This is a genomic window from Lysinibacillus sphaericus, from assembly GCF_015844675.1.
Classification (GTDB): domain Bacteria; phylum Bacillota; class Bacilli; order Bacillales_A; family Planococcaceae; genus Lysinibacillus; species Lysinibacillus sphaericus_E.
The window spans coordinates 1-57671 of record NZ_LDGC01000009.1 but is presented as its reverse complement, the minus strand read 5'-3'; the positions used below and the strand labels follow the sequence as shown (position 1 = coordinate 57671).

The window sequence follows — 57671 nt, the reverse complement described above, 5'->3', positions numbered from 1 at the left end:
TTTATCGTTTTTCTACGGGCTTCATTCGTGCAATTTCCATTTTAGTTGGATTAGTTGCGGGGACAATCCTAGGAGTATTTATGGATATGGTTGATTTTAGCCCAGTTTCAGATGCTGCCGTAGTACACATGGTTCAGCCATTTTACTTCGGGATGCCAACATTTAATGCATCTGCGATTATTACAATGACGCTTGTAGGAATGGTTTCTTTAGTAGAATCAACAGGGGTTTATTTTGCGCTAAGTGATATTTGTAAGAAAAAACTAGATTCAAAAGATTTAGCACGTGGGTATCGTTCGGAAGGTTTTGCTTCTGTGATCGGCGGCATTTTCAACGCTTTCCCATATACAACGTTTTCACAAAACGTGGGACTTACACGTATGTCAGGTGTTAAAGATCGTAAAGTTATTTACATCACAGGAGGTTTACTAGTAGCACTTGGCTTCCTACCAAAGATTGCAGCGTTAACAACGATCATTCCAACACCAGTACTTGGTGCGGCAATGCTTGCAATGTTCGGTATGGTAATTACGCAAGGTATGGGTATGCTAGTACCTGTTATGAATGAATCAGCGGAAAATGCCATGATTGCTGCAATTGCAGTCAGCCTTGGTGTCGGTGTATCGGTTGTTCCGGGGATTTTTGATGCACTACCAGAAAGTGTATCTCTTCTAACATCTAACGGTATCGTCTGTGGTTCTGTCACAGCGATTATTCTTAATATTTTATTCAACATGATCGGGCCAAAGCATAAGGAAGACCCGATGCATGGAGAAATTTAATACATTCATCTAAATACCTTATATATTTTGATGAAATAAATGTTGCCGCCTCCTTTTATCTATTGATTTAGATTTAAGGAGGTGGCATTTTTTTTATGCGGTAACAAGGCTGTTTCTACAGCAAGAATACTTCATGGAACAAGTCAACCCTGATGGAATTTCTTTTTAGCTGTAAAAACAGTGAATACAATATTTGTAACGAAGAAATATATAAAACTAAAAATGCTCAACAGTATAAGCGTGTCTGCCTCTAAATTAAAATCATCCTCTGTATTTAACTCATCACCTATGCCTATAGTAAACATGGTGATTAATACAATCGATGGTAAAACGATTAAAATACTTAAACATAACGCAATGATATTGACCACTAAAATCGAGATTTTCCACATTTTAATATTATTCAACGTTTTCTTTGATAAGAAAATAATATTTATTATATATAACAGTGTTACTAAGGTAAAAGGTAATATACATATTAATAAGTAGAATGACATTCCAAGAACCTCGCTCTTAAACTATTTTATTTGATTTTAATTAACTAATGTAGTGTAATTTTACACTATTTGTGTGGTTTGTCAATACACTATCTTTTATGACATACAATAAGAGAAGGGGATTGAAATGAATGCGGATTTATGTTGCCCAGCGGATGTCCAAACACCCACTGAAATAGAGGCAAGCAGTGTTTCTAAAGATAAAGTTTAGTGGAAGAAGGCAGTGTTATATTTAGAAAGGAGATGATATAAATGGATGCGTTTTTTATAGGAGGTAAACAAGGATTTATCCGGATAGAAATTATTGAGGTTTTTGGATTTCCGAATGAAACTAGTTATTTGGGTGGATACGAAGTAAAAGGGAAAATTGATATAAAAAGTGGTAACTATTTTGTGAAAGACGCAGAATTATGGTTTTCAACTGGTCAGATCTATACGTTTTTTATCCAACTACAAAAATGTTTTAAGGAATTGAATGGAAGTGTGACTTTTAAAGACTCAACTTCTAATATTGAGTTTGAAATGCATTTTAATCGATTGGGGCAAATTACTATAGAAGGGTATTACCAAGAGTTTCTTAGTGAAGAAAATAAACTAAATTTTGAATTTGAAAGTGAACAAAGCTATTTGTTATCTTCGTTTGAAGAATTAAGAAAGTTAGTTGCCCATTATGGCGGTTTAGAAGGTAAAAGGAGATAGTTGTGTATTATTGGATGTACGGGGGCGGAAATAAGTGGTAAAAATTGGTTGTTGAAATACATATGGATGTGGAATATTATGAACCATATGGAAAGGATGGTTATAAATGAATTTAAAAACTGCTAAAGAAGTTATTGAAGAACTACAAGTAACCATGGAGTCACATATGTCTTCAGAAGAAAAAATGAAATTGGAAGTTTGGTTAAAAGATTATTACATAGATGAACTAATAAAGAAGAAAGTACCGATGAATTCGGATTGCTAGTCATTTAAATGGGGCACTTCTTTCTCGGAGATGTCCTTTTGGTTCTGTCACTGCGATTATCCGCAACATTTTGTTCAACATGATTGGGCAAAGCATAAGGAAGACATTATGCATAGGAAAGCATAATGGTTTTCAATATAAAATAAAATGTCATCTACTTCTATAGTAGGTGGCATTTTTTATGAGGCTAGATGTTTAATTTTTAATTAGTAGGGAATCTATAAAATAGAAACATTTCACTAGAATGTAATTCGATATATCGACATACATTTAAGATATAAAACTACTTTTGAAAGGTCTCTTACAAATGCAAAGTATACTTTTGATTGTAATACTTCAATTAGTTTATGTGCCTTTTTTAACGTTACGTACAATATTTTTAGTGAAGAACATTACGTTCCTTGCTGCCATATTCGGTATGCTGGAAATGTTAGTGTATGTATTTGGCCTTTCTCTTGTCTTTAATGGAGACCAAAGTATTTTAGCGATGGTTGTTTATGCCGCTGGTTTTGGCTTAGGTATTTTTCTAGGCGCTAAAATTGAGCGAAAACTGGCGATTGGCTATGTCTATGCGACAATCAATACGCAAAATAAGAACGAAGAGCTCGTGAATTTTCTCCGTAATGAAGGATTTGCTGTGACGATTTATATTGGTGAAGGTAGAGATAGTAATCGCTATAAATATGAAATATTAACAAAGAGAAATCGTGAGACAGAATTGTTTCAAATTGTGGAGCATTATGAACCAAATGCTTTTATTATTTCTTACGAGCCAAAATCATTTAAAGGTGGATTTTTACTGAAACGAATGAAGGCAAAAAATAAATAGTCTTTTCCTAGCCCTCTGTGTATATGCAGAAGGGCTTTTTTGGTTCATCACCAAAAGTTGTGGATGACTTTGTTGAAGCGTCTATTATGTAAATAAGCTGATCTTCGTTACGGCTGGGCGACTCCTTGGGGACAGGAGCTCTGCTCCGTCTTTGTATTCACACAATTTATAGAGGAATTTAGCGACTGAGCTCGATAAAAAATATTAATACGATTACATTGACAGACGTGAACAATAACATGTTCAAATCGATTTTTTCATACTATAAAAACATGCAAGTCTCGAAGGGGTGTTGTATGTATTTTTTTACGAAAGGTTTAGTCATTCTTATAGGAAGTGTCGCGATATCATTAGGGATTAATCTATTCTTAACGCCCTATCAAATTTTAGATGGGGGTGTTGTAGGGGTAGCGCTTATTTTACATTATTTATATAACCTTAAAATAGGTTTAATGATCATCATTATTAGCATCCCGATTTTTATTATTTCTTGGTATAAATATAGAGCGTATTTTTACAATAGTATACATGGATTATTCGCATCTTCTCTTAGTATTGATTTGTTAAAATCTGTTCGGAATTTTATTCAAGTAGATGCCCTCTATAGCGCCATTTTTGGAGGGGTACTTATGGGTTTTGGTGTTGGTTTGATGCTTAGATTTCAGACAAGCACTGGTGGAACAGATTTGATTGCACAATTTTTAAGTGAAAAGACTGGAGTTAACGTCGGAATCCTTATTTTTATAATCGATTCCATAGTCATTGTCGTAGGGGGATTGCTTTTATCTACTAGTACATTATGGCTTTCCATTATTACAATTTTAGTAGTAGGGATTACTACAAGCATCATGACTAGTCGTGCCTAATAAAAAAAATAGCTTCAGTAGCACTGAAACTATTTTGAAATTCGTTATCGTGAGCTCTTCATCATTCGTTTTTTAGGATGAGCAGGCTTTACTTCTGCTATTAATATGGCGAGTAAAATCATGACAGCCCCTATAACCATACGGCTTGTTAATACCTCATGTAAGAATATAACGGATAGCACCATGCCGAAGAAGGATTCTGTAGATAGGATAATAGCTGCCTTTGTAGCAGACGTATATTGATTCGCCACATTTTGAAAAAGATAGGCAAGAGTCGTTGAAAAAATGGCTAAATAAATAATCGAATAAATGGCTTCTTTTTCAAGAGTAGTTGGGATATCGCCTTGACCGACAATGACCAAAACACCTAAAAATGATGCTGTGAGAAATTGAATAATTGTAAGGGTAATGGCATCCTCTTTTTGGACAAATAGGTTTGTACAAAAAATATCAAAGGCAAAGGCGACAGCGCAAGCTAAGGAAAGCGCATCTCCGATATTCATTGTTAGTGAGCCTTGTAGAGATAGAAAACCGATACCAACAATAGCTATTATCGAACCGATAATTTCATAGCCATCTATACGACGCTTGTAAACCGCAAACGCAATTAATGGAACAATAATGACATTGACAGCAGTTAAAAATGCATTTTTAGATGGTGTTGTATATTGGAGCCCTACTGTTTGAAGGGCGAAGGCAATATACAAAATGGTCCCTAACAAAATACCTTTCCAAATAACAGATTTAGAAGCTTTTTTTAATCTAGATCCAAATAGGACTGTCAGTATAATCGAGGCTAATAAAAATCTACCTGCCATGACTTGATAGGCTGTTAAATATTCCAATGCAATAGCCGTTATTACAAATCCGCTACCCCAAACGATTGCAGTGACTAATAGCATACCGTCAGCTATATATTGTTTCATCATTCTCCCTCCTAACTTCAATAGAATAGCATGAGATGGAAGAAAATAGTTTAATTTTAATTCTAAAAATTCAGGCGTTTTTTTGTACTTATTCCAAAGCTGTCATTCGTCATTTACTTTGCTATGTAATAAGTACAATTTAACGGCTGCAGCTATACGCTCATAAAAAACATAATCATTTTCTAAAGGTGCTACTAGCTGACGTATTTTAGACATGCGATAACGGATTGTGTTTGGATGGCAAAAATGAGCAACGGCTACTTCTTTAATATTTCCTTGTTTTACGACATAGGTGATGGCTGTTTTCATTAAATCGGGATCAATCTTTTCCTCAAGTATGGGTCCAAGATAGCTATTTACATAGTCCATAGCAAAAGTAGCATCCTTACGATGTAATTCAATTAATAACCAATCGGAAGCGAGGTCCTCATAATGACATATAGAAGCCGATTCAATTTCAGCCATAATACGCGCATAAAAGGCTTCACGAACAGCAATAGGGAGTTCTGATTGTGTTATGTGACAACGACTATAGCCAAAGGTCAATGAATTCGTCGAGATGGCGTACATCGTTAACCATTCATTGAGAAGTTTTTCAAATTGAAGGTGTTGTGATGAATGGGTCATTACAATAAAGAGACTTTTTTTATAGGTACAAATCATACCAAATTTCAATAGAGGCTCTAATTGAAAAAGAGATTGCATCCATTGGCTATTTGCAGGATCTTGCGATTGAATGTTAGCAACAAATACATACTTGTCGAAGGGCTTATTGATTTGCTGTAAAATAGACTTTATTTGTTCATCTGTTACGTCTTCCACCATTAGACGTCGCACAATCGTTTCTAAAAAGAATGAATAGTCCTTTGTTTTTGCATAGGCCATCGTTTCTAAAATAATCTTTTCAAAAAATTCATCTCCGCCAAATCGCAAAATGGGAAAATTTTGTTCGTCTGCATAGGCTAACACTTCTTCTGGTAAATCCTCATAGATGACAGGTTTATAAGCTAAAGCACTTGCACCCAGCTCAATAAGGCTTTTCACGGCATTCTGTAAATACTCTGGCTTGTGCTTTGCGAATAATAAACTGCTTAACACAACACTATTCGGTGTGAAAATCGCTTCTCTCACCGTTTGAATGTCGGGTGAAAATTCAAAGTCTAGAATTTCAACATTTTGAACGGGCTTATGTAAACCATTACGACCAGCAACGACTGTAAATTCTTTTGTAATAGGCAGTTGCAAAAAATTCTCTACGTTCATTACAATATCAAGCAACCTTTCGTGTGATTGAGTATCTATTACTTATTATAGAAGCACTTGTCAGTAAAATACTATTAGTATCGCTGAATAAACTACATCGTTTATTAAACGAATTGGGACAGGCGTGGGTAAGCTCGCAAAGATTTGAGCTTGCCCACAGTCTTTTTTTCATACCTTGATTTATTCGCGACCTAGATAGGCTACTTTTACTGTACATATACTATTGTAATTTCTGAGGCGTCATTTACTTCATTAAAAAAGTAATGCGTGTTTAGTTTTTAGGGAATAATCAAAAGAAATAATCCGAATTATTATAGGAAGTTATCAATCTGAATAAAACATACTTGAATTATAGGGATTATAGGTATATAATTCGATTTACATTATAATTAAACTTCTTAGGAGGCTGTCCATTGTCTACATTACAAATTATTCTTAACGTTGCCGTGTTACTCGTGTTCGTTGGAATTTTATTTTATATGAATAAAAAGCACGTTAAGTTTTCAAATCGTGTATTTACTGCGCTAGGCTTAGGTATTGTACTTGGTCTTGGATTGCATTTAATATATGGTATTGATTCTGATGTTTTAGCAAAAACAACAAGTTGGTACAATATTATTGGTACTGGCTACGTTAAATTGCTACAAATGGTTGCAATGCCATTAATTTTTATTTCCATCTTAATAGCCTTTACGAAAATGAAGGTTGGTAAAAACTTCGGGAAAATGGCAGCTCTTATTTTAGTCATTTTAATCGGTACAACTGCTGTTTCAGCTGCTGTCGGTATTTTTTCAGCAACAGTGTTTGATTTAGACGCTTCTCATATTATGCAAGGTGCTGCAGAGGCAGAGCGTGGGGCATATTTAGAGGAGAAAACTTCTGGATTAACTGCACCGGATTTACCAACGCAAATTATTGAGCTATTCCCAGCAAACCCATTCTTAGATCTAACAGGTGCTCGTTCTACATCAACAATCGCTGTCGTTATATTTTCAGCGTTTTTAGGTTTTGCTTACTTACGTGTAGCACGTAAAGATGAAGACACAGCAGCGACTATTAAAAAAGGCTTAGATGCAATCTATGCACTAGTAATGGGCGTTGTAACAATTGTCTTACGTTTAACACCATATGGTATTTTAGCGATTATGGCGCGTACAGTTGCAACATCTGATTTCGGAGCAATCTATAATTTAGGTAAGTTTGTTATTGCATCGTATGTAGCATTATTTATCGTATTATTAGTACACTTATTAATTCTTACTTTAAGTGGTTTAAATCCATTTACGTATTTAAAAAAATCTGCAGAAACATTATTATTTGCCTTCACTTCACGTTCTAGTGCAGGTGCCTTACCGATGAACATTAAAACACAAACAGGCCGTCTTGGCGTACCAGAAGGTATTGCGAACTTCTCAGGCTCATTTGGTTTATCTATTGGTCAAAATGGCTGTGCAGGTGTTTATCCTGCAATGCTAGCGATTATGATTGCACCGACAGTTGGGATTAATCCACTTGATCCGATGTTTATCATTACTGTAATTGCAGTAGTAGCAGTCAGCTCATTTGGTGTAGCTGGTGTCGGTGGTGGTGCGACATTCGCAGCCATTCTTGTATTATCAGCGCTTGATTTACCAATTGCACTTGCGGGTATATTAATTTCTGTTGAGCCATTAATCGACATGGGCCGTACAGCTCTTAATGTAAGTGGTTCAATGACTGCAGGTGTCACAACTGCACGTATTACAAAAGAATTGGACACTGAAATGTACAATGATAAAGAACTAGGTGCTCAAGTGTCGGATTTATAAAAAGCCCATTTCATTACAGAAAAAATTGCTGAATGAAGGATAAAGAGCTACTCTCAATTGAGAGTAGCCCTTTTTTGTATCCGAAAAAAAGTGGGGTGTTATATAAGTAACAGCCCTCTTTCATGATAGGAAATCCATTCATCTCTTTATATGATTTTTACATAAAAATCTTTGCCGTTAATAAGCTCGGTCAGTTCAATGTTGTGATTTGTTTTATAGTAAGTAAAAATATTACGTGCTAACCCAGAGTGTCCATTTAAATATGTTCCCTTTTTAATCTCTTTGCATGGATTATGGAAATCAAAATACAAGCGAGAATTGGGACACATTGCATCCAAAATTGCTTTAAATTCTTGTGCTTCAATATGAATCCCACGTGTATATTTGCATTCTCTGCGGTACGTATCATGAGAAACGTTCACCGGCGACGACTCAAGAACCATTTCGATTTTTTTACTCAAATGTTAGCAGCTCCTTTTTAGAAATTAGCACTGAAGGGTAGAAAAGAAGACGTTTATTTAAAAAGCATTGACCTAATGCTTGATAGGGTCATTACAATAGCATGTGATTGATTTCCGTTCCGACCGGGCGCTTTCCTGGGGGCGTCCGATGAGCCGCTTCACTCGCGCTGCTCGCTCCAGGGTCTCGGGCCAACACGATGTTGGTCACGAAGGCGTTATCACAGGATGTGATGGTTTTAGCCTTCGTTCCACTATATCGCTGATCCCCAAGGAGTCGCCTAGTCTCCACTTCAATCATAAAAATGGTATTCCTTTTAGCGAATTTCATCTCTAACTTAGGTGACATGTTTTATGATTATTATAGTTAAACTTATTTATTTTAGTATATAATTATCAGAAAATTATATCAATGTTTTACTTACCAATCTTGTTGCTGTATTTCTTCTGCTACTACTTGTAAATCATAAGCAGTAATCATTAAAAGTGAATAATCGTGTGTCTCCATATATTTTTCTGCTAGACGTTTCATATACTTCGGGGAGCCTTCGTTTTCTTCGTCATAAATTAGTAGCAGACCATCTGTATTTTGGATAATGAATTTATCTTTTTCGATAAATTGCCATGGCGCCTCGTATGGCTTTTTTGTAACGCTCGTCACGAAGTCTGCTTGCGCTACTAATGCTTGATATTTTTCTTTTTTATGGTCCTGCCAATTTTTCTCCTGCTCTAAAAAAGGAGTGATAATAGAATATTTCAAATGAGGAAATTCCTTTTTTAATGTAAGAACAACCTCAGCAGCCCATGTTTCGACACCTTGTTGACCACTAATAATGATCCATTCTAAACCTTCGTCTATCAATAGACGAAGACGGTTTTCGAGTGCTTTTTTTATGATGGCAATGCCAGGGTGCTTGTCATTAAAGATGCCTAATTCATGTGGTCTATAGCCAGTAATAATAATTCGCTCTAGCAAAAAAACGCCCCCTAAGCTGTATAGTATGTGTAATCATAGTATACAGTAGGAGGCATTTGAAAACGAATTTCTATATGTTGTTGTAAAGTTGATAGTTATTTAATCTATTAACAGCTCGGAAGGACCGATTGATCAAAACGTATGAAGGGGAAAGAAAACAGCACTACTTATTGCCGTACTATATTAAAACGCAAACAGTGTTAAAACTACAGCAACTGCAGTACAGATTCCTAAAAACCACCATGTATCAGTAAAGTCCTCTTTATAGTCGCTATTCATGTAAAGTACTTCCTTTCTGTTTTGTCTTTATCTGTCCGTTCCAAGACCAATTCGTCCATATACGCAGTATGGTTTCGAATGGTCCACGTTTAAATTTTTTGAAATAGGCAAGGCTGAAAACACATTGCAAGCTATACACGACGATTCCAAATAAAATACCGCCAAAAACGCCTAACTTGCCGTATAAGCCTAGACCATATCCATAAAATACTGTTGTACAAATAATGGTTTGCATTAGATAATTGGTTAAAGATAATTTACCGACACTTTCAAAAGCGGGAGCGAGACGTTGTACAGTGCGAGTTTTATATAGTAAAGCTGCAAGGCAGACATAGCCAACTGCTAATATTTCAGATCCACCTGTCATCAACATGCCAGAAAAATTGCTTTCTATAAAACTTAAACTTTTACAAGCTAGCCCTATTGGAACAAGCAGAGCGCCAAGCTTATACCATTTCTTTTCGTCGTCCATATTCACAAAAGCTTGCTTTTTAGCGAGCCCCATGCCGAAAAGGGTTAATGCAGCGGTATATATTGGAGCAAGAAAAATTAATAAGAATACGACAAACCCTGCATCATCTATACCTGGTGGTAGAACATTTGCGCGGAAATCATAAATGTCTAAGTAACTTCCATTAGCGTATACATTGTCGGCTTTCTCTATATAAGTCGCCAATTCTTTCTGTTCTTTTTTGGTTTCTTCTACGGAACTAAATGATAAAGCTGTAATAAGTAATAAGAAGATGCCGGCCCAAATAAATAAAGTTTTTGGTTTTCGATTAATAAATGGGATTAAAAACAATATCATTAAGCCGTAGGAAAATAAAATATCGCCTTCCCATAAAAATGAATGGAGCCAACCTAAGGCTATTAACCCCGTTGCGCGGCGTAAAATGGACCATCGACTCTTATCTTTTTTTCTACGAATAGACTCTATAAGTTTAATGAGAGAGAAGCCAAATAAAATGGTGAAGATCGGCATAAATGAACCTTCTATAAAGATTTTCACAAAATACAGGGCTCCATTATCGAGGGCGGAAAGATCTTTTAATTCATCTTTGCCATACATGCCAAATTGGAAAATTAACAAATTTGCCATTAAGATGCCGAATAAGCTAAACCCACGCATTGTATCTATGAAGGTAACACGTTTAGTTGTCATTGCGTTTTATCTCCTTAATTGGTTATCTTATACATAGTGTAGTTGGTAAAGCTTATGGGGAAATGATGGCTACCTTAAAGTATTCTTAAAAGAGGGTGATAGCATGCAAGATGTGTCAATTTTAGTATTAGAGGACGAACGAGCAATTGCAGAAATGATTGAAATTATATTAAGAAAAGAAGGTTTTTTAAACATTACACTCTGCGACACTGTTCAAGAAGCGAAAAAGAAAATGGAAACGCAAGTGTTTGATTTTTATCTATTAGATATTATGCTTCCAGATGGTAGTGGACTGGATATGGCGAATATGATTCGTGAACAAAGTGAAGCACCTATATTCTTTTTAACTGCAAAAGGTAGTGATGCAGATAAGCTTCGTGGTTTTATGAATGGCGCAGACGATTATATTACGAAGCCATTTAACCCGCTAGAGCTTGTTGCGAGGGTTAAGGTGCAACTGACAAGATATATAAAGAAAAAAGATGTGCCAGAAAGTCATATATTTTCATGTAGTCGGTTTACATTCGATATCGATGCAGCAGAGGTAACTGTAAATGGCACAAAGGAAATTATTAGCGGTAGGTTATTTCATCTATTGAAATACTTATGCGAAAATGCGGGGCAAGTATTATCGAAGGAGCAAATTTACGAGCGTGTATGGGGTGACTGTTTGTTTGATGATAATACCGTGATGGTACATATTCGAAAACTCCGTGAAAAAATAGAGAAGAAACCTGGTAAACCAACCTGCATTATTACTGTGAGGGGGATTGGTTATAAGCTTGTTGGAGATGTTCATTCATGAAGCCTGCTAGAAGATTAACCCTTCGTTTTGTATCTTATTTCATCATTTTTTATTTACTAATCATTACAGGCTTTATTATAAGTTTGGTGTTTTTCGCAATCTTTATCAATCGTCATGTCGGTGACGATATTCATATAATGTCTGCCTCTGAAATTAAAGATGATGCTGTCGTAGAAAAAGGAGATTCCATTAAGATTGCTGATTATTTAGTGAAGCGAGCTGAGGAGAACTTAGGGCAATTATATTTGTTCAATCGATCGATGGACATTGTTGATTACACGGGAGAAACTTGTGAACTGTGTGGAATGCCAGATAACGAAATAATGGCACTTAAGCGGCCGGGAATGCACACGTGGGAGATTCCAAAATACCATTTATTATTCCTCCCGGCTTTACCTGTCCAACCGTTTTTTGAGGAAGTGGTTCAGGAGTGGAAGGATAAAGGAGAGATTCCTTCTGAACTGCTCCAGCGTTTACAGGATAAGAAGGTATCGGTTGAAATCTATGATGAGCAGTGGGATCGTGTAGAAGTCATTGGTGAGCGCTATAAAAAACTTCATAAACCTCAATTGCTCGAAGAAAACTACGATATTTTTGAGTACAAAGAGCTTACGCGGAATGCTTTTTTAGAGGATGGATCGACACTAGTTGTACGTATGCCCAACCCAGCGTATAAGCCGTTTGATGAGCCTTTTAATAAGGCGATGCTTTTATTTATCTCCATCTTCTTTGGCGGACATATTATATTGTTAATAGGAATTATTTTTTTATCGGTTAGCATTTCCCGTCAATTTGTTCGTCCGCTTGTTTATGTAATATCTCGAATCGAGCTATTAGCACAATTCGACTACAGTAAAGTAATCGATAAAAGTATTCATCATCTGAAGACAGGGAAGTTAAAAAGGAAATTTAAATTATTTGAGCCAGTTGATGAATCGATTAATAATTTATCAAAGCGCCTCTCCTCTAATGAAAGACAGATTAAACATGCGGAGCAATTACGTGAGGAATGGATAACAGGCTTATCGCATGATTTAAAGACACCGTTAAGCTCTATTTATGGTTATTCAACAATGCTTGCCTCTGAGGACTATGAGTGGACGAAGGAAGAAATGCGCGTTTTTGCAACTACGATGCAGGAGAAGGCAACGTACATGGATGCCCTTATACGAGACTTAACATATACGTACCAATTAAAAAATAGAGCGATCCAGCTTGAAAAAGTGTTGATACCACTCGCTGTCTGGTTACCTCAATTTGCAGATGAGCAAGTGTCTGTAAAGGTTTATGGTGATGTCGTGCTTGAAGCGGACGAGCTTTTATTAAAGCGTATTTTGGATAATCTTATAACCAATGCTAAAAAGTATACGCCTGACGGTACAAAGGTGAACGTAGAAGCGCAAAATATAGGCAAAGAAATTATGCTGACAATTGCCGACCAAGGTCCAGGAATTCCTCAAGAGGAGCTTGATAACCTCTTTGAGCGATATTATCGAGGCACGAATACTACAGACGATATAACGGGTACGGGTCTCGGATTGGCTATTACGAAGCAGTTAATTGATTTACATGGAGGTACCATTAGTGTTCAATCAGGAGCGGAAGGTACAGTTTTTATATTGAAGTTTACATGTAAGTAGTCGTTTTTGGCCTCAAAAGTTGGGGCGGTTGTGAAAATGAATGCCAGTATATAAGTTGGTTGGAGTGGAGGCTGAGACCCTGCAGCGAAAGCAAAGCGTCAGCTACAAAGCGCCCAGTCGGAACGGAAATCAACTCCACGTTAATGGAGATGGCTAGTTTTTGATTGAAGAAGTAAAGTAAAACACTGTTATTTAGGGCAGTACAAGTGATGAAACATTCACCTTGTACTGCCCTTTTTTGTGATATTGAACATTGGAGTGTAATTTTTTAGGGGATTACCCCTATATGAACGGCCCTCTCTTAAAACTATTATTAAGGTGTAAAAGTTGTATATGAAAGACAGCATAATAAGGAGGATACACATATGAAGACTTCTTTTAAAGTAGTCATCGTTGGAGGAGGAACTGCTGGTATTTCAGTAGCGGCACGCTTACTTCGTCAATCTTATTCACTTCAAGGGGAGATTGCCATCATAGATCCTGCGGAAAAACATTATTATCAACCACTTTGGACATTGGTGGGAGGTGGTGCAGCAAATAAGTGGGACTCTGAACGTGAGATGCTTTCTGTTATCCCTGAAGGAGCTGTTTGGTTAAAAGAGGCTGTTAGTAGTTTTGACCCCAGTCAAAACCAGGTAATAACACTAGGCGGTACAACATACACGTATGATTTTTTAGTAGTTGCTGGTGGGATAGAAATTAACTGGGGTGCTATTAAAGGGCTGAAAGAGGCATTGGGGACTAAAAGTGTATGTAGTAATTATTCTTTTAAGCATGTGGATTATACGTGGGAAACGATCCGTAATTTTAAAGAAGGGACAGCATTATTTACACATCCAAACTCTCCAGTAAAATGTGGCGGTGCTCCACAAAAAATTATGCATTTAGCAGAAGACCATTTTAATAGAGTCAATGTTCGTGACAATATTAACGTTATTTTTGGTTCGGCCAATCCAGCGATTTTCGATGTTTTGAAATATCGTGAAGCACTTGAAAAGGTAATAGAGCGGAAAAATATTGATGCTCGATTCCGTCGAAATTTAATTGAAATTAAGGCTGGAGAAAAAATAGCAATTTTTGAAAATTTAGATACAGGCACATTAGAAGAAATTAAATACGACATGATTCACGTGACACCTTATATGTGTTCACCCGAATTTATACGGACGAGTGCATTAGCAGACGAATGTGGTTGGGTAGATGTCGACAAGTTTACTTTGCAACATAAAAAGTTTAGCAATGTGTTTGGAATAGGTGATAATGCTAATCTACCAACATCCAAAACGGGTGCAGCTATACGCAAGCAAGCTCCTGTCGTTGCACATAATCTTATTGCTTTAATGAGACAACAGCCAATGACGCAAACGTATGATGGCTACTCTTCTTGCCCAATTGTAACAGGCTACAACAAACTGATATTGGCAGAGTTTGATTACAATAAAGAACCTGTTGAATCTATGCCCTTCAACCAGGCGGTGGAAAGATCCAGTATGTATTTTATGAAAAAGGATCTACTGCCTGTTATGTACTGGGATGGGATGTTGAAAGGCACTATGTAATTACGAATGAAGGGAGGCGACAAGTATGGCTAATGCTACGGTAAGTATGAGCAAGGAATTATATCAAATAATCGAAACGCTTGAGAAGCCAGAAGTTCGAGACTCTTTACAGCGCTTGTTGGAAAAATTACCGAATGTAGAGCAAACGATAGAATCAGCAGAAAATGTTGTGGGTTTTGGAAAAGCAGTACTAACTGATGATAAAACGATAGATCGATACGAGCAATTTGTCTCTACTTATAATGTAGGCTCAGAAACGATAACAGCTATTGTTCAGCTGATGGAGAAGTTGCCAAAGCTTGTTCAAATCATTCATCAGTTAGAAAACATCATTGATTTTGGTACAGCGGTACTTCAGGATAAACAAACGACAGAATATACAATGAATAACTTAAAGAGCTATACCGATGCATACATCGAAAAAGGTAAGACGGGTATGGAGTTCTTCAGAATGGTACAGCAAAGAGCGGAAGAGAAGCCTCAACATATCAATGTTTTTTCAATTATTAAATGGACGAAAGATCCTTCTGTTCAAAAAACACTTAATTATGTTCAATCTGCACTAGATATTTTAAAAGAAAAAAACTGAGTAAAGGGGAGTTTTATACATGTTATTACGATATTTTTACGATGAAAAATTAGCGCACGCTTCTTATGTTGTGGGATGTCAGGCGAAAGGTGAAATGGTCATTGTTGACCCGATGCGTAATATTGAGCCCTATCTTGCATTAGCAGAAAAAGAAAAGATGCAAATTGTTGGCGCGTTAGAAACGCATATTCATGCCGATTTTGTAGCTGGGTCTCGTGAATTAGCAGACCATGTTGGAACAACGATGTATATTTCCGACGAAGGGGATGCTGATTGGAAGTATCAAAACCTTGAAGGAATTCCTCATCAATTATTAAAAGATGGTGATGAATTTTCTATAGGTAATCTTATTTTTAAAGTCATGCATACACCAGGACATACGCCAGAAAGTATCTCCTTTTTATTAACGGATCGTGGGGGTGTAGCAGATAAGCCAATGGGGATTTTTACAGGTGACTTTGTCTTTGTAGGTGATATTGGACGCCCTGACTTGTTAGAAAAAGCTGCTGGTATTCAAGGTACATCACTATCTGGTGCTAAAGCGATGTTTAAATCATTAGAACGTTTTAAGGCTTTACCAGATTATATGCAAATATGGCCAGCTCATGGAGCAGGTAGTGCTTGTGGTAAAGCATTAGGAGCTGTGCCATCATCAACAGTTGGGTATGAGAAGCAATTCAACTGGGCTATGCAATTTGATGATGAACAAAAATTTATTGACGCGTTACTAGATGGTCAGCCAGAACCTCCTTATTATTTTGCTGTTATGAAGCGTGTCAATAAAGTAGGGATAGAACTTCTTAAGAACTTACCACCAGTAAAGGTAGTGTCAACCTATGAAGAGATTACTCAACTTCTTGCGGATGGGAAGCAAGTGATTGATACTAGACCGGCGGAAGATTTCTCACAAGGATTTATCGCAGGTACACTAAATATCCCTTACAATAATTCATTGACCAATTGGGCTGGTTGGTTAGTAGATTATACAAAACCGTTATATTTATTAATTAATCCTTCCCAACTGGATGATATTTTAATAGCATTACGTTCTATCGGTATCGACAATGTTGTTGGCTATGGAGATGTGACAAAAGTTTTGGAAGAGGCTACTTCTCTAGACAGTTATGAAAATATAACTCCTTTAGAAGCAAAGGCGTTTATTGAAAGTGAAAAAGTTCATGTGCTTGATGTGCGAAATCAAACAGAATATGATGCAGGGCATATTGAAAATGCTCAACATATTATGGTTGGTACACTAGCTAGACGTTTAGATGAACTGCAAACTAATAAAAAAATTGTTGTTCAATGCCAAAGTGGTGCTCGTTCTGCAATTGCTGTAAGTGTACTAAAAGCAAACGGTATTCACGACATTGTAAATTTAACGGGTGGCTATATGGCTTGGCAACAAGAGGCAGTAACAAAATAAATGAGGTTGTTCTAAAAGAAAAATAGCATACTAGTGATCCTAGTCTGCTATTTTTCTTTGCGGTTTAGGGAGGCGTTATGAGATTCGTCAATGGAATGCTAAACGGATTTAGACAACCTTTTTTCTCGGTAAAAGGGGTTAAAAAATGATTATTGTAAGTTTGAGTATATTTCTTCTTATTATTGGTAGAATTATTTATAAACGGCATATCCCAGTTCGTCAAATACAAGAGTGTTTACTACAAGAGTTGAATATGGGAATGGCTATAGTGGATGTACGTGATTATAATGACTCTTATAAATCACCTACACCAAATGCATTAAATTTACCAATTGCTTATTTAGTACGTCACATGCATGAACTACCAAAAAAACCACTTCATATCATTGCATCAACACAGCTAGAAAAAAATATGAGTGTTCGTATCATTCGGAAAGCAGGGCATGAAGTAAGGAGTTATAGCTTAATAGAAGAAAAAGTATAAGGTCAATTATGCTGAAGTAACAAGTAAACTTAAAGGAAGGCCTTATGCCTTTTTTAGCTAGGAGTGTGTTTAGAATGGAGAAAGAACAGCTGAAAAATAAATATTTACAGCAAATATTTCAATATATTCAAGATGGCATCATCATAATGAATCAAAACCGTGAAATTTTAATGATGAATCCCTCAGCGAAGCGGCTATCGGGATGGGAATTAGGAGATCGAGTGCCCTTTTGTTCATTTTGCGAAAATCGTCAAAAATCTCCAAAAGAACATACATGTTATTTAATAGAGCATAATGAGGTTCCTTATTTTTTATCGAAAATGCCGACGTATCATGGTAGTAAGATAGATGTTGAAATGAGCACGGCACTGATGTATACAGATAGTAACGAGCAAACGTTTCTTCTTGTGTTGCGCGATCAGACCCTTCAGTTAAAGGAAGAAGAGGCTCGGATTTCAAAGCTGATTATTAAAAAACTGATTGAGGCAAAAGAGGAAGAACATAAAAGGCTTGCGCAAGAATTACATGATGGCGTTGGCCAATCATTATATACAATATCTGTTGCATTGCAGGCGGTTGAATCTTATGTCAAAGACAATGAAAAACTAAATACGTATATCGAAGAAGTACGCAATGAGCTAGAGCAAGTAATGAATGATATTAAATTGTACTCTTATCAGCTTCGTCCTCATAGTATAGATCAGTTAGGGATTACACCTACATTAAGCACCCTTGTCGATTCAGTGCAAAAGGTACATCCTGATATTGCTATATCGTTAGAAACAGATTTTGAAGAACGGTGTCATCCATCTGTAGAAATCAATATTTATCGCGTCGTGCAGGAGGCTTTGCACAATATTACTAAATATGCAAAGGCCTCTAAAGTCGTCATTCGCCTCGAAAAGAAAGCTACAAATTTATCACTTTATATAGAAGATAATGGTGTAGGGTTTGATTTGCAGTACGTGAAAAAGGAAGGGCTTGGTTTAAAGCATATGGAGGAGCGAATTACACAATTAGGAGGATCTTTTAATATTAATTCGGCTCACAATAAAGGTACTAAAATTAGCATTCAAGTACCTAATTGGAAGGATGACTTTAGATGATTCGTGTTTTAGTAGTAGATGATCATGTGCTAATCCGTAAAGGGATTGTACTTTTATTGGAAAATTATAAAGATGTACAGGTTGTAGGTGAAGCGGGTGATGGAGCGGAAGCAATCACTCAGGCAATATCATTAAACCCGGATGTCATATTAATGGACGTATCCATTCCGAATGGGTTAGATGGGTTTACGGCTACTCAAGAGATTCATAAGCAAATGCCTAACGTGAAAATTATTATGTTAACAATGCACAATGAAGTTGCTTATATTCAAAAAGCGATTGCTGTTGAAGCTCATGGCTATATTTTAAAAAATAGTCAAGGTGGAGTTCTCTATGAGGCTATCCGCGCTGTATATAGTGGTCGTATATATTATAACGTGGGTATTCCACAGGAGCAGCTTAATAAATTGTTTGAACATAAAGGGCATGAAGAACAATGCATTTTAACTGTGCGTGAGCAGGAAATAATGAGGTTAACAGTTTTAGGATATACAAATGTCCAAATTGCTGGGCAACTATATATCAGTAGTAAAACGGTTGAAAATCATAAATCAAATATTATGCAAAAACTCGATTTAAGTAATAAAGCTGAGCTTATTCAATATGGACTTGCAAATAACTATATGTAACAGCGTATTGCAGTTAGAATCTGGTGTAATATGAGAATTGAAATATATAGCTCTTCGGTAAAGTGAGGGTTGATTTACGTTCCGACTAGCGCTTTCTTGGAGTCGCCAACTCGGAGTGAAGATCAACCTATATTTATTGATACACTTCATTTTATATTTATTTTTGTCAGCAAGCTGGGATCACTCGAATGATGAGTGATCTTTTTTTATTTTTTAGAAATAATTTTCAATATTGTCACAGTGAGTAAAGCTAATAGTGGAAAACCCCTATATGTCTGGAATTACAGCAGGACTATACTGAAGGCACATAAATAAAAGGAGATGCAAGCACAGTGGATATAACATTTATAATTGTGATTTTCCTGATTGGATTCGTTGGATCTTTTGTGTCCGGCATGTTGGGAATAGGCGGTTCAATCATTAAATACCCAATGCTGCTATATATTCCACCACTTTTTGGCTTAGTGGCATTTTCAGCACATGAAGTTTCAGGTATTAGTGCGGTACAAGTGTTTTTTGCTTCGATTGCAGGTGTTTGGGCATATCGAAAGGGTGGCTATCTTAATAAGTCCCTTATTCTTTATATGGGAGGTGCCATTTTAGCTGGTAGCTTTGTCGGGAGCTACGGATCACAGTTTTTATCTGAAAGTGGTGTGAATGTTGTATACGGGATTTTAGCCTTGATTGCAGCTGTGATGATGTTTATTCCTAAGAAACAAATTGATGATAAGCCATTGGGTGAAGTAACTTTCAACAAGCCGTTAGCCGCAATTTTAGCATTTATTGTTGGGATCGGCTCAGGGATCGTTGGTGCTGCAGGTGGTTTCTTGCTTGTTCCGATTATGCTTGTAGTACTCGGGATCCCAACGCGCATGACGATTGCTACTAGTTTAGCCATTACGTTTATCTCATCAATCGGTGGAACAATCGGTAAGTTAATGACAGGACAAGTAGAGTACTATTCCGCAGGTATTATGATAGTGGCAAGTTTACTGGCGGCTCCTCTTGGGGCAAAAGTAGGTAAAAAAATGAATACGAAAATTTTGCAAAGTATTTTAGCCGTACTCATCTTAGCGACAGCGATTAAAATTTGGGTTGATCTATTATGATGAAAAAACAAAAAGTGGTTGCCTATAAATCACATGAAAAAAAGCTAATAATGATAAGTTTTTTAGTAGCGGGGATAATGTTTCTTTCAATTATTGGAAGAATTTTTGGTGCCTAGGAGATGAAATAAAATGAATGATTCAGCTGTAATGTGGAGTCGGGCCTTAACAGAGTTAACATTGTCATTCCATATTGTTTACGCAACAATTGGCGTCGGTATACCTTTAATGATTATGATTGCTCAATGGGTTGGATTGAAAAATAATGACGAACACTATTTATTACTTGCGAGAAGATGGGCAAGAGGGTTTGTGATTACTGTGGCAATTGGTGTTGTCACTGGTACTGCGATAGGATTGCAGCTATCACTATTATGGCCAAACTTTATGGAGTTGGCAGGTCAGGTAATCGCATTACCATTGTTTATGGAAACATTCGCGTTCTTTGTTGAAGCTATATTCTTAGGGCTTTATTTATATACATGGGATCGATTCAAAAATCCAAAGCGACATCTATTATTATTGGTCCCAGTAGCTATTGGTGCTTCTATGTCGGCCGTTTTTATTACGATTGTGAATGCATTTATGAATGCACCGCAGGGCTTTGATCTTGTAGATGGAGAGCTTGTAAATATTCAACCAGTACTAGCAATGCTAAATCCTGCAATGCCAACGAAGGTAGCGCATGTATTAGTAACGTCTTATATGACGTCAGCATTTTTATTAGCTTCTATTGCAGCTTATCGTATGCTGCGAGGATCGAAGCATGTATATCACAAAAAAGCATTACATCTTTTATTGAAACTTGGACTAGTATTTTCGCTAGCAGCACTAATTGTAGGTGATTTTTCCGGGAAGTATTTAGCTGAATATCAACCAGAAAAATTAGCTGCTGCTGAATGGCATTTTGAAACAAAAGAGGATGCTTCGCTTGTGCTATTTGGAGTATTAGATGGGGCAGAGGTGAAATATGCCATCAAAGTACCGTATGCATTGAGTGTATTGGCGCATAATAATCCTTTTGCAGAAGTAAAAGGTTTAGATCAATTTCCGGAGGACGAACAGCCGCCACTCTATATCCATTATTTGTTTGACATCATGGTAGTGATCGGAACTTTACTAATTTTCGTTGCAGCTATTTATGTGTTAGGTAAGTGGCGAGGATGGAAGTTTATTTCTTCAAAAAGTTTTAAGAGAATAGTAGTTGCAGGTGGTCCGCTATCGCTTATTGCTGTTGAGGCGGGCTGGTGGTTTGCGGAAGTAGGGCGTCAGCCTTGGATACTGCGTGGTTATATGAAAACGGTGGAAGGTGCTACAACAAGTGGCCAAGTCGATACGATGCTAATACTATTTGCGGGGCTGTACATTGTATTAGCGGTAGGAAGTATCGTTGTACTTATCCGTATGTTCCGTAACAATCCGATTGAACGTGAAATTGAAGAACATAAGCAAGTGAAAGGATGTGCAGGGCAATGAGCTTAGAAATATTAGGGATTTCAGTACTATGGTTATTTCTATTTGGCTATGTCATTGTTGCGTCCATAGACTTTGGAGCGGGCTTCTTTAATGCGTATAGTGTCTTGATTGGTAAAGACCGAATACTAGCCAATGTTATTAAGCGTTATTTATCTCCGGTGTGGGAAATTACAAATGTCTTCCTTGTATTTTTCTTTGTTGGAATGGTAGGTTTCTTTCCTCAAACAGCTTATTATTACGGCACGATTTTGCTAGTGCCAGTCAGTATCTCATTAATATTAATAGCAATTAGAGGGAGTTATTATGCATTTGAATCCTACAGTGAAAAAGGTGGACATATTGGTTATACAATGATGTACGGAATTACTGGTTTATTTATACCTGCATCCCTTTCTATTGTGTTAACGATATCTGAGGGAGGGTTCGTAAAAATTGTCAATAAAGAACCGAATTTACAAATTGCTAAACTTTTCACGAATCCGTTAACTTGGTCTATAGTGCTATTAAGTATAGTGGCAGTTTTGTATATTTCGGCTGTTTTCTTAACATGGTATGGGAAAAGAGCGCGGGATGAACATGCCTCTAATTTAATGAGAAAATATGCCCTCAGTTGGTCTTTACCGCTCGTGATAAGTGTAATAGGGATTATGGTGGAGTTAAAGGGACATGTGCCTGAGCATTATGAAAATATGTTAAATCTGTGGTGGCTTTTCGCTATTTCAGGTGTGCTATTTCTTTTAACACTAATTCTTTTGTTTAAAAAGAAAAACTATGGCATAGCCGTCTTTTTAATGGTTGCCCAGTTTGGCTTTGCATTTTTCGGCTATGGTATTTCACATTATCCGTATTTACTGTATCCGTATTTGTCGGTCTATGATAGTTTTACAAATGAAACAATGGCGATTGCATTAGTGATAGCGTTTGTTGGAGGATTAGTTCTACTCATCCCTTCACTATATTTAGTAATGAAATGGTTTGTGTTTGATCGTGATTATGTTTGCGGTAAACATGATCACCATGCATAGGGGGAATTATAATGAATCAATTTATTATTTTGTATGCACCTTTTCTTGTAGTAGCTATTAGCATTGCAGTTGGCTTTTGGATAGGACCGAAAGATCGCCAAATTAAATGATAAATGTATTCATCATTGTATGAGAGTTGATTTCCGTTCCGACTGGGCGCTTTGTAGCTGACGCTTTGCTTTCCCTACAGAAAACATTTGTTGTTGCTGTCGCTTCGCTTTCGCACAGAGCAAAGCTTCCTGGGGGCGTCCGATGAGCCGCTTGGGCCAACATGATGTTGGTCACGAAGGCGTTATCACAGGATGTGATGTTTTTAGCCTCCGTTCCCCTATTTGCTCGTTCCAGGGTCTTAATCCCTAAGGAGTCGCCCAGTCTCCGCTCCAATCAACTTATAGGTTTATCAAATGCGCATAATAAATTAATTTAATAGGATAGAAGCTTAAAAAGGAGCTAGATGGAAAGTCGTGAATGTTTGACTTTCCGTCTAGCTCCTTTTGTTTATGTGGTTATTTTAAGCATCGCTCAGATGGTCGTTCAATTTTTACATAGCGCCACAAGCTATTAGCGATGTCACGTGCCTCTTCTGCGTGTACGGTTCCAACGAATGCTTTACGGAAAGGCGTAAGAAGAGATTCGATGATAAAGAGCTTTGGCTTTTCGCGCTGTAGTTCCTCTAATAAGAATTCCACATACTCTAAGCCTTCCGCTGTTTCATTCTTAGGCAATCCTTTTTTAAAGCCTGTTAATTGTTCGATGACTGTTTCCTTATCCACAGTTTTATAGTTCGCGACGTTTTGTATCGTGTTGATCATTTCCGTACTAATGAGAATTTCTTTTGATTCAAGCATAACGGGTATAATTACGCTAATATTGCGTAATGCTACACGTACAATGGCTTCGCGATTTATATATTTATAATCAGCAATTAAGACAGCACGTATTGAAAGGTTAATCATACCAAGTGTCTGCACAGCACATTCATAGCTAATTGGACTAACTTCTTCGCCGAAAACTTGTACAAGTCGGTTTGCGAGCCACTCCAACTCTTGTAAATAATAGTTTAAAATTATTTTTTTTAATTCGATATCCCTAGAGTGGAAAATCGATTCAAAAATTTGAATTAAATTATGTTCTCGATTGACATACATAAGTACGGCAACTTGCTGTGTTAATACTTCTAAATCAGTAGGGTCTTTACCATAAAGAAGTTCGTGGCGGCGATTACTTGCCTCTTCGCGCCCTTCGTCTAATATGGCGATTAAACATTCATTTTTAGAAGAAAAATGATTATAAAATGTGCCCTTTGAAATTTTTGCTGCACTAATGATGTCGTTCATCGATGCATCCACGAATCCTTTTTCGATAAAAAGAGCACGGGCAGCAGTGATAATTTGTCTTTTTCTTTTGTTCATAACCTCACCTTTTTTGAAATATTATACTCTTATTCTATATCGAAAACGCTTATATATCAATGTTTTTAAATTTTATAGACTTAATGGTTGAAAAAAATAGACTGCGAGTATAAAATAGGTTTTATCGAAAAAAACAAGAAAGAATTGAGGGATATAAATGAATAGTGAGCAAACACTGAAAAAGCCCCCCTATGGAATGATTTCAATTTTATTTGTGGGTGCTTTTGTTGCTTTTTTAAATAACACATTGTTAAATGTTGCATTACCAACAATCATGAAAGATTTTGATATAACGTATTCAACAGTACAATGGCTCGCAACAGGTTATATGCTTGTGAGTGGTATTTTAGTACCTGCTTCAGCATTCTTCGTAACACGCTTTAAAAATAGACATTTATTTATTGTAGCGATGTCAGTCTTTACAATCGGTACGGTTATGGCTGGCTTTGCACCTAACTTCGGTACACTTTTAGCAGGTCGTATGGTGCAGGCAGCAGGGGCAGCAAGTATGTCACCACTTCTAATGAATGTAATGCTGATTAGTTTCCCAAAAGAAAAACGCGGGGCAGCAATGGGTATTTTCGGTCTAGTGATGATTTCTGCACCAGCAATCGGCCCTACATTATCAGGATATATTGTTGAGCATCACGATTGGCGTATGTTATTCCAAATGATTATTCCGTTTGCTGTCATTAGCTTATTGTTTGGTATTTGGAAATTAGATAATGTAATGGAGACACGTAAAGTTCATTTAGATGTTCCATCAGTACTATTATCAACAATTGCATTCGGTGGTATTCTATATGGTTTCAGTACGGCAGGGGATAAAGGCTGGTCAAGTCCTTGGGTATATGGCACGATTTCAGTTGGTATCCTTGCTTTAATCATCTTCATATTTAAACAACTACGTATGGATCAGCCTTTGCTAGAATTACGTATTTATAAATATCCAATGTTTGCGTTGGGATCAGCTATCTCGGTTATTGTCTCAATGGCTATGTTCTCTGGGATGATTTTAACACCAGCTTATGTACAATCAATTCGTGGAATTGAACCATTCGAAGCGGGCTTAATGATGCTTCCTGGGGCACTTGTAATGGGGATTATGTCGCCGATTACAGGGAAGCTTTTTGATAAATTTGGCCCTCGTTTATTAGCGATTATTGGTTTAACGATTACAACAATTGCAACATTCGGTTTAACAAAGTTAGAGTTGGATTCAAGCTATACATTTATTGTGTCCATGTATACAATTCGTATGTTCGGTATGTCAATGGTGATGATGCCAATTATGACAAACGGTTTAAACCAGTTACCACAAATGATGAACCCACATGGTACTGCCATTAACAATACTTTACAGCAAGTAGCAGGTGCGATCGGTAGTGCTGTGATGGTAACATTCATGAATAACCGTACAAAAGCAAAAGTTGAAGAATTAATTGCTGAAGCAAAAGCGAATGCAGCGCAATCAGGTGTTGCATCAACACCTGAACAAATGCAGCAAATGCTGGATCAGATTAAGCAAACGGCTTTATTAGATGGTATTACACACTCATTCTTAATTGCAGCTTGTATTACTGTTCTTGCACTTGTACTTGCGTTCTTCTTAAAACGCGTTAAAGTTGAAAGCGCAGCGGCTTCAATGGATATGAAAAAACCAACTAAATAATAATGAGTTGATATGCTCCCCTATAGGTAGACGGATGAAATATTCTGTTTATCGAAGGGGAGTTTTTTTATGCATTATATATGGGCACTCAAAAAAGCACGGATATTAGCGAAAGCTAAAGGATGGAGGAATATTTTAAAATCATCCTAACCTTTTACGCTAATGTCCGTGCAATAATTTTAATCATTCTTTTTAAATAATGCTCCTGGCCAAAACGCATATTTACCGAGAACAGTAGTAATAGCAGGTACTAGCAATGGACGTACAATGAATGTATCAAGCAACACGCCAATTGCCGTAACGACACCGAACTGAACAAGTACTTGAATAGGTAAGGTAGCAAGGACAGCGAATGTTCCAGCTAAAATAAGACCAGCAGATGTAATAACGCTTCCTGTTCTTATGACACCTTCCTCAATAGCTGTTAAATGATCTACTGTTCTACGTTTTTTCCAAATTTCCGAAATCATAAAGATATTATAATCTTCCCCGAGAGCTACTAAAAATACAAATGCATAGAGTGGAATTGCTCCTGAAATGGCATCTGCCCCCATTACATGGTGTAAAATTAGCCAACCTGCACCAAGTGCCCCGAAATAAGAAATAATAACTGTTGCTAATAAGTAAACAGTAGCTGTTACGGAACGTAAATAAATGAATAATAATAAAGCAATTAAAGCAATCATTGTTGGCATAACAACAGTTTCATCGCGTACAGTTAATTGCTGTGTATCATATTGACTAGCTGTTTCGCCGCCAATCCAAATATGTTTATCTGCATCTTTTATACCTTCAGCCTCAAGCATTTTTATAACCGCTGCTTTAAGCTCTGGAATATGAGCTAACGATTCCTTAGCATAAGGATTCGCGTTTAAAGAAATCTCGTACAATTGGATAGCATCATTTTTCTCTCCAATTCGGCTATCTGCAACACTATCAATATAAGAGATTTCAGCTAATTGCTGCTGCAAGTGAATATCTTTACCCTCAGTATCAATGACGAGCTGAACTGGAGCTAATTCGCCAGGTGAAAAATTTTCTTCTATTAAATTAAAGCCTTCGCGGGATGGCATATTCTCAGGAAATGACGATAATAGATCAAAAGTATACTGAATACGTGGTACGAATGCTGCTAACCCACCAAGGAACAGTAAAGTGACAACAATGACCACCCATGGTTTATGCGTTACAGTACGCCCGATTGTGCGGCTTATTTTATGTGTTGGTTTGTGCTGTTTTTTTCCTTTTTTATAAGCCATATCCTCTGTTCGCGGTATGAATGGGAAGAAGGCAACGCGACCTATAATAACAAGAATTGCTGGAAGTACAACTAACGCTGCAACACCCATCACCAGTACACCAAAACTAAACGGAATTGCAAAGCGTTGGAATGCACCATAATGGGCAAGGCTAAGAGTAGCTAAACCGATAACAACCGTTAATGCACTCATCATAATCGCACCGCCAGACTCCTTTATAGTAAGCTTCATGGCAGTAGTCTTATCTTCAATATGAAATAATATCTCTCGATACTTTGATATTAAAAATAAACAATAGTCTGTACCTGCTCCAAAGAGTAATACAGTCATAATAGAGACAGCCTGGGAGTCCTTATCGATCCATCCATGATCGGCGAAAAAACCGAGCGTTGGACTTATAACGACGTAGGCAAGAGCGACAACCATTAATGGAATAATGGCTAATAACGGTGAACGATAAATAATAATTAGTAATACTAAAACAAGGAGCACGGTCGCAATTAGTAATTTAACATCAGCTTGGGAGAATAAACCGACAGCGTCCGTAGCGATACCAACCGGTCCAGAATAACGCACATGAAGATTGTCACTATCTAAGTCTTTTTCTATTTGGATATTATGCTTATCCATTGTTTTTGTTAATGTCTTTAAACTCTCTCGCAACGCATCCGTAGCCACGCCTTTTTCAAAGAAAACAGGAGTTACAATTGTTGTGCCATTGTCAGATGCAAACGCTAAAAAGGCTTGAGGTGGCATTTTATCATATGGTGGAATAACAGTTTGATTTGCTAAAGGTTTAGCTTTAAGCTCACCGTAAACCTTTTGGATAGCAACAAAATCATTAGTAGTTAACCCGCTATCTCGATGCCAGACAAGTAATAAGGGTGTACCTGCATCATTGGGAAATTGTTCTGCAATAATAGTTGCTGCTTGCTGAGACATTTCACTTTCAGGTAAATTTTTACCAGATTCACTCTTGATACTATTAATCTGTGGCCAGGCAAATGACAGTACAACAACAAGTGAAATCCAAAAGGCAAGGGCTAAAAAGCGTCCTTTTTTACTTGTTACCATTGAGCCCCATTGCTCTAGTGGGTGCTTTTTCATTTAAAGACCTCCGTTTCATGTAAGTGATTTTAATTATATATACCAGAAGGTTAATTAATCAATTGTAAAAAATTATATGCTATACTATGTCTAAAATGAATCCTTTATAAGGGGGCGAACTTGTTGAAGCAGTCACCGCGTGTTCTCGGAAGACCTCGCCATGATGAGAATGCGAAACCAAAAAAAGATATTGTTCTTGAAACGGCAACAAGGCTTTTTATCAAAGAAGGCTATAAAAATATTTCAATGGCTGATGTAGCAAAAGCTTGTAACGTTACAAAGGCTACTATCTATTACTATTACCCGACTAAAGGGGATTTATATACATCAGCGTTGCTGGCAATGATGGATCAAATCAAACTGTCCATTTTACAGATCTTAGAGGAGTCAATATCATTTAAAGATCGGTTGGAGAAGCTTGTTGGAATTCATTTATCGGCCACTGTAGATATTGATATGAAAAATTTTATGAGAGAAGCGACAATTAATTTATCGGAATCTCAATTAAAAGAAGTGCAAGCATCAGAAAATAATATGTATAAAACGATAGAACAGGCGATGCAGGTAGAGATGGAATTAGGCACCATTCGAAAGGGGAATGCTACTTTTTTTGCCCATTCATTTATGGCTTTAATGTCAGTAGGATACGTTAAAGATAGGGAAGGGAAAAGGATATTTCAATCAGAAACTATAGCCGCGAGAGAAATTATAGACTTTTTCTGGAAATCTGTTGAAAAATGATTTCTTTCATTTTATGTAATGTTAATGCTGAAAATAAAATAAGTATTACGCAATCGATTTAGGGGAAGTTTAAATCAGAGGTATTTTAATAAATTTGAGATTAAAAATGTTGTATTTGGGATGCAAAGCAAACTTAATTACAAATATATAGTTACAAATCAATGAATTTTGAAAAGATTGTCGAAATTGTGATTTAGCTCATTGAAATAATATACAAACAACCTTATAATGGAGGTTGTAACGTCACCAAGACAAGATAGGATGGAATTATGATGCGCTTTTTGCAAAATAAAGTTAACATTGTAATAACAAATTATACGAATTGCTATCCAGTTCTTGAGACTGGTGATTTGTAAGATATAAGCGCTGTAACGACTGTTAAGAAGTGCCTTAATGGTCTTTTTTACATGGAAGTAATAAAAATTAAAATAGTGATAGTGATGGCAAAGGAGAGTTCAAAATGTCAGAAACGAATAACCAAACACAGTCTGAACAATTAACTGTGAGTCAAGAACAATTGGATGTGCTAGATCAATTATTAAAGCCTGAGGTTCAGGAATCACTTACAACTTTAGTTGAACAATTACCAAAGTTAACTGAAATGATGACGTTATTAACAAAATCATATGAGTTTGCTCAAGCTGTTGCAACTGACGAAGTACTGAAAAATGATACTGTTAGTGCGGTATCAGAAATGGCAGGCCCGGTAGTAGGGTCAGCTAAAAACCTTGCAGCTACTGCAATTGAAGCGAAAGACCGTGCGTCTGAAAGCCAAGAAGCAATTGGTTTATTCGGTCTTATGAAAATGTTAAAAGACCCACAAGTTCAAGGTGTTTTCCGTTTTGTTAATGCTTTCTTACAAGTAAGCGCTGAACGTAAAGCTAAATAAGACTCGACTTGAGATATATTCAAAACGTACGGACGGAGGATTAATTAATCATGTCAAAAGAAATCGTCATCTTAGGTGCTGGTTACGCTGGCGTTTTAACTGCATTAACAGCACGTAAGTATCTATCAGCTGATGAAGCTAAAATTACTGTAGTAAACCAATTCCCAACACACCAAATCATCACTGAACTTCACCGTTTAGCTGGTGGTACTATTGCTGAAGGTGCTGTTGCTTTACCACTTAAAAAAATCTTTAAAGGTTTAGATATCGATTTACAAATCGCTAAAGTTACAAAATTCAACGTAGACAGTAAAAAAGTTGACCTAGATACTGGTTATACTTTAAATTACGATACTTTAGTAGTATCTTTAGGTAGCCAAACTGGATTCTTCGGTATCCCAGGATTAGAAGAAAACTCAATGGTACTTAAATCAGTAAATGAAGCAAACAAAATTAACAAACATATCGAAGACCGTATTAAAGCATATGCACAAACAAAAGACGAAGCGGATGCAACAATCGTTATCGGTGGTGGCGGTTTAACAGGTGTAGAGCTTGTTGGTGAAATCGTGGACAACTTCCCGAAAATCGCAGCAAAACACGGTGTTAACTTTGCTGACCTTAAAATTAAACTTGTTGAAGCTGGTCCGAAAATCTTACCAGTACTTCCAGATGTACTTATCCAACGCGCTACTGAAAGCTTAACGAAACGTGGCGTTGAATTCATTACTAGCACTCCTGTAACAGGTGTTGATGGTAACGTCATTTCTCTTAAAGATCGCGAACCAATCGTTGCCAATACGCTTATTTGGACAGGTGGGGTAGCTCCACTTCCAATCGTAGGCGAGTCTGGTCTTGCAGCAGACCGCGGTAAAGCTACGATTAACGAATTCTTACAATCTACATCTCATAATGATGTATTCGTAATCGGTGATGCATCTGTAGCATTACCAGCTGATGGCGGACGTCCGCTATACGCACCAACTGCTCAAGTTGCATGGCAAATGGGTGAGTGCGCTGGATACAACCTATTCGCACAATACAAAAACCAAGAGATGAAGCCTTTCTCTGCAATTAACTCTGGTACACTTGCAAGCTTAGGCCGTAAAGATGCTGTAGCGACAATCGGTGCTAGCAACACACAACTTAAAGGTCTTCCTGCAACACTTATGAAAGAAGCGTCTAACATTCGCTATCTAACACACATTAAAGCGCTATTCGGCTTAGCGTATTAATATTTTAGGGGCATGAATCAATAGTTATATTGAATTCATGCCCTTTTGTTTTGATAAGGTAAACATAGAATTTAAGGTGAAGTGAATGCCAGACATTCCAGCCTTAAATTTGGATGGAAGAGTTGAAGCGATGGAAAGCAGAGTCAGGGCGAGAGAAAGAAATCAGAGCGACGGAAGGTAGAGCCAGAGCGACGGAAAGTAGAGCCAGAGCGACGGAAAGTAGAGCCAGAGCGACGGAAAGAACAGCTGAAGTGACGGAAGAAATCAGAGCGACGGAAAGTAGAGCCAGAGTGACGGAAAGAACAGCTGAAGCGACGGAAAGTAGAGCCAGAGCGACGGAAGGAAGAGCCGAAGCGACGGATAAAGCAGCCAAAGTCGTGGATAGCCTCGCCCGAATCGTGGATAGAACCATCAAATCGACGGATAGCAGAGCCAAAGCGACAAATAGAGCGATTGATACATCATCTGTAAAATGCCATTATGTCTTATCCCAACATTTAGTAGCACCTCTAATAGGAGGTGCTACTATTTTTATATCGCTATTCCTTCTACCCATTGAGTTCAAGAAATATTTCTATAAAATCTGGCCTTAGAAGGTTGAACATTAAAAATTAGCAGTACAAACGCTACCACAAACATAATAATGGCTGCACAGACAACAACGTATCGAATAGATGTAATTTCAGCGGCAACCCCAAAGACTGCAGTAATGATAATAATGAACAATGCTTCTACAAAACCATAAATACTGCCTATTCTCCCCATGCTATCGACAGGAATATTATTTTGATAAAATGTATGGAAGCCCGTGTTGGCAAAGGCCATCGCAAAGGACAAAGTAAAGCATCCTAAAGAAGCGATAAGAAATGTATAAGAGGATGTGAAAATTAAATAGCCTAATGCTGTTATTAATGACCCTAAACCTATAAGCCAAGCAGTTGGTATTTTTTCAACGATGGCTGTATTCATTAAAGAGCCAACTAATACTCCAGCACCTGCTATGCCCACCAAAATACCGTATTCACCTTCGGATAATGATAGTATTTGAGTAGCAAAAGCAGCTTCTAAAGAATCTGTCGCTGTCATCATGACAATCATTGCACTAAATAAAAGATAGACCATCATAATATAAGGATTTTTAAGGCTAAATCTTATAACAAGCTTCCAATCACTGAATAAAACCTTGTAGGAAAATTTCGCATGGGCCTTACTTGCCAGTTGTTGATTAGCCTCAATATTAGGCATTCTAAATGTAATACAAGCTGATAAAAATAAAGCAATAGCATTCAAGTAAATTGCCATATTAGGTGATCCAATCGTAAATAGCAGTCCTGCAATAGCTGGACCAGTTACGAATGCACCAGAATCAAGTAAGCTGCGAAGTGAGTTAAAACGTTTTCTTTGTTCAACGGGTATCAATTTCGTAATGTAGGTCATGGAAGTCGGATGATACATAGAGCTAGCTATTGTGATAACAAAGACCATGAAATATATCCAAGTCAAAGTAGAGAAGAAAGGTAGTGTGACAATTAGTAAAGATTCGAAAAGGTTGAGAACTATCATGAGGTGTTTTTTATTTAAACGATCTATCAAACTACCTGACCAAAAACTGGCGAAAAGTGTGGATAAAGCCCTAACGATATATAAGCCAGACACAGCGATAGCGGATCCTGTAAGGTTTAAAACAATTAGATTTAAAGCTATAAAATATATCCAGCTTCCGACGCTGGAAATACCAATACTAAACAATAATATAGCCGGATAACGCCACGTTTCTTTTAATTTATTCACGCTCATATAAATTCCTCCTTGTAGTTAAGACAAGTAACTAAAACAAAAAAATCCCACCCCCAAGACGATTTGTCTTAGGGACGAGATTGTGGAATTTATACTCACGTGGTGCCACCCTAGTTCACTATTATGTCACCATAATAGCCTTTTCAGTACGGCATAAATATTTATGCTTATACTGTTTCTCTGTAACGGGAGTTCCCGTCGCACCATCATTCAAAAAGAAATCCAATGCGCTACTCCGAGGCTTGTTTCAATAATTCGTTCTTACTCGTTTTCAGCAATCCGAGCTCTCTGGGAAGAACAGCTTTATTTACTCTTCTCTTCAATGTATTTTTGATAGTGTAGCATATGTTTGTAATTCTGGAAAGATGTTGAAAAAAAATCCGGTATTCTTATTGAAGATAGGCTGTAAGCTTTGTTAAAAGTGATTGGCAAAGAATCACTGATTCTACCGTATGATTTCTGATTTCAAGAGAATGGTCAGCGTTTTCTACAATAACAAGCTCATGTGAAGAAAGTTGCTCTAATCTTTCTTTTGAATAATGAGGATCAGCTGTACCGATTGCAAGAAATGCCTGCTTGCCAAGCAAGTTTTTCATTACATGATCAAGTGACACTAGGGGTGTCAAAAGTACATAACAGGAAGTAACAGACGGAACTTGCTGCATATAAAAATCAGTGATTGGTAATGTTCCGAGTGATTTTCCTATATAAACAGCTTCGGTATAAGATTTTGTGCTTAAAACATGTTCTACGATAGGATTCGCGGCATTAGAAACCATTGCTGAAATAGCTTCGGGCTCCTGCTCAAATTGCTGTGGATCAAATGCGTAGCATACTTGCACTACATCATAGCCAAGCTCTAGCATCAGCTCAGTGGAATAATAAAGAAGCGGTTTTTCATACGTATAGCCAGTGCCAGAGAACATAAAGCAGACTCTATCACTTTCGTTATCAAAATAATTGTATGGAACATCGTTGTATTGTTCTTCTCTAGGTTTAATTTTCATCATATTTCCTCCTTGTCATACCAAATTGTTGAAAGGTCGATATAGCCTAAGTGGTTGAAGTCCAATTCTAAAATATCGTTGGCAAACGGAATATCATCAAGATGTGTAAATAATGGTATCAAAATAGCTTCTTCAATTAAATAGTGGTTTAAAGAATCGAAAAGTGACGGCCATTCTGCCACCGTGGCTAATTTGAATTTTTCAAAGATGTTTATAAAATAAGCATCTTCTTTGCACACTTTGTAAATTGGAGAAATAGGGCTGAACAAGTCATGCATTTTGTGGAAAGCGCTATTTACAGTTGTGACATTCGTATAAACAAATGCATCGTATTTAAGAGGGTGAAGACTATCTTTAATATAATCAGATAGTGTTAATGTTTCTATTTGTGGGTGGTAACCATATTTCCCTAAAGATGAAACTAAGTGTTGGCTTAAATTTAATTTTTCTTTAGGTACACCGATTTTTAAAACCTCTTTTTTACTTAGAGTCGAGATAGTTTTACTAAAACTTCTTAAATGATTTTGTAATGCAAAATCACTCTCAATAGGTTTATATAAATGTTTATGTATTATGTTTTTAATATGTTGCCTTTGCGCTTTAGTAGAACAAGATTCTTCATTTTTATTTAAAATGACTGCACAAATCCCGTTTTGGATATTCATTTTTTTATGATTATTATTATTTGAGAAATTAGTTTGATAAAACGAATTCGATCCTTTTGGAAGTATGTTCAATTCTACCGTATGCAATAATGCTCGCATGCCAAAATAATTGTCGGATGCTTCTAAAATAATTTGATGGGGTGTATGTTTTGATACTTCAAATGAACCTGTTCCGAAAACTACATTATCTACAATTTTATAGATACTTGCTTGTATATCTGTTAGTAAGTGTAGTGCATATGTACAAGGCTCCGAGAAAATAAAATCAATTGTCCACATATCAACAATGATAATTTCCCGAATAGGCTGCCATAAAGGTAGATGTAGTAATTGGCGTAAACACCAAGTTACATCTTGTGCAGTTAATAAATCGCCATTGTGGAATGCAACATTTTTTCGTAAATAAAGACGTAATGTTTCTCTATTCATTTTCCAATGGTGCGCAAGAGAAGGGAGGATATTACCATTTGCATCTGCTTCAACTAAACGATTTGTTAAATTGGATATGAGTGCGGCACTATAAACATCGTTTACTTGATTCGGCTGTAAATTGTGAATAGGATGGTAGATTGGCACAATCAAATGCTCATTATGTAGAATATTGTTTTTTATATTTAGTTGATATAGATGCTTAAATCTCACGGCTAAAGAATCTGTTAAATCAGGAAATGCGAATAATTCCCCCCAATCAATCATAGTCATTGTTGAGAGATGAGGTTTAAGCTGATCTACAATAATTTGCTCAATATCTCCCTGCCATTGAATTTTGGATAAGTGTCCACGACCATTCCCGGCATGATAAATAAGCCAATTGTATTGCTGAAACAATTTAAGGTAACGATTCAGTTGCTTAGGACTTATATTTAATAAAGTTGCTAATTGCTGGTGATGAAAATCGTTGTCTTTCTGTTGGCAATAGAGTGAAAGTAAATAAAATAGTGTTTTATTATTTGATAGAAAGGTGGACATTTAATATCTCCTTTTGTCTCTTTTTGTGAATTTCGTTCTATTTTATAATCTAACTATAACAAGGGGGGAGAAATTTATGAAGGCTGTAATTATTAATGAGTTTGGTTCTTCTAATGTTTTAAAGTACGTTGAATGTCCAAAACCGATTATTTCCGCAGGGGAAGTATTAATACGTACGACATATACGAGTGTGAATTTTGCTGATATTAAAAATAGAACAGGTAGTAAAGCAAAAGCAAATTTTCCAATGATACTCGGTTTAGATGTAGCTGGTGTAGTTGAAGAGGTTTTTGATGAAAATAGTCCATTTAAAGCTGGAGATGTTGTCATTGCATTCCCGAAAAATGGAGCTTATGCAGAATATGTGGTGGCGAAAGAGCAGCTTATTTTCAAAGTTCCAGAAGGGGTTCCTTTGGAAAAAGCGGCCGCTGTGCCAACGGTTTTGTTTTTATCCTATCTCTTAACACATCAAATCGCTCCAATTCGTACAAATGATAGCGTATTAATTCATGCGGCATCTGGTGGGGTAGGGACAATGCTTATTCAAATGGCGAAAAAGCTAGGTGCTAAAAATATTATTGGCACAGTCAGTGATATGAAAAAAGCGACAATTGCCTATGGGCTAGGTGCCCATCATGTACTGACATACGATGATTTTAGTGCGCAAGTCAATGAATATACGGATGGTCAAGGTGTAAACATCATTTTTGACTCCATTGCTGGAAATATTACAGAAGAGAGCTTTCACTGTTTAGCTCCGTATGGGACACTAGTGCAATTTGGAAATAGCGGTGGTAAAGCAGGTACTATAAAAACATCTGATTTACATAATAGCTGCCGCAATGTGAAAGGCTTTAGCTTAGGAACGACTCGAACTTCCAAGCCAGAAATGCTACAACAAGTTGCACAGGAGATGTTTGCCTTGCTGAAGGAAGAGAGCTTCCAAGTACCTATTGCGAAGGTCTTTAAATTAGAAGATATGCAGAAAGCCCATGATCTGATGGAAAGTCGCCAGCATCAAGGGAAAATATTAATCAAAATATAAAATAATATGAATGAAATAACAGCGAATGAGGACGACTTTTTAAATTAGAACTATTAAATGTTTTAATAAGGAAAGCTCTTGTTAAGCACCTTTAAATTTGGATATTTATTGAATAAGCAATGAAAAAGATGACTCTGATATGTCAGAGTCATCTTTTTTATACCTGCAAGTTAGTGTTATTGCTTGTCTAGTTCATTGATTTTTTCATATATTCGTCGTTTGCGATAGAGCATAATTCCTGCTTCAGCAACATCTTCAATCATTCCTTTATTTGCATAAGCTCCGAAAATCATCCCAGCTACCGGAATCATTTGAAACAGCTTTTTCCAGCCGAATTGATCGCGATACGTAAAAAATACTTCCTGCCAACCTTGCAGTTGTGAAATCATATCCTCCGCGGCATGATTCGTCGTATGCATAGAAGAAAGCTCTTTCAATATAGCTTCTTTGCCGACAATATCAGCAGAGGAGAATTGGAGACATTTAACGATGAAAATTCGTTCCATTTTATCGTTTGGATTATAGCCGTGAATGATCGCAATCTCCTGCAATGTTTTTAAAGCCATTCCTAAAATAAAAGGAATATCAATAGCCAGTGTAAAGATACCACCAAAGCCGGTAGAAGCACCTTGTACTGTTGCTAATTTTACACGTTCATGTTGGAGTTTGTCGCTTAGAGCAATCATATCCTCCAAAGGGATTTGTCCTATATCGGATATAGCAAAAATGTCATGAATCGAAGAATTGTTGCGGATGTTCTTCAGTATAGCCTGTTCATTTATTAAGTATTGCCCACCTGATTGAATATAGCTTCCTAATTCAGCAACTAGTAATGCTATTTTATTTTGAAGAAAGGCGGGTGTCATCTTGTCTAAGATTTTAAACGGAATGCGACCTAATTTCTCCCAAAACCACAAGTCTTTTTGATCTTGCTCCCAATCTTGAATTTCTTGCAAATGCTTTTCTAATTGCTCGAGATTCTCCATTTTGTCTATTCCCCTTATATGTGCGTTTAGTTTAAATACGAGAAGATGTTTAAAAGGTTTCGAATGATTGCCAAACTGTTGCAAGTAACGCGATACCTTCATTGATTTGCTCAAAGGTAAGCCCACCATAACCCATAATGACCATAGCCCGTTCAGAGTTGTGCTGATAGGAGGTTGAACATGGGTAGACTTTGATTCCTACCTCTTGTGCAAGCCTAATTGCCTCCTGTTCAGAAAGCCTTTTTGGTAATTTCATAACGATGTGTAGTCCAGATTTTTCACCAATTACTTCGAATTCATTTGAAAAATGGGTGTTAATAGCTACTAATAGTGTCTGTTGCTTTTTGCGATAAATAGTGCGCATTTTGGCTAAATGCTTATCAAATAAACCTTTCGCAATAAAATCGGCTAACACTAGCTGATCTATTTTGGAGACAACGGATTTTTGTTCTTGATTAAATAACATAAATTCTTCGACTAATGATTTAGGCAAAATCATATAACTTATGCGCAATGATGGGATAAGTGTTTTGGAAAAAGTTCCGAAATAAATAACACGTTGAAGCTGATCCATTTTTGCTAAAGAGGGGATAGGGAGCCCCTTATAACGAAATTCTGAGTCATAGTCATCTTCAATAATATATGCCTCCTCAGCAGTCGCCCATTGGAGAAGTGCTGCACGCCGTTCAACAGGCATAACCATGCCTAGTGGAAACTGGTGTGCGGGTGTTGTGTATAACATGTGGATTGAATTTTTCGGTATAGTAACCCCTGAGTTATCAACAGGAATAGCATGAGTTGTTAATCCACATTGTTGCAATGTTGCACGTACTCTTGTAAAGCCAGGCTCCTCTAAGCCAACATGTGCTTTTGGACCAAAAAAGTGACATAGAGCTTGAAGCTGAGTTTGTGTACCACTATACACAAACACCTGTGATGCCTCGCAAGGAACGCCTCTGGATCGTTCAACATAACGAGCGATTTCCGTCCGCAATATAGCTTCTCCTGGCCAAGGACTAGTCGTTAAATTATCCACATTGAAGTGCTTTTTCAACAGCTTATGCCAGGTGGAGAATGGAAAAGCCTCCTTATCCACATGTCCGTTATTAAAATCAAATTTTAAAGTATATGTAGTTGATGCATTAGCTGTGGATATGTGGGGTTTTTGCTGCTGTTCCCATTCAAATTCAAAGGGCGCTATAAAATAGCCAGAGCGTTCCTTACTATAGATATAGCCTTCAGCTAGTAATTGCTCATAAGCTTCCTTAATTGTATGGACACTAACGTCAAGCGTTTGTGCAAGAGTCCGTTTAGAAGGCAATTGCTCATCGGCCATCAGTTTTTTGCTTAAAATTGCTTGTTTTATTTCTTCGTAAATTTGCACGTATTTCGGTGAATCTCCAGTAAATGAAATCGGTAATTCCAAAATGTTGCACCTCCTGGTATGGTGTATTTTTAGAAAATTGACTCTATCTATCATATCAAAATTATCGTTAAATATTGAAAAGGAGTGAAGCAAAATGGAGTTTTTAGCGTTAGAAAATGAGGTCGTATTACTGAAGCCATTAGCACAAGAGCATAGGCAAGGAATATTAGAGGCTGCAAGTTATCCAGAGATTTGGTTATATATGTCCGCAACTATAGAAAAAATGGACGATGTGAATAAATTTGTGGATAAGGCATTACTCACAAAACGAGAAAAAAGCGAGTTCCCATTCGTAATTGTGGATAAAAAATCAGGACAAATCATTGGCTCGACACGATTTATGGATATTGATGAAACGCATAAACGGCTTGAAATAGGTACTACATGGATTACACCTGCTTTTTGGCGTACTGAAATTAATACGAATTGCAAATATCTATTATTACAACACTGCTTTGAGGTGTTAAATCTACAGCGTGTACAAATTAAAACAGATCATGAAAATGTACGTTCACAAAGGGCAATTGAGCGTCTAGGAGCAACAAAGGAGGGGGTCCTACGTAATCATATGGTACGTAAGGATGGAACAACTCGCCATACTGTGATGTACAGCATTACGCTACAAGAATGGCCACAAGTGAAAAAACATTTGCAGCAGTTGTTAATTGACGCTACTGAGAAATTGGGATAAAGAAATTATTATATTAAAAAAAGAATGGTCATTAGTCGACCATTCTTTTTTTATAGATAAACCCTGCTACAATCCAAGTTACTAATGACCAAACAATGATTGTAGCCATTGGAATAATGACATCCATTGTTGAGTGGGTTCCTTCTAAAGCCTCTGCTAATAGTACCAATTGAGAACTTGGTAACCACTCGGCAATTTTTAAAATAGGATTAGCAGAAGGCATAACTAGTGCAAGAGGACCGAATGAGAAAATAAGGACAACGGGTAGAGTGACAAGAGTTCCTTCCATAATAGTTTTTGAGAATAAGCCACATAATGTTCCTAGTGCAATATATAAAACGGTCGAAAGTATTAAAGCGATAGCTAGGATGAAAAGATTAGCTGGGTTATAGCCCACAATGAAAATAGTTAATGCTACAACTACTATCGTAATGATAAAGACAAACAAGCTTTTACCAATTAAAATATCGCCAAGTGAGGCAGGGGAAAGCATAAGACTACGAAGCGTATTTTTTTCTTTCTCCTCTGCAATTAGACTGCATTGTACATAGGTAGTCACCATAGAAAATGTCATATTAATTAAAAGGAAATAAGTGGCGATAGTAGTTGAGCTCGATTTGATGAAAATTGCCAAAACAAGTGGCATAAGTGCCATAACGGATACCGCATAGTTACGTGAAAACTCCTTATAATCCTTCATAAAAATAGCTTGTATACGTGTCATTGAAATGTTCATACTAAATCACTCCCTGTTATTTGCATAAAAATAGTCCCTAGTGTTGGCTCGTTCGTATAAATGCGAGAAACTTCGTTCGATTGCATCCAATGAAACAGTTTTTCTGCATCCTGTTCTCCACTTTGAATGACTTCACTAGTGCCATTTTTTAATTCAACTGTAATGGATTCATCGCCAAACTCTTTTTTCAAATCCTTTGGCGCACCAATTGCTCTAATTTTCCCTTTATGTAAGAAGGCTACACGATTACAAAGTATTTCGGCTTCACTCATATCATGTGTTGTTAAAAATATTGTCGTACCCATCTCGTTTAATTTACGCAAGCCATTATAAATGTGCTGTGTATTAACAGGATCAAGTGCAGAAGTTGGCTCATCTAAAAACAATAATTCTGGTTTATGCATGATAGCACGTGCCAGTGTAACACGTTGCATCATTCCTTTAGAAAGCTGACTAATTTTCTTCTTACGGTCGCTGTATAAGTTAACAAAATCCAATGCCTCTTTTACGGCTGAGTTAGGTAATTGATATAAATTACTGTATAGTATTAAATTCTCCTCGATTGAAAGACGCGTATATAGTCCGCTATTATCTGTTAAAATACCGAAGCGTTTACGATTGTTACTTTGTTTCATCTCACTCGCTGGGCGACCAAATAGTAAAACATCGCCTGCAGTTTTTTCAGTTTGTGCTGTTAATATTTTAATAGTAGTTGTTTTTCCAGAACCACTAGGTCCAAGAAAGCCGAATATTTCTCCTTTTTTAATGGTAAAGGAAACATCCTGTAATGCTGTTTCCTTATTAAATGTTTTTTTCAAATGCTGAACATCGATCACTGCGTTCATTTGAAAACCTCCCTGTGTTGTTGTTGATGTCTCAACTATAAGGGACAATGAAAATCTCAACATTAAATTACAGGTGAAAGGCGATAAAATGACCGTTAGCGGAGAAATATTTTAGCTGACAGGAGTCGTTTATTTCCTGGGAAATCTACTAAATTCCGAGTATTTCCTTTAAATCTGCAAGCTTATTTTTCGACAAAGGTACTACGGTCTTTTCAGCGCTATTTAAGGCTAGACTATAGCTATTGCGAGTCCACGTTATGATTTCCCGTACCTTTTGTAAGTTAACGATATAAGAGCGATGACTTCTAAAGAAGCCGAACGGTGTCAATTTTTGCTCAAGTTCATTTAGTGACAATGTACATGGATAGGCTTCACCTGCAACATACACTGAAACAACCCCTTCAACACTTTCGATAAAGTCGATTTCAGGGGGATTGAATAAAATGATTTTGTCATTTTTCTTCGTAGGGATTTTATCAAGTCGAATCGGTGCACTTTCAAGAGAGGGAGAAGCTAATTCTGTCTCATCTTCTTTCACATCTAATGCATGTAAGCCCATTGTATCCAGTCTATGTATTTCTGTACTCGAGACGATTAAATCCTCAAGGTTGTTAGACAGTAAAATGACTGTTTTATCCTGTTTTTGAAGAGCATCCAATAACTGAATGACTGTTTGCTTGGAAAACTCATCTAGATTTTGGAATGGTTCTTCTAAAACTTGAATCGGTGCCTGATTAAGATATGTATGAATTAATTTTAAACGTTGCTTTTCGCTATTTGAGAGCTTGCTAATTTCAGTTTAATATCGAAAAATTGCGAGATTTCAGCTTGAGATTGTAAATAGCTCCCATGGTTGTAGTTTGAATTGTTGAAGTCCATAAAGCCATGCTGACCTAGATATTGCCTCGTGTGAACAGCTGGTAATGTATCGAGTGTTTCTTTTAACTCATGGACATCAAAGCTTTTCTCATGACTTGGTAAAATAACAAGTGTCGGACAAGAGGGGTTTACATCTAGGTATTGGCGAATGCGTGAACCATAAACGCAAACGACTCCTTGTAATGGCAGCTCTGATAGTCTCCAAGCTAATGTTGCACCTACACTAAATCCGATTAACAGCACTTCGTCATAATGTGATCTAGCCTCTAATACTTTTTCGGCTAGTTGTTCGAGGGGAGCATCAAAGCCTATTTCATTTATGAAATAATCATAAGCCTGCTGTTCTTGTTCGTATGGAAATATTCTATTGTCTGAATATAAAGTAATGCACTCGACAGTAGTGTTGGCGTTACTATATGCCTCAGCTTGCAATTTTATAAAATCGTTGACTCCATAAATCTCATGTAATAAAAATACTTTCCTTTTCATTTTGACCTCATATTGTTTTTTCCAATAGTGTATCAAAAAGTAATCATATAGTATATTTTTAGGAAATTTTGGTCTGTGATTTATTATTTTAAAATAATTATCTAACAGTTAACGAATTTCCCTTACATAAAAAGTAAAAAATCCGCGCAGACTTTTGTAGCTATTGATTTAACCACAGAAAGCGAGGCAGATTTTTCTATTGATATAAGTATTTATTTTAAAGCTTTAGACATAAAATCCTTCATTTCCATACTAAGCGTATTAAGCTCATCAATGATTTCACTAAAGTCCTGAACAAGTTGTGCCTGTTCGTTTGTGGCACCATTTATTTGAGTCATGTTTTTCTTTAAATTTTCAAGATTATGATTGATGCTTCGAAGTGAGGTTTCGATGTTATCAGTAGCAGTAGTTGTTTCAATAGAAAGCTTGCGAACTTCTTGTGCGACTATATTGAATCCGGCACCATGTTGACCTGCACGTGCTGCCTCAATCGATGCATTTAATCCGAGTAAATTGGTTTGACGAGAAATATTTTTTATCAAATCCGTAATACCATTTGTTTTCTCGGCATCCTCTAAAGCAAATTGTGTCTGCTTATTAATTTCCTCACTAGTTGCAGCTAACTCCTCCGAATGAGAGGCAATTGTATGTACTTTATCCTGTAGGTTTTGGATAATGTCATTCATAGTAACAATATATTTCTCCATTTGTAGAGAATCGTCAATAGGTATTCCAAAGGCTAGCGCGCCTACGATTTGCCCATTTTCGCGAACAGGAAAAGAAAATGCGTTAAATTCCACACCATATATTTCTTTTGGTACAGGTTCATCAGTACTTTTGCCTTTAAGTGGGAGATGTAAAATTGCATCACCTGGGAGAATTTTTTGCCCAACTTTATAACCAGAATCTATCCGTTTCCCAGGTAAATAAGCAATAATACTCTCACTCTCTTTATCTACTAATCCAATCATAGACTCGCCTTTCATAGCTAAATGAATGTAAGGCAATGACGCTGATAATGCTTCAATAATATTCATAATAACCTCCTTGGTATATGTAAGCTCTGTTATAATCCCGTTTTTTGAAAAAACGTAATTTCTGGAAAGTAATGCTTCTTTAATTGTATGAAAAAAAGAAAAGGATAAAAAGACTAACTTAATACCATAATCCTTTTAAATTATACGTAATTAAAGTTTTATATGTTTCATTTATTTATGGATATGCGTAGTGCTCTTTTGCAAACGAGGGGTTGATTACCGTTCAGGCAGGGCGCATTGTAGCTGCCGCTTCGCTTTCGCCCAGATAAAACATTTGTAGCTGCCGCTTCGCTTTCGCCCAGATAAAACATTTGTAGCTGCCGCTTCGCTTTCGCCCAGATAAAACATTTGTAGCTGCCGCTTCGCTTTCGCCCAGATAAAACATTTGTAGCTGCCGCTTCGCTTTCGCTACAGAAAACATTTGTTGTTGTTGTCGCTAAGCTTTCGTACAGTGACAGCAACAGCAGGATGCTGGTCATGAAGGCGTTATTACACGATGTAAAGCTTTTAGCCTTCGTTCCTCTACCGCTGATCCCAAGGAGTCGCCCAGCCGTAACGAAGATCACATATATCTCTGGTATGACATTTAATTCATAATAATAAAACTATGTGCTTTTAGTGAAAGCAGGGGTACGCTCGCGTCACTGTTAAAAGTTCGTTTGTTCAAATATCCGCGATAAGCCATAGCGCCCATTTTTAAAACGCATAAAATTGATAAATCTTTCGCAAAGTTTAACATAGCTTTCTCTTTTTTGGACAACCTAAATTAGAAAAAATAGCATGAGGTGATGATCATGAAAATAGAAAGGTCGTCCGATTGGGAAGAAGGCTTTATAAATAAACTAAAGAATCTTGAAAAATGGGATAGTTGGACATTGTACAAGATGAATTATGACATTGTGAAAATGAAGTTAATTACTGATTTCACAGGTTTACAGGCGACAAAGTATTTACCAAATTTAAAGCCTCTTACGCACCAGTTGGAAGCGGCAGAAACAGTCATTGAACGTATGAATGGAAAGGCGATTCTGGCTGATGAGGTAGGTCTTGGTAAAACAATTGAAGCGGGTTTAATTTTAAAAGAATATTTGATTCGAGGACTCGTTAAAAGAGCGTTAATATTAGCACCGGCATCTCTTATAAACCAATGGATTGAAGAATTAAATATCAAATTTCACATTCCAGCAATAGCTTATAAAAAAAATGTTCCGATTGAGCGCTATGATGTCCTTATTATGAGTATGGATACGGCGAAGAAGAGTCCTCACAAAGAGCGTATTTATGAGCAGGATTACGACATGATAATTATCGACGAGGCTCATAAACTAAAAAATCATAAAACCCAAATTTATGAATTCGTACAAGGCTTAAAGAAAAAGTTTTGTTTATTATTAACGGCTACACCGATTCAAAACGATGTTTTTGAATTATTTTATCTTATTTCTTTACTTAAGCCTGGTCATCTTGGCAATTATGATACATTTCAATCTGCATTTTCGGCAAGTAAGCATGATTTAGAGCATAACGATTATTTAAAGGAATTAGTGAATCAGGTGATGGTGAGGAATAGGAGGGAGGACACGGGTATTGAATGGACAAATCGCCGTGTTCAAATTGTGCCTATTCGATTTACGAAGGAAGAAGAAGAGGTTTATAACCTGCTCGGAACGCTTCAAAATACAGGCTCTTTTTCAATGATTACATTGCAGAAGGAAATGTGTAGTAGTAAAGAGGCAACAGCTTTAACGTTAACTAAGATGCTTGAAGACAATGCTCAATCACAACAAATTGAAGATATACTAGCAAAATTAATGGCATTAGAAGTGAATTCAAAGGCGAAAAAGACACTTGAAATAGTCGAACAGGCCAAGGATAAAGTAATTATTTTTACAGAGTATAGAGCTACTCAAATTTATTTGCAATGGTATTTACATTCTAACGGTATTACGAGTGTCCTGTTCAACGGTAAATATAATAAAAGCAAACGTGATTACATGAAGCATCTTTTTAAGGAAAGGGCACAGGTTTTAATCGCTACAGAGGCAGGCGGTGAGGGGATTAACCTTCAATTCTGTCATCATGTGATTAACTATGATTTGCCTTGGAACCCTATGAAGCTAGAGCAACGGATTGGTCGTGTACATCGTTTAGGGCAAGAGCATGATGTTCATATTTATAATCTCGCTATCGCCAATACGATTGAAGAGAATATATTAGCATTACTTCATACGAAAATTGATGTTTTCGAAAAGGTAGTAGGCGACTTAGATGCGATTCTATCTAACTTTAAAGAATCTGTATAGTGTAAGGGAGAAGGACTATGTATCCACAGCAAGTTCATAGTTATTTACGAGAATTTTTTAATGAAAATGATTGCCCTATTTTAAGGGAAGATCAGCATTATCTCACGGTACAATTAACAGTTGATATTGATAAAAGGATAATGAATCGCCCTTTTTATTGGCAATACGTAGAGGCTACAAATACTGAGGCAAATCCAGCCCAAGTAACTTTTATTACAGATCAAACGGCATCAGCTGGGAGCCTTTATGGCGAAGCTATTCATTTCGGCTCTCCGAGAATGAACCAGCTTTTTCAAGCAACAAGGGAGCTAGGAGCTTATGTTCAGCTTTTTGAGAAGGTGGATACCGCAATAGGGCAAGTGATCCTTACGCCATGGTTAGGTGTTAATTTTAAAGTGTCGTATTGCTGCGACCAAACAAAAGAAATGCTTTATTCATTTGGTATAAACTTGCTAACTGGGGTCATAAAAGAGGATTTTCAAGAAACGATATGTACATCCGATTTTGATACTGTTCCAGCAGATAATGCTTTTCATGTGCAATTTATTATAAAGCCCCTTAGAGCACTTGAAAGATTAAATGCTACTATTGAAAAACTCATTGAACAAGATGATCATTCATGGGCTACTGAAGCCAAAAAACGATGGCAACGTGATCAGCGAGTACTTGATTATTTTTATGAAGAGGAAGATGACAAACCCGAATGTTATGATGTTGAAAAGAGGGCATTAGAGGAACAATACGATACAAAAATTAAAATAGAAATTATTAATGGTGGAATATTTTATCTTTATTAAACGAGGAGCTGTCCTATTAGGAGGGACAGCTCCTTGTCATTTAATCTTCTTCAAAAATACTTTGTAGTTGAGCCAATTTATTATCCCAAAATAAATCAAAATACTGTAGCCAGTCTTCAATTTCTTTTAGTTTTTCGGCATGTAATGTGTACACTTTTTCTCGCCCCTTTTTCTGGGCAGAGACTAGCTCAGCTTGTTCTAAAATTTTCAAATGCTTTACAACAGCGGTTCTGCTTATAGAAAAATTCTCAGAAATAAGCGAGATCGGTTTATCACTTGAGGCAAGTAGCTGTAGGACATGACGTCTTGTTGGATCAGCGATAGCTTGAAAAACATCATACTTTACAGCAAGTGGTGTCATTGTGATTCCACAACTTCTTTTAATTTTTTGCCGACAAGCATTGTCCAGCCGCCGTCCATTGTTGTACGAATAGCTGCAGCAGGCATGTTTGCTTTAGGAATAATATGCGAAGCTTCTTTCCAGCCACCATGAGTTAACGTAAATTCTGTTTGCTCACCAATTTCTTTCAGTTCGAAAGTGATAAACCATCCATCTGTATCCCATGCAAAACGAACAAAATGTGGTGCATCTACTTGTTCTACTCGACATGGTGAAGGTCCAAACGGTGATTGTATTGCAAATTCATGCCCTTCAATTGGCTTAAAATTATTTGGCATAAGCCAAGTAGCAATCTTTTCAGCGTCTGTTACTGTTTCCCATACTTTTTCAATCGGTGCATTGAGTGTAACTGTTTTAACGATGTTCTCTAGTTTTTCAGTCATTAAAAATGAACTCCTTTATAAAAAAATATAACCATAAGGTGTTATGAATATATAACACCTTATGGTTGCATGTCAATTATAATTACTTTGGATAAATTTTCACATCACGTCTTTTGGTGTAGTTGTACATATGTTAAAATTATTTTTATAATTTTCTGATTAAGGGGGAGGGTATTTAAAGTGGTGAACATGTCTGTCTTTTTATTAATGTGTATTTTATTAATTATTTTGCCTGGTCCGGATACGGCGATTGCAACAAAAAATACACTTACCGTAAGTAGAAAAGGGGGCTTACAAACTTTACTTGGTTCGTGCTGTGGATTATTGATTCATACATTTGCAGCAGTTATTGGACTTTCCGCGATTATTGTAAAGTCAGCATATGTATTTGCCATTTTAAAATACGTCGGAGCTGTCTATTTATGTTATTTAGGTATCAAAACCTTATGGGCATTACGAGCAATACTTACGCAGCCTCCTGTAGTGCAAGACGAGACCCAAATTGATCATAAATATTCGCAGCAATCATGCTTTAAGCAAGGCTTTTTAACGAACGTAACAAACCCAAAGGTGGCTGTATTTTTTCTCACATTTTTACCTCAGTTTGTAGATGGCAAGAGCGGTACATTTATACCGTTTCTTATTATGGGACTTATTTATACTGCGTTAACAGGATTTTGGTTTGTGTTTTATGTTTACTTATTGGATAAAATTAGCGCATTTATGAAAAAGCCGAAGACGAAAGCTGTAATCGAAGGATTGACAGGTGCAGTGTTAATTGGCTTTGGCATTAAATTGGCATTAGAAAAAGCCCATTAAGGGCTTTTTTTGCGGCTAAATTTTTGGGGGGAATTTATTTTAGTAGTAGGGATCACTAAACTTCACAGATAAATATTCCGTGAAGTACGTAATATTCAGCTAGAAGAACAGGAATCCAATGCTAATAATAATGCCAGTGAAGATTAAAATGAATAAACAAAAGCCCATTATATCTCTAGCCTTTAAGCCAGCAATTGCAAGGGCTGGTAGTGCCCAGAACGGCTGAATCATATTCGTCCAAGCGTCACCCCACGCGATTGCCATGGCAGTTTTAGCATAGTCGGCACCTAAAGAGGTTGCAGCATCTAGCATTATAGGAGCTTGTACTGCCCATTGCCCACCGCCTGATGGTATAAAGAAGTTAACAAGTCCTGCAGAGTAAAATGTAAACAAATAGAAGGTATGCTCATTGGAAATACTGACAAACCATTCTGAGAATACAACAGCTAAACCAGAAGCGGTCATCATACCCATAATCCCTGCATAAAACGGAAATTGAAAAACGATGCCTGTTGTTGTTTTAATAGCATCTTGTGCAGCAGCAAGGAAACGCTGTGGTGTCCCGTGAAAAATGATCCCCAACACAATAAAAATCGTATTGATCACATTTAAATCAAGAACAAAGCCTTTCGTCATAAAATGATGCACTAAAAATACGAGTCCAATAATAGCAATTAAAATCGTTAAAATATAACTTCTTTCAGAACGGCTAGCAAAGTTATTTTCAGGCTTTGGCAACTCCGCTTTTTCCTCTACTAATAAAGTAGGGTCAACCTCAACCGAGTCTTCTTCTGTTGGCATCATCCAACGATTAAAGAATGGTAATGTGAAGACAATTACAATGACTATAAATAAGTTATACGTTGAAAATAATGTAATATTTGTTGGGATGATCCCCATAATATCCGCAAACTTATGACCTTCAGTTGCTATGGATAACGGAATTGAGCCAGCTAATCCACCATGCCAAATAACAAAGCCTGAATAGGCACTAGCAATTAATAAACGATAATCAACTTTTTTAACATGACGAGCAATTTCCTTCGCAAAGAGGGCACCAATGACAAGCCCGAATCCCCAGTTGATCCAGCAAGCGATTAGCGATACAAATGTAACAATAATAATGGCCATTCCGGGTGTTTTTATTTTACTTGCAATGGCTGCTAATCCTTTTTTAAAAACAGGACTATTCGCTAAAATATGGCCTGCAGCTAAGACAATCACCATTTGCATTGTAAATTCTAGTAAACTCCAAAAACTACCTCCCCAGTATGTCACCATATCGAGCGGAGAAGCGTCTGTTAATGCAACCCCTAATAATAACGTTAATACTGTTAGTATAGTGACAAAAATATATGGATCAGGTAAATATTTTTCCATGATAGCATTTGAAATTCTTGTCAACGTTTTCATGTTTGAAATCCCCTTTCCTTTTCTGCCATCCCTTATGGCTAATTGTACATAGGAAAATGAATAAAGAAAGATAAAATAGGAATCAAGAACGATAAAACGAACGTAATGTAGAAATAAATGAATGATTACTGTCTCGGGATATAACTGTGATTAAAATCAAAACAAAGCCTTATGGCTATTGTGTTTGGTCCACATGTTTTTAAGAAGAAGGATAAGTAGAAAATGAGGAGAATCTATTACTAAATAGGGAGTTTTGGAATATTTTTTATAACAAATTAGAATAAATAGGGGGTATCTATATGGAGTTGCGAGATTTAAAAGCTTTTATGACCGTTGTTGAACATGGGAGTTTTTCAAAGGCAGCTAATGAATGCTTTATATCACAGCCTTCATTAAGCAAAAGCATTAAAAAGTTGGAGAATGCTCTTCATGTAGAGTTGTTAAACCGATCTACACGTAATATAGAATTAACAGACGCTGGTAGTATTGTTTATAAACAAGGACAAAAAATAATACGTTCTGTACACGATTTACATATATTATTGGATGATTTATCGAACATCAAAACAGGTACGATTAAATTAGGAATTCCGCCGCTAATCGGCACACTATTTTTCCCTGAAATTGCTCGAAAGTTCCATAAGCAATATCCTAAGGTACATTTAGAGCTTGTGGAACGGGGAGCTAAAATGATCGGAACGTTAGTAGAGAATGGTGATGTTGATATGGGAATTGTCGTTATACCTACAGATGAAAGGAAATTTTCTGTCCAATCATTTGTGGAAGACCAATTTTTTGTCTTTATCAATGAGTCCCATCCTCTAGCTCAGCAAGAACATATTCGATTACAAGATTTAAAAAATGAAACATTCATTATCTTTACAGAGGAATTCACATTACATGATTATGTTATTAAATCATGTAAAAGTGTAGGGTTTACACCAATAATCGGCTATAAAAGCTCACAGTGGGATTTAATAGTGGAACTAGTATCCTCGAACTTAGGAGTGACACTTTTACCATATTCAATTGCGGCAAAGCAGACGAACAGAAATGTCAAAATTGTTCCGTTACTTAATTTTGACATGCCATGGCGCTTAGGCGTTATTACGAAGAAAAATTCTTATCAATCCTTTGCATTAAAGCAACTACTCCATACAATACGTTCTGGAAATTGATTTATGCACTTTTAGAATAAATAGTATTCTAATTTATTCCTTTACTTATAAAATGGTAGTAAGGTAGAATTTTTCTTAATAAACGAGAAATTTTAGGGGGTTTCGATATGGGGAAGGGGAAAGTGTGGAATTCGTTTGAGGAGGCCGTCGCCGATATTAAAGATGGAGATACATTAGCAGTAGGGGGCTTCGGGCTATGTGGAATCCCTGAAAAATCGATTGCATCGCTAGTTCAAAAGGGAACAAAGGACTTAACGGTCGTAAGCAATAACTGCGGTGTGGATGATTGGGGTTTAGGTCTTTTATTAGCAAATAAACAAATCAAAAAAATGATCGCATCCTATGTAGGTGAAAATAAAATTTTTGAGCAGCAATTTTTAAGCGGGGAGCTTGAAGTAGAATTGACACCACAAGGTACGTTAGCGGAGCGCATGCGAGCTGGGGGAGCTGGGATTCCGGGTTTTTACACAGCTACTGGAGTCGGAACGCCAATCGCTGAGGGGAAAGAAGTAAAGGTTTTTGATGGCAAGGAATATATTTTAGAAAAAGGTATTGTCGCAGACTTTGCACTAGTCAAAGCATGGAAGGCGGACAAGCTTGGCAATTTAGTTTTCAGAAAAACATCACGTAACTTCAATCCACTAGCTGCAATGGCAGGAAAAATTACGATTGCAGAAGTAGAGGAAATTGTTGAAGTTGGAGAGTTAGATCCAGATCATATTCATACACCTGGTGTGTTCGTGCAGCGCGTTTTACTAGGTGGCAATTATGAGAAGCGTATTGAGCGTTTGACGGTAAAAAAGGGGGATGCCTGATGGCTGATACAAGACAAAGAATAGTAAATAGAGCAGTAAAAGAAATACAAAATGGAATGAACGTCAATTTAGGTATTGGTATCCCAACGCTAGTAGCCAATGCAATTCCGCCTGAATATGACGTCCTTTTACAATCAGAAAATGGGCTTCTTGGCATTGGCCCATATCCAGCAGAAGACGTGGTCGATCCTGATTTAATTAATGCAGGTAAAGAAACGGTCACTGCAGTTCCAGGTGCCTCCTTCTTCGACAGTGCTGAATCATTTGCCATGATTCGTGGAGGCCATATCGATCTGGCTATTTTAGGTGGCATGGAAGTATCTGAAACGGGGGACCTTGCGAACTGGATGATTCCGGGGAAAATGGTGAAAGGTATGGGAGGAGCCATGGACCTTGTAGTCGGGGCGAAAAGAGTAGTCGTCGTGATGGAGCATGTCAATAAAAACGGTGAGTCAAAAATAAAAAAACGATGTGAGCTGCCGTTAACCGGAAAAGGCGTTGTGCATAGATTAATTACGGATTTGGCCGTTTTCGATTTTACGGATGAAGGGATGCAGCTTATAGAATTAGCAGAGGGAGTCACATTAGAGGAAGTGAAAGAGAAGACAACTGCTTCGTTTAGTGTAGCGTTAACAGTATAAATTAAATAAAAACCAGTTCTTTTGAAAGAGCTGGTTTTTTATTAGGAGTATTAATAAATGGATATACATGAACTAAAGTGCGATATTATCAAGCAATTTAGAAAGAACTCTGTTAAAAAGAGACCATTCATTGTCGCGATTGATGGATTAGGTGGTGCAGGCAAGTCCACTGTAGCTAACAAACTGGCGAAGGAGCTACAATCGATTTGTGCTGTAGAATTAATCCATATAGATCATCATATCGTCGAAAGCAGAAAACGTTATAATACTGGCCACGCTGAATGGTATGAATACTATTATTTACAATGGGATGTTGAATGGCTTAAAAATAATATGTTGTTACCCTTACATAATAATCATTTACAACTCCAACTTCCGATTTATAATCGATCAGCAGATACGGTGAGCGATAGAAAAATAAAATTAGATACGAATAGTATTTTGATAATCGAGGGCGTATTCCTTTTAAGGCATGAATGGAGGAATTTTTATGATTATTGCTTATTTCTAGACATCCCTCGAACAGTTCGAGAACAAAGAGTATTACAAAGGGATGCCTATATTGGAGATTTTCAAGCACGACTAAATAAGTATCAAAGAAGATATTGGCCAGCTGAGGAGTATTATGTAGAAAAGGAAAATCCATTAGCTGCTGCAGATAAAATTTGCGATTTTTTAAAGTAGAATTGTCGCTTCGCGGGTATTTACATGGATTGCGCGGGTATTTGTCTTCAATTCGCGGGTATTTCTGAAGAGCATGAAGGTTGATTGTGATTTTTCAGACTATTGGCTGTTCTCTAGCTCTATTTTGCCATTATACAATGATGGAAAAGGAGGAAATGAACTATGAGACAACAATGGTCAGATGAATTACAGGTGGCACAGGTACGTGTAGCAAGACCGACTGATAAAATAAAGGAAATTGAAGAATTTTATTGCGAAGGCGTAGGGTTAGAAAAAATAGGCTCTTTTTCAGGGCATCGAGGCTACACTGGCATCATGATTGGTCTTCCCAATGCAAGCTATCATTTAGAATTTGTAGAGCATATTGAAGGAAGTCCTTGCCCAGCACCGACAAAGGATAATTTGCTCGTACTCTATATTCCAAAGCGTTCAACCATACAGCGTATTACCGAACGCTTATTGCAAATGGGCTATCCTGAGGTGGATCCAGAAAATACATATTGGGCTGAAAAAGGCGTCACAATTGAAGATCCCGATGGCTGGCGTCTAGTATTAATGAACACAGAGGGGATTTAAATTCTTTTCTGCAGAATGTTTTAAGTACCGAAAGCAAAGCGGCGGGTACAAGTTTTCCACCTTTTATACCCTGCGAGGTATTGAAATGAGACCTTTAATAGGGAAGGCTAGAAAAGGGTATATAATAGGAAATTTATTACAAAAAACTTAAGCTGAGGCAATTAAAAAGATACCCCATCTCGTATACATGATGGGGTATCTTGTCTTGTAATGCTCTATTGTCCTAAAGAAGCCTCTTGATGATAATGAGTAGCAATAGATTCAATATCTAGTTGGTTATAGTTCGCCCAATTAGTCTTTTTAAAATCTTCCTCACTAAAGTAAATATTTAACAATTCATTCATAGATTTGTTCCCATTTGGTTCTGTTAACGGAGCAGACCAACTAATAGATGGAGTTTTAACGCTAGGTAGCTTAGACAGCTCTGCAAATATTTTAGTGGAATCCTTTAGCATTTGATTTTTCATACCTTTTTTCACATCAGTATCCTGTATAGAGATTGATACGATACCATTTTTTTCTTCCACAGTGAATTTATTTTTAACGATAGCTCCTACTATATCTTCAACGGAAGTATTTTTATCGACTGCAACTTCCTTTGGAGCAGTATTTTTCCCGCAAGCTGATAATAAAAGTGTGGCTAGTAAAAATAAATAAAATAACTTTTTCAATGTAATAACCTCCCTTGTTACTACCATATATGCGCAAAATGGAGGGAAATTATACAAAAAGAAGGTAGCTTTTTTAAGATTAACCTGGAGTTACATCCTCGTTTTAAGTGTGGTTCTCGAAAAGATCAGAAAAAACAATTGGAGGTATTCAAAAATGAACTTTTCAGAGTTTAAAAACTGTCTTTTGACAATAAGCGAAATAATTTATTTTGATAACGATGAGTATCTTCGTGAAAAAACGTCTAATCCGTTTAGATTAAAAGAAATGATAGACATTGCTGAAAATTTACTTGCAAATACAAAGAGTGAAGATGAGAAATATTTTCTAATGGAATGCTGGGGAACTTATATAGAATTTATGGAGAACCACAAAAAGCCATTAACATTTTAACGGAATGCATAATAATTGCCTGCGATCAGAACGACAGCAATCGAGAAATCACGTCATTAATACGCCTAGGAGAGGCAATTAAATATAACGGTCATCCAATGGAGGCATTAAAAATCTTCAACGATGTTTTAGATAAATGTAAGGCAAACAATAATTTGTTTTATGTGGACTTTGCCATGCAACATAAAGGAAAGTGCTTGTTAGAATTAGGAGAAATTACAGAGGCAGAAAATGCTTTAAAGAGGCATTAAAGTTAAGAGAACTTAAAGGTGATGTATCACTTATTGAATCTACCAGACAAGCATTGAATTTTATTAAATAAAACGAAACACATTTTTATGTAAAAGGATGGGCAATTTATCCTTATAGGTTCATTTAAATCAGTATAATTTGAATGCAGATTACAAAAACTTGTAGTAAACGGAGACCGTCATTTATGATGGTCTTTTTTTATACGATGATCTTGTAAGCGTATACACTTTTAGCAGAGTTTTTTTTCCTTTAACTATTGAATTGCTAGTGAAAACAATGTATAGTGAAGTGATTTGTCTGACGTCTGACTGTCTACATATTTTCAGTTTTAAAATCTAAAGCTGTTATTCAAGTTTCAATAATGGAACATAATGAGTGAAAGAAGGATTTGTAGTTTCGGATATCGAACGCGCAAAAATTATTAATATAATTTATGGAGGAACTCATGAGATACTTAATATCCATTTGTGGATTGCTACTTGTTTTTGGTTTAGCTCTGTTAATGAGTAAAAACAAAAAAGAAATAAAATATAAAAACATAATTATTATGTTGATTATCCAATTTTTATTTGCTGCATTACTGCTAAATACAAAGTTTGGTTATGTTCTAATCAAAGGATTTACAAATGTATTTGATCATTTATTGTCTTACGCAAGTACGGGCATAACTTTTGTTTTTGGTGGTTTAGCGAATGAAGGGGAGTATTCCTTCTTCTTAAATGTGTTATTACCAATTGTATTTATATCTGCATTGATAGGGATCTTACAGCATTTTAAAATTCTTCCTTTCGTCATGAAATGGATAGGCTTACTTTTAAGTAAAGTAAATGGCATGGGGAAATTGGAATCATATAATGCTGTTGCGTCTGCAATGGTAGGTCAATCGGAAGTATTCATTACTGTAAAGAAACAATTAGATAAAATTAGTCCACAGCGAATGTATACATTATGCGCATCTGCAATGTCGACCGTTTCTATGTCAGTTGTTGGCGCATATATGACAATGATTGAACCAAAATATGTTGTAACGGCGATTGTGTTGAACTTGTTTGGCGGATTTATTATTGTTGCAATCATTAATCCGTATACAGTAGAAGAAAGCGAAGATATTTTAAAAATTGAAGATGAGCAGAAGCAAACTTTCTTCCAAATGCTTGGAGAATATATCATGGATGGTTTTAAAGTAGCCATCATTGTTGGAGCTATGCTGATCGGTTTCGTAGCATTAATGGATTTAATCAATTCACTATTTGATATGATTTTAGGTATATCTTTCCAAGATATTTTAGGTTATATCTTTGCACCAATTGCTTTCCTAATGGGTGTACCTTGGGCAGAGGCTATTACTGCCGGAGGAATTATGGCAACTAAATTAGTAACGAATGAATTTGTTGCAATGAAGAGCCTTGGAGAAGCAGCGAAGTCTATGAGTGCACATACAGAAGGTATTATTTCGGTGTTCCTTGTATCCTTTGCAAACTTTGCATCTATCGGTATTATTGCTGGAGCGGTAAAAGGTTTGAATGTAAGACAAGGGGATATAGTTGCTCGTTTTGGTTTAAAGTTGTTGTATGGAGCGACACTCGTTAGTATTTTAACGGCTACAATTGTAGGTTTCATAATTTAATAAAAGTTGAACTGCACTCCAACAGGGGTGCAGTTTTTTTATGATTAAAGTGAGTGGTGAGCGCAATCATGGATAACAGTTTAGTGTAAGAATAGAAGGGGAGTTTAAATGATCCTCGGTCCAACAACATTAGGCATTTTAACTTTTTTTACATATGACGAATTGTAATATTAAGTGCAACACCTAGAAGTCAATATAAAAGAAGCCCATAACGACCTCGTGTAGAATGTAGTTACCACACCAACATTCAAACGGAGGAATCGTTATGAGCTATACCCATCTTACCATATCAGAACGTGTAAAAATAGAAACATACCTTGAACTTGATTATTCGATTCGTAAAATAGCGGCACTCTTAAATCGTCAACCTTCTACAATTTCAAGAGAGATAAAACGCCACGCCGGTAGTACGGCTGAGGAAGCGCAAGTACGTTACCATCAAAATAAATCCAACTGTGGTGCCAAGTCAAAATGTACGCCTGAAGTAAAAGAAGCTGTTCAAGAAAAGTTGTGGGATACTTGGTCGCCTGAACAAATTGTCGGTCGCATGTATCAAGGACAGCTAAGTTTTAAAACTATCTATCGCTGGATTTACGATGGACTTTTAGAAGTGCCTGCCACCGTTCTCCGTCAAAAAGGAAAGCGCCAAAAACCCCGTGAAACAAGGGGAAGATTTAACATTGGTACACCAATTTCTAAACGCCCAAAAGAAGTACGTAAACGTGAAACCTTTGGACATTGGGAATTAGATACAGTTGTATCTGGACGTGGGAAAGCAAAAGGTTGTGTAGCAACATTTATTGAGCGAATGACACGATGGTATGTTGGCTTTTTGATACCAGATCGCTCAGCTCAATCAATGGAAAGAGCAGTACGCCTACTTCATACTAAATTACCAAAAGACACTATAAAAACAGCCACAACAGACCGAGGTAAAGAATTTAGCTGCTATAAAGTGTTAGAAAAAGACTTGAAAATTGATGTTTATTTTGCGGATGCCTATTCTTCTTGGCAGCGTGGAAGTAACGAAAATGGAAATGGATTACTTCGCGAATTCTTCCCTAAGCAAACAAATTTCGATGAAGTATCACCAGAAGAACTAACAGAAGCATTAAACTATATCAACAATCGACCAAGAAAATGTCTTGGTTGGAAAACTGCAAACGAGGCATTTAATGA

Annotated in this window: 58 protein-coding genes and 1 other annotated feature (1 of these 59 running past the window's edge); of the genes, 36 read left to right on the top strand and 22 right to left on the bottom strand. The window is 36.8% G+C overall.

All coding sequences use genetic code 11. The annotated features are described in order from the left end of the window. Positions 1 to 782, top strand: partial view of a nucleobase:cation symporter-2 family protein gene (locus ABE34_RS03130; RefSeq protein ID WP_197140440.1) — the 3' portion only. 517 nt of this gene lie to the left of the window's left edge; 782 of the gene's 1299 nt are visible here — the last part of the coding sequence; the start codon falls outside the window, past its left edge; the stop codon is at positions 780 to 782. A 143-nt stretch (positions 783 to 925) separates the two neighbouring features. On the opposite strand, the gene ABE34_RS03125 is transcribed toward ABE34_RS03130, so the two are convergent. Next, positions 926 to 1279, bottom strand: coding sequence for a hypothetical protein (locus ABE34_RS03125; protein ID WP_197229961.1), 354 nt, complete (start codon positions 1277 to 1279; stop codon positions 926 to 928). 252 nt (positions 1280 to 1531) lie between these two features. On the opposite strand from ABE34_RS03125, the gene ABE34_RS03120 reads away from it, so the two are divergent. The 4 genes from ABE34_RS03120 (at position 1532) to ABE34_RS03105 (ending at position 3938) form a co-directional block, all read left to right on the top strand. After that, positions 1532 to 1978, top strand: coding sequence for a WapI family immunity protein (locus ABE34_RS03120; protein WP_197140413.1), 447 nt, complete (start codon positions 1532 to 1534; stop codon positions 1976 to 1978). 106 nt (positions 1979 to 2084) lie between these two features. Next, entirely contained in the window at positions 2085 to 2243 is a 159-nt protein-coding gene (locus tag ABE34_RS03115; protein WP_197140411.1) for a hypothetical protein, read from the top strand. Positions 2244 to 2550: 307 nt separating this feature from the next. Beyond that, on the top strand, positions 2551 to 3072 hold the full coding sequence (locus ABE34_RS03110; RefSeq protein ID WP_197140409.1) for a DUF2179 domain-containing protein: 522 nt from the start codon (positions 2551 to 2553) through the stop codon (positions 3070 to 3072). A 296-nt stretch (positions 3073 to 3368) separates the two neighbouring features. Then, the gene (locus ABE34_RS03105) at positions 3369 to 3938 is read left to right on the top strand and encodes a YitT family protein (protein WP_197140407.1); all 570 of its coding nucleotides are present in this window, start codon (positions 3369 to 3371) and stop codon (positions 3936 to 3938) included. 44 nt (positions 3939 to 3982) lie between these two features. Here ABE34_RS03105 and ABE34_RS03100 read toward each other — a convergent pair whose 3' ends face one another. Together ABE34_RS03100 and ABE34_RS03095 are read right to left on the bottom strand one after the other, a co-directional pair. Beyond that, a complete protein-coding gene (locus ABE34_RS03100) occupies positions 3983 to 4864 on the bottom strand; it encodes a DMT family transporter (RefSeq protein WP_197140438.1) in 882 nt (293 codons plus the stop codon). Between the two features lie 102 nt (positions 4865 to 4966). Next, positions 4967 to 6127, bottom strand: a complete 1161-nt coding sequence (locus ABE34_RS03095; protein ID WP_197140405.1) for a PucR family transcriptional regulator — start codon at positions 6125 to 6127, stop codon at positions 4967 to 4969. 479 nt (positions 6128 to 6606) lie between these two features. Between ABE34_RS03095 and ABE34_RS03090 the strand changes: the two genes are divergently transcribed. Continuing rightward, on the top strand, positions 6607 to 7935 hold the full coding sequence (locus tag ABE34_RS03090; RefSeq protein ID WP_276207771.1) for an L-cystine transporter: 1329 nt from the start codon (positions 6607 to 6609) through the stop codon (positions 7933 to 7935). 146 nt (positions 7936 to 8081) lie between these two features. Here ABE34_RS03090 and ABE34_RS03085 read toward each other — a convergent pair whose 3' ends face one another. From ABE34_RS03085 to ABE34_RS03075, 3 genes are all read right to left on the bottom strand, one after another. After that, complete coding sequence (locus ABE34_RS03085) at positions 8082 to 8396, bottom strand: hypothetical protein (RefSeq protein ID WP_197140402.1); 315 nt, start codon at positions 8394 to 8396, stop codon at positions 8082 to 8084. Between the two features lie 418 nt (positions 8397 to 8814). Further along, positions 8815 to 9369: an SLOG family protein gene (locus ABE34_RS03080; protein ID WP_197140401.1), complete on the bottom strand. Its 555-nt coding sequence runs from the start codon at positions 9367 to 9369 to the stop codon at positions 8815 to 8817. A gap of 271 nt (positions 9370 to 9640) precedes the next feature. Then, positions 9641 to 10810 (bottom strand): DUF418 domain-containing protein, encoded by a 1170-nt coding sequence (locus ABE34_RS03075; RefSeq protein WP_197140400.1) that lies wholly within the window; start codon positions 10808 to 10810, stop codon positions 9641 to 9643. A 103-nt stretch (positions 10811 to 10913) separates the two neighbouring features. Between ABE34_RS03075 and ABE34_RS03070 the strand changes: the two genes are divergently transcribed. The 12 genes from ABE34_RS03070 to cydS all read left to right on the top strand — a co-directional run bounded on the left by ABE34_RS03070 (position 10914) and on the right by cydS (position 22765). Next, the gene (locus tag ABE34_RS03070) at positions 10914 to 11615 is read left to right on the top strand and encodes a response regulator transcription factor (RefSeq protein ID WP_197140399.1); all 702 of its coding nucleotides are present in this window, start codon (positions 10914 to 10916) and stop codon (positions 11613 to 11615) included. Further along, the gene (locus ABE34_RS03065; RefSeq protein WP_197140398.1) at positions 11612 to 13255 is read left to right on the top strand and encodes a sensor histidine kinase; all 1644 of its coding nucleotides are present in this window, start codon (positions 11612 to 11614) and stop codon (positions 13253 to 13255) included. Before ABE34_RS03070 ends, ABE34_RS03065 begins: the two co-directional genes overlap by 4 nt. A gap of 365 nt (positions 13256 to 13620) precedes the next feature. Continuing rightward, positions 13621 to 14814, top strand: coding sequence for an FAD/NAD(P)-binding oxidoreductase (locus ABE34_RS03060; RefSeq protein WP_197140397.1), 1194 nt, complete (start codon positions 13621 to 13623; stop codon positions 14812 to 14814). A 25-nt stretch (positions 14815 to 14839) separates the two neighbouring features. Continuing rightward, complete coding sequence (locus ABE34_RS03055) at positions 14840 to 15403, top strand: hypothetical protein (RefSeq protein ID WP_197140396.1); 564 nt, start codon at positions 14840 to 14842, stop codon at positions 15401 to 15403. Between the two features lie 19 nt (positions 15404 to 15422). Beyond that, complete coding sequence (locus ABE34_RS03050; protein ID WP_197140395.1) at positions 15423 to 16829, top strand: MBL fold metallo-hydrolase; 1407 nt, start codon at positions 15423 to 15425, stop codon at positions 16827 to 16829. A 145-nt stretch (positions 16830 to 16974) separates the two neighbouring features. Then, entirely contained in the window at positions 16975 to 17313 is a 339-nt protein-coding gene (locus tag ABE34_RS03045) for a rhodanese (RefSeq protein WP_197140393.1), read from the top strand. A gap of 74 nt (positions 17314 to 17387) precedes the next feature. Then, positions 17388 to 18419: a PAS domain-containing sensor histidine kinase gene (locus ABE34_RS03040; RefSeq protein ID WP_197140391.1), complete on the top strand. Its 1032-nt coding sequence runs from the start codon at positions 17388 to 17390 to the stop codon at positions 18417 to 18419. Next, complete coding sequence (locus ABE34_RS03035) at positions 18416 to 19048, top strand: response regulator (RefSeq protein WP_197140389.1); 633 nt, start codon at positions 18416 to 18418, stop codon at positions 19046 to 19048. Before ABE34_RS03040 ends, ABE34_RS03035 begins: the two co-directional genes overlap by 4 nt. Positions 19049 to 19380: 332 nt before the next feature. Beyond that, positions 19381 to 20157, top strand: coding sequence for a TSUP family transporter (locus ABE34_RS03030; RefSeq protein WP_197140387.1), 777 nt, complete (start codon positions 19381 to 19383; stop codon positions 20155 to 20157). 129 nt (positions 20158 to 20286) lie between these two features. Further along, the gene (locus tag ABE34_RS03025; protein ID WP_197140385.1) at positions 20287 to 21630 is read left to right on the top strand and encodes a cytochrome ubiquinol oxidase subunit I; all 1344 of its coding nucleotides are present in this window, start codon (positions 20287 to 20289) and stop codon (positions 21628 to 21630) included. After that, positions 21627 to 22655, top strand: coding sequence for a cytochrome d ubiquinol oxidase subunit II (locus ABE34_RS03020; RefSeq protein WP_197140383.1), 1029 nt, complete (start codon positions 21627 to 21629; stop codon positions 22653 to 22655). Before ABE34_RS03025 ends, ABE34_RS03020 begins: the two co-directional genes overlap by 4 nt. Positions 22656 to 22666: 11 nt before the next feature. Further along, on the top strand, positions 22667 to 22765 hold the full coding sequence (cydS, locus tag ABE34_RS25780; RefSeq protein ID WP_386829881.1) for a cytochrome bd oxidase small subunit CydS: 99 nt from the start codon (positions 22667 to 22669) through the stop codon (positions 22763 to 22765). A 396-nt stretch (positions 22766 to 23161) separates the two neighbouring features. On the opposite strand, the gene ABE34_RS03015 is transcribed toward cydS, so the two are convergent. After that, on the bottom strand, positions 23162 to 24067 hold the full coding sequence (locus ABE34_RS03015) for a TetR/AcrR family transcriptional regulator (RefSeq protein WP_197140381.1): 906 nt from the start codon (positions 24065 to 24067) through the stop codon (positions 23162 to 23164). Between the two features lie 157 nt (positions 24068 to 24224). Here ABE34_RS03015 and ABE34_RS03010 point away from each other — a divergent pair, with 157 nt between their 5' ends. Then, entirely contained in the window at positions 24225 to 25739 is a 1515-nt protein-coding gene (locus ABE34_RS03010) for a DHA2 family efflux MFS transporter permease subunit (protein WP_197140379.1), read from the top strand. Between the two features lie 179 nt (positions 25740 to 25918). On the opposite strand, the gene ABE34_RS03005 is transcribed toward ABE34_RS03010, so the two are convergent. After that, complete coding sequence (locus tag ABE34_RS03005) at positions 25919 to 28105, bottom strand: MMPL family transporter (protein WP_197140377.1); 2187 nt, start codon at positions 28103 to 28105, stop codon at positions 25919 to 25921. Between the two features lie 123 nt (positions 28106 to 28228). Between ABE34_RS03005 and ABE34_RS03000 the strand changes: the two genes are divergently transcribed. The 3 genes from ABE34_RS03000 (at position 28229) to ABE34_RS02990 (ending at position 30970) form a co-directional block, all read left to right on the top strand. Further along, complete coding sequence (locus ABE34_RS03000; protein ID WP_197140375.1) at positions 28229 to 28846, top strand: TetR/AcrR family transcriptional regulator; 618 nt, start codon at positions 28229 to 28231, stop codon at positions 28844 to 28846. A 460-nt stretch (positions 28847 to 29306) separates the two neighbouring features. Continuing rightward, positions 29307 to 29735, top strand: coding sequence for a DUF1641 domain-containing protein (locus ABE34_RS02995; RefSeq protein ID WP_197140373.1), 429 nt, complete (start codon positions 29307 to 29309; stop codon positions 29733 to 29735). A gap of 50 nt (positions 29736 to 29785) precedes the next feature. Next, positions 29786 to 30970: an NAD(P)/FAD-dependent oxidoreductase gene (locus ABE34_RS02990; RefSeq protein ID WP_197140371.1), complete on the top strand. Its 1185-nt coding sequence runs from the start codon at positions 29786 to 29788 to the stop codon at positions 30968 to 30970. A gap of 561 nt (positions 30971 to 31531) precedes the next feature. Here ABE34_RS02990 and ABE34_RS02985 read toward each other — a convergent pair. The 3 genes from ABE34_RS02985 to ABE34_RS02975 all read right to left on the bottom strand — a co-directional run bounded on the left by ABE34_RS02985 (position 31532) and on the right by ABE34_RS02975 (position 35408). Further along, on the bottom strand, positions 31532 to 32767 hold the full coding sequence (locus tag ABE34_RS02985; protein ID WP_197140369.1) for an MFS transporter: 1236 nt from the start codon (positions 32765 to 32767) through the stop codon (positions 31532 to 31534). Positions 32768 to 32834: 67 nt separating this feature from the next. Beyond that, positions 32835 to 33099 (bottom strand) — a binding site (T-box leader). Positions 33100 to 33156: 57 nt separating this feature from the next. Then, positions 33157 to 33777 (bottom strand): hypothetical protein, encoded by a 621-nt coding sequence (locus ABE34_RS02980; RefSeq protein WP_241747266.1) that lies wholly within the window; start codon positions 33775 to 33777, stop codon positions 33157 to 33159. Further along, positions 33774 to 35408 (bottom strand): ABC transporter substrate-binding protein, encoded by a 1635-nt coding sequence (locus tag ABE34_RS02975; protein WP_197140367.1) that lies wholly within the window; start codon positions 35406 to 35408, stop codon positions 33774 to 33776. Before ABE34_RS02975 ends, ABE34_RS02980 begins: the two co-directional genes overlap by 4 nt. A gap of 76 nt (positions 35409 to 35484) precedes the next feature. On the opposite strand from ABE34_RS02975, the gene ABE34_RS02970 reads away from it, so the two are divergent. Continuing rightward, on the top strand, positions 35485 to 36453 hold the full coding sequence (locus ABE34_RS02970; protein ID WP_197140365.1) for a quinone oxidoreductase family protein: 969 nt from the start codon (positions 35485 to 35487) through the stop codon (positions 36451 to 36453). A gap of 176 nt (positions 36454 to 36629) precedes the next feature. Here the strand turns inward: ABE34_RS02970 and ABE34_RS02965 are convergent, their stop codons facing one another. Together ABE34_RS02965 and ABE34_RS02960 are read right to left on the bottom strand one after the other, a co-directional pair. Then, a complete protein-coding gene (locus ABE34_RS02965) occupies positions 36630 to 37439 on the bottom strand; it encodes an EcsC family protein (protein WP_197140363.1) in 810 nt (269 codons plus the stop codon). A 49-nt stretch (positions 37440 to 37488) separates the two neighbouring features. Next, positions 37489 to 38865 (bottom strand): PLP-dependent aminotransferase family protein, encoded by a 1377-nt coding sequence (locus ABE34_RS02960; RefSeq protein WP_197140361.1) that lies wholly within the window; start codon positions 38863 to 38865, stop codon positions 37489 to 37491. A gap of 94 nt (positions 38866 to 38959) precedes the next feature. On the opposite strand from ABE34_RS02960, the gene ABE34_RS02955 reads away from it, so the two are divergent. After that, positions 38960 to 39556, top strand: a complete 597-nt coding sequence (locus tag ABE34_RS02955) for a GNAT family N-acetyltransferase (RefSeq protein ID WP_197140359.1) — start codon at positions 38960 to 38962, stop codon at positions 39554 to 39556. 31 nt (positions 39557 to 39587) lie between these two features. On the opposite strand, the gene ABE34_RS02950 is transcribed toward ABE34_RS02955, so the two are convergent. From ABE34_RS02950 to ABE34_RS25365, 5 genes are all read right to left on the bottom strand, one after another. Then, positions 39588 to 40292, bottom strand: coding sequence for an ABC transporter permease (locus ABE34_RS02950; protein WP_197140357.1), 705 nt, complete (start codon positions 40290 to 40292; stop codon positions 39588 to 39590). Next, a complete protein-coding gene (locus tag ABE34_RS02945; RefSeq protein WP_197140355.1) occupies positions 40289 to 41137 on the bottom strand; it encodes an ABC transporter ATP-binding protein in 849 nt (282 codons plus the stop codon). Before ABE34_RS02945 ends, ABE34_RS02950 begins: the two co-directional genes overlap by 4 nt. Positions 41138 to 41285: 148 nt before the next feature. Next, positions 41286 to 41795 (bottom strand): LytTR family DNA-binding domain-containing protein, encoded by a 510-nt coding sequence (locus ABE34_RS02940; RefSeq protein ID WP_241747265.1) that lies wholly within the window; start codon positions 41793 to 41795, stop codon positions 41286 to 41288. Positions 41796 to 41893: 98 nt separating this feature from the next. Further along, the gene (locus ABE34_RS02935) at positions 41894 to 42505 is read right to left on the bottom strand and encodes a dienelactone hydrolase family protein (RefSeq protein WP_197140354.1); all 612 of its coding nucleotides are present in this window, start codon (positions 42503 to 42505) and stop codon (positions 41894 to 41896) included. 212 nt (positions 42506 to 42717) lie between these two features. Beyond that, positions 42718 to 43542 carry a methyl-accepting chemotaxis protein gene (locus ABE34_RS25365; protein ID WP_197140352.1) on the bottom strand — a complete coding sequence of 275 codons (825 nt, stop codon included), beginning with the start codon at positions 43540 to 43542 and terminating at the stop codon, positions 42718 to 42720. A 788-nt stretch (positions 43543 to 44330) separates the two neighbouring features. On the opposite strand from ABE34_RS25365, the gene ABE34_RS02920 reads away from it, so the two are divergent. Both ABE34_RS02920 and ABE34_RS02915 read left to right on the top strand, forming a co-directional pair. Then, positions 44331 to 45845, top strand: coding sequence for a DEAD/DEAH box helicase (locus ABE34_RS02920; protein ID WP_241747264.1), 1515 nt, complete (start codon positions 44331 to 44333; stop codon positions 45843 to 45845). 17 nt (positions 45846 to 45862) lie between these two features. After that, a complete protein-coding gene (locus ABE34_RS02915; RefSeq protein ID WP_197140346.1) occupies positions 45863 to 46642 on the top strand; it encodes a YqhG family protein in 780 nt (259 codons plus the stop codon). Positions 46643 to 46682: 40 nt separating this feature from the next. Here the strand turns inward: ABE34_RS02915 and ABE34_RS02910 are convergent, their stop codons facing one another. Then, the gene (locus tag ABE34_RS02910) at positions 46683 to 47003 is read right to left on the bottom strand and encodes an ArsR/SmtB family transcription factor (protein WP_197140344.1); all 321 of its coding nucleotides are present in this window, start codon (positions 47001 to 47003) and stop codon (positions 46683 to 46685) included. Further along, positions 47000 to 47425: an SRPBCC family protein gene (locus ABE34_RS02905; protein ID WP_197140343.1), complete on the bottom strand. Its 426-nt coding sequence runs from the start codon at positions 47423 to 47425 to the stop codon at positions 47000 to 47002. Before ABE34_RS02905 ends, ABE34_RS02910 begins: the two co-directional genes overlap by 4 nt. Positions 47426 to 47614: 189 nt before the next feature. Here ABE34_RS02905 and ABE34_RS02900 point away from each other — a divergent pair, with 189 nt between their 5' ends. After that, entirely contained in the window at positions 47615 to 48244 is a 630-nt protein-coding gene (locus tag ABE34_RS02900; protein WP_197140434.1) for a LysE family translocator, read from the top strand. Positions 48245 to 48343: 99 nt separating this feature from the next. Here ABE34_RS02900 and ABE34_RS02895 read toward each other — a convergent pair whose 3' ends face one another. Further along, entirely contained in the window at positions 48344 to 49657 is a 1314-nt protein-coding gene (locus ABE34_RS02895; protein ID WP_197140341.1) for a short-chain fatty acid transporter, read from the bottom strand. A 299-nt stretch (positions 49658 to 49956) separates the two neighbouring features. On the opposite strand from ABE34_RS02895, the gene ABE34_RS02890 reads away from it, so the two are divergent. The 5 genes from ABE34_RS02890 to ABE34_RS02870 all read left to right on the top strand — a co-directional run bounded on the left by ABE34_RS02890 (position 49957) and on the right by ABE34_RS02870 (position 53551). Continuing rightward, on the top strand, positions 49957 to 50835 hold the full coding sequence (locus ABE34_RS02890) for a LysR family transcriptional regulator (RefSeq protein ID WP_197140339.1): 879 nt from the start codon (positions 49957 to 49959) through the stop codon (positions 50833 to 50835). Positions 50836 to 50942: 107 nt separating this feature from the next. After that, positions 50943 to 51650: a CoA transferase subunit A gene (locus tag ABE34_RS02885; protein WP_197140338.1), complete on the top strand. Its 708-nt coding sequence runs from the start codon at positions 50943 to 50945 to the stop codon at positions 51648 to 51650. Beyond that, a complete protein-coding gene (locus ABE34_RS02880) occupies positions 51650 to 52291 on the top strand; it encodes a 3-oxoacid CoA-transferase subunit B (RefSeq protein ID WP_197140336.1) in 642 nt (213 codons plus the stop codon). The genes ABE34_RS02885 and ABE34_RS02880 overlap by 1 nt, the downstream gene beginning before the upstream one ends. Before the next feature lie 57 nt (positions 52292 to 52348). Then, positions 52349 to 52975 carry a kinase gene (locus ABE34_RS02875; protein ID WP_197140334.1) on the top strand — a complete coding sequence of 209 codons (627 nt, stop codon included), beginning with the start codon at positions 52349 to 52351 and terminating at the stop codon, positions 52973 to 52975. A 162-nt stretch (positions 52976 to 53137) separates the two neighbouring features. Beyond that, complete coding sequence (locus tag ABE34_RS02870; RefSeq protein WP_197140332.1) at positions 53138 to 53551, top strand: VOC family protein; 414 nt, start codon at positions 53138 to 53140, stop codon at positions 53549 to 53551. 215 nt (positions 53552 to 53766) lie between these two features. On the opposite strand, the gene ABE34_RS02865 is transcribed toward ABE34_RS02870, so the two are convergent. Further along, positions 53767 to 54222 carry a hypothetical protein gene (locus tag ABE34_RS02865; protein WP_197140330.1) on the bottom strand — a complete coding sequence of 152 codons (456 nt, stop codon included), beginning with the start codon at positions 54220 to 54222 and terminating at the stop codon, positions 53767 to 53769. A 154-nt stretch (positions 54223 to 54376) separates the two neighbouring features. Here ABE34_RS02865 and ABE34_RS02860 point away from each other — a divergent pair, with 154 nt between their 5' ends. The 4 genes from ABE34_RS02860 to ABE34_RS02845 all read left to right on the top strand — a co-directional run. Beyond that, positions 54377 to 54613, top strand: coding sequence for a hypothetical protein (locus ABE34_RS02860; RefSeq protein ID WP_197140329.1), 237 nt, complete (start codon positions 54377 to 54379; stop codon positions 54611 to 54613). 98 nt (positions 54614 to 54711) lie between these two features. After that, positions 54712 to 54864 carry a hypothetical protein gene (locus ABE34_RS02855; protein WP_197140328.1) on the top strand — a complete coding sequence of 51 codons (153 nt, stop codon included), beginning with the start codon at positions 54712 to 54714 and terminating at the stop codon, positions 54862 to 54864. Between the two features lie 446 nt (positions 54865 to 55310). Further along, a complete protein-coding gene (locus tag ABE34_RS02850) occupies positions 55311 to 56492 on the top strand; it encodes a NupC/NupG family nucleoside CNT transporter (protein ID WP_197140327.1) in 1182 nt (393 codons plus the stop codon). Positions 56493 to 56757: 265 nt separating this feature from the next. Then, the coding region (locus ABE34_RS02845) for an IS30 family transposase (RefSeq protein WP_197140326.1) at positions 56758 to 57671 on the top strand (914 nt) is incomplete at its 3' end.

Coding starts and splice junctions, on each gene's coding strand:
- cydS (WP_386829881.1), top strand. CDS start 22,667: ATGAATCAATTTATTATTTTGTATGCACCTTTTCTTGTAGTAGCTATT.
- ABE34_RS02905 (WP_197140343.1), bottom strand. CDS start 47,425: ATGACTGAAAAACTAGAGAACATCGTTAAAACAGTTACACTCAATGCA.
- ABE34_RS03055 (WP_197140396.1), top strand. CDS start 14,840: ATGGCTAATGCTACGGTAAGTATGAGCAAGGAATTATATCAAATAATC.
- ABE34_RS03050 (WP_197140395.1), top strand. CDS start 15,423: ATGTTATTACGATATTTTTACGATGAAAAATTAGCGCACGCTTCTTAT.
- ABE34_RS02850 (WP_197140327.1), top strand. CDS start 55,311: ATGAGATACTTAATATCCATTTGTGGATTGCTACTTGTTTTTGGTTTA.
- ABE34_RS02910 (WP_197140344.1), bottom strand. CDS start 47,003: ATGACACCACTTGCTGTAAAGTATGATGTTTTTCAAGCTATCGCTGAT.
- ABE34_RS02945 (WP_197140355.1), bottom strand. CDS start 41,137: ATGAACGCAGTGATCGATGTTCAGCATTTGAAAAAAACATTTAATAAG.
- ABE34_RS02860 (WP_197140329.1), top strand. CDS start 54,377: ATGAACTTTTCAGAGTTTAAAAACTGTCTTTTGACAATAAGCGAAATA.
- ABE34_RS03005 (WP_197140377.1), bottom strand. CDS start 28,105: ATGAAAAAGCACCCACTAGAGCAATGGGGCTCAATGGTAACAAGTAAA.
- ABE34_RS02900 (WP_197140434.1), top strand. CDS start 47,615: ATGTCTGTCTTTTTATTAATGTGTATTTTATTAATTATTTTGCCTGGT.
- ABE34_RS02880 (WP_197140336.1), top strand. CDS start 51,650: ATGGCTGATACAAGACAAAGAATAGTAAATAGAGCAGTAAAAGAAATA.
- ABE34_RS02990 (WP_197140371.1), top strand. CDS start 29,786: ATGTCAAAAGAAATCGTCATCTTAGGTGCTGGTTACGCTGGCGTTTTA.
- ABE34_RS03095 (WP_197140405.1), bottom strand. CDS start 6,127: ATGAACGTAGAGAATTTTTTGCAACTGCCTATTACAAAAGAATTTACA.
- ABE34_RS02995 (WP_197140373.1), top strand. CDS start 29,307: ATGTCAGAAACGAATAACCAAACACAGTCTGAACAATTAACTGTGAGT.
- ABE34_RS03110 (WP_197140409.1), top strand. CDS start 2,551: ATGCAAAGTATACTTTTGATTGTAATACTTCAATTAGTTTATGTGCCT.
- ABE34_RS03100 (WP_197140438.1), bottom strand. CDS start 4,864: ATGAAACAATATATAGCTGACGGTATGCTATTAGTCACTGCAATCGTT.
- ABE34_RS03105 (WP_197140407.1), top strand. CDS start 3,369: ATGTATTTTTTTACGAAAGGTTTAGTCATTCTTATAGGAAGTGTCGCG.
- ABE34_RS03060 (WP_197140397.1), top strand. CDS start 13,621: ATGAAGACTTCTTTTAAAGTAGTCATCGTTGGAGGAGGAACTGCTGGT.
- ABE34_RS03015 (WP_197140381.1), bottom strand. CDS start 24,067: ATGAACAAAAGAAAAAGACAAATTATCACTGCTGCCCGTGCTCTTTTT.
- ABE34_RS02965 (WP_197140363.1), bottom strand. CDS start 37,439: ATGGAGAATCTCGAGCAATTAGAAAAGCATTTGCAAGAAATTCAAGAT.
- ABE34_RS03125 (WP_197229961.1), bottom strand. CDS start 1,279: ATGTCATTCTACTTATTAATATGTATATTACCTTTTACCTTAGTAACA.
- ABE34_RS02920 (WP_241747264.1), top strand. CDS start 44,331: ATGATCATGAAAATAGAAAGGTCGTCCGATTGGGAAGAAGGCTTTATA.
- ABE34_RS02890 (WP_197140339.1), top strand. CDS start 49,957: ATGGAGTTGCGAGATTTAAAAGCTTTTATGACCGTTGTTGAACATGGG.
- ABE34_RS02985 (WP_197140369.1), bottom strand. CDS start 32,767: ATGAGCGTGAATAAATTAAAAGAAACGTGGCGTTATCCGGCTATATTA.
- ABE34_RS03040 (WP_197140391.1), top strand. CDS start 17,388: ATGGAGAAAGAACAGCTGAAAAATAAATATTTACAGCAAATATTTCAA.
- ABE34_RS25365 (WP_197140352.1), bottom strand. CDS start 43,542: ATGAATATTATTGAAGCATTATCAGCGTCATTGCCTTACATTCATTTA.
- ABE34_RS03025 (WP_197140385.1), top strand. CDS start 20,287: ATGAATGATTCAGCTGTAATGTGGAGTCGGGCCTTAACAGAGTTAACA.
- ABE34_RS03070 (WP_197140399.1), top strand. CDS start 10,914: ATGCAAGATGTGTCAATTTTAGTATTAGAGGACGAACGAGCAATTGCA.
- ABE34_RS02885 (WP_197140338.1), top strand. CDS start 50,943: ATGGGGAAGGGGAAAGTGTGGAATTCGTTTGAGGAGGCCGTCGCCGAT.
- ABE34_RS02950 (WP_197140357.1), bottom strand. CDS start 40,292: ATGAACATTTCAATGACACGTATACAAGCTATTTTTATGAAGGATTAT.
- ABE34_RS02915 (WP_197140346.1), top strand. CDS start 45,863: ATGTATCCACAGCAAGTTCATAGTTATTTACGAGAATTTTTTAATGAA.
- ABE34_RS02970 (WP_197140365.1), top strand. CDS start 35,485: ATGAAGGCTGTAATTATTAATGAGTTTGGTTCTTCTAATGTTTTAAAG.
- ABE34_RS02870 (WP_197140332.1), top strand. CDS start 53,138: ATGAGACAACAATGGTCAGATGAATTACAGGTGGCACAGGTACGTGTA.
- ABE34_RS03010 (WP_197140379.1), top strand. CDS start 24,225: ATGAATAGTGAGCAAACACTGAAAAAGCCCCCCTATGGAATGATTTCA.
- ABE34_RS02975 (WP_197140367.1), bottom strand. CDS start 35,408: ATGTCCACCTTTCTATCAAATAATAAAACACTATTTTATTTACTTTCA.
- ABE34_RS03065 (WP_197140398.1), top strand. CDS start 11,612: ATGAAGCCTGCTAGAAGATTAACCCTTCGTTTTGTATCTTATTTCATC.
- ABE34_RS03035 (WP_197140389.1), top strand. CDS start 18,416: ATGATTCGTGTTTTAGTAGTAGATGATCATGTGCTAATCCGTAAAGGG.
- ABE34_RS03090 (WP_276207771.1), top strand. CDS start 6,607: ATGAATAAAAAGCACGTTAAGTTTTCAAATCGTGTATTTACTGCGCTA.
- ABE34_RS03020 (WP_197140383.1), top strand. CDS start 21,627: ATGAGCTTAGAAATATTAGGGATTTCAGTACTATGGTTATTTCTATTT.
- ABE34_RS02875 (WP_197140334.1), top strand. CDS start 52,349: ATGGATATACATGAACTAAAGTGCGATATTATCAAGCAATTTAGAAAG.
- ABE34_RS03120 (WP_197140413.1), top strand. CDS start 1,532: ATGGATGCGTTTTTTATAGGAGGTAAACAAGGATTTATCCGGATAGAA.
- ABE34_RS03045 (WP_197140393.1), top strand. CDS start 16,975: ATGATTATTGTAAGTTTGAGTATATTTCTTCTTATTATTGGTAGAATT.
- ABE34_RS02855 (WP_197140328.1), top strand. CDS start 54,712: ATGGAGGCATTAAAAATCTTCAACGATGTTTTAGATAAATGTAAGGCA.
- ABE34_RS02980 (WP_241747266.1), bottom strand. CDS start 33,777: ATGATGAAAATTAAACCTAGAGAAGAACAATACAACGATGTTCCATAC.
- ABE34_RS02935 (WP_197140354.1), bottom strand. CDS start 42,505: ATGAAAAGGAAAGTATTTTTATTACATGAGATTTATGGAGTCAACGAT.
- ABE34_RS03115 (WP_197140411.1), top strand. CDS start 2,085: ATGAATTTAAAAACTGCTAAAGAAGTTATTGAAGAACTACAAGTAACC.
- ABE34_RS02895 (WP_197140341.1), bottom strand. CDS start 49,657: ATGAAAACGTTGACAAGAATTTCAAATGCTATCATGGAAAAATATTTA.
- ABE34_RS03075 (WP_197140400.1), bottom strand. CDS start 10,810: ATGACAACTAAACGTGTTACCTTCATAGATACAATGCGTGGGTTTAGC.
- ABE34_RS02955 (WP_197140359.1), top strand. CDS start 38,960: ATGGAGTTTTTAGCGTTAGAAAATGAGGTCGTATTACTGAAGCCATTA.